Source organism: Stieleria maiorica (assembly GCF_008035925.1).
Classification (GTDB): Bacteria; Planctomycetota; Planctomycetia; order Pirellulales; family Pirellulaceae; genus Stieleria; species Stieleria maiorica.
The window spans coordinates 7,604,766-7,662,436 of record NZ_CP036264.1 but is presented as its reverse complement, the minus strand read 5'-3'; the positions used below and the strand labels follow the sequence as shown (position 1 = coordinate 7,662,436).

At 60.2% G+C, this 57,671-nt stretch carries 44 protein-coding genes (1 of these 44 only partly in view); 21 read left to right on the top strand and 23 right to left on the bottom strand.

The annotated features are described in order from the left end of the window. From Mal15_RS26045 to Mal15_RS26035, 3 genes are all read left to right on the top strand, one after another. A protein-coding gene (locus tag Mal15_RS26045) for a diheme cytochrome c precursor (RefSeq protein WP_147870428.1) crosses the window boundary here: on the top strand, positions 1–591 show its 3' portion. Its footprint begins 231 nt before the window's first position; only the last 591 of its 822 coding nucleotides appear in the window; its start codon lies off the left edge, out of view; it ends in the stop codon at positions 589–591. A gap of 69 nt (positions 592–660) precedes the next feature. Continuing rightward, positions 661–1,389 (top strand): 4Fe-4S dicluster domain-containing protein, encoded by a 729-nt coding sequence (locus Mal15_RS26040; RefSeq protein WP_147870427.1) that lies wholly within the window; start codon positions 661–663, stop codon positions 1,387–1,389. Continuing rightward, positions 1,386–1,688, top strand: coding sequence for a hypothetical protein (locus Mal15_RS26035; RefSeq protein WP_147870426.1), 303 nt, complete (start codon positions 1,386–1,388; stop codon positions 1,686–1,688). The genes Mal15_RS26040 and Mal15_RS26035 overlap by 4 nt, the downstream gene beginning before the upstream one ends. Positions 1,689–1,833: 145 nt before the next feature. Here Mal15_RS26035 and Mal15_RS26030 read toward each other — a convergent pair whose 3' ends face one another. Then, positions 1,834–5,586, bottom strand: a complete 3,753-nt coding sequence (locus Mal15_RS26030; protein WP_147870425.1) for a family 16 glycoside hydrolase — start codon at positions 5,584–5,586, stop codon at positions 1,834–1,836. Between the two features lie 298 nt (positions 5,587–5,884). Here Mal15_RS26030 and Mal15_RS26025 point away from each other — a divergent pair, with 298 nt between their 5' ends. Together Mal15_RS26025 and Mal15_RS26020 are read left to right on the top strand one after the other, a co-directional pair. Further along, entirely contained in the window at positions 5,885–6,580 is a 696-nt protein-coding gene (locus Mal15_RS26025) for an RNA polymerase sigma factor (RefSeq protein ID WP_147870424.1), read from the top strand. A gap of 99 nt (positions 6,581–6,679) precedes the next feature. After that, the gene (locus tag Mal15_RS26020; protein ID WP_147870423.1) at positions 6,680–7,948 is read left to right on the top strand and encodes a PQQ-binding-like beta-propeller repeat protein; all 1,269 of its coding nucleotides are present in this window, start codon (positions 6,680–6,682) and stop codon (positions 7,946–7,948) included. 18 nt (positions 7,949–7,966) lie between these two features. Here Mal15_RS26020 and Mal15_RS26015 read toward each other — a convergent pair whose 3' ends face one another. The 4 genes from Mal15_RS26015 to Mal15_RS26000 are packed head-to-tail and all read right to left on the bottom strand — an operon-like array spanning position 7,967 to position 11,030. Beyond that, positions 7,967–8,770, bottom strand: coding sequence for a DUF4198 domain-containing protein (locus tag Mal15_RS26015; protein WP_147870422.1), 804 nt, complete (start codon positions 8,768–8,770; stop codon positions 7,967–7,969). 33 nt (positions 8,771–8,803) lie between these two features. Then, positions 8,804–9,328 (bottom strand): DUF2271 domain-containing protein, encoded by a 525-nt coding sequence (locus Mal15_RS26010; RefSeq protein ID WP_147870421.1) that lies wholly within the window; start codon positions 9,326–9,328, stop codon positions 8,804–8,806. A gap of 8 nt (positions 9,329–9,336) precedes the next feature. Beyond that, positions 9,337–9,981, bottom strand: a complete 645-nt coding sequence (locus Mal15_RS26005; RefSeq protein WP_147870420.1) for a PepSY-associated TM helix domain-containing protein — start codon at positions 9,979–9,981, stop codon at positions 9,337–9,339. Further along, on the bottom strand, positions 9,978–11,030 hold the full coding sequence (locus Mal15_RS26000; RefSeq protein ID WP_233903578.1) for a DUF1559 family PulG-like putative transporter: 1,053 nt from the start codon (positions 11,028–11,030) through the stop codon (positions 9,978–9,980). Before Mal15_RS26000 ends, Mal15_RS26005 begins: the two co-directional genes overlap by 4 nt. Positions 11,031–11,749: 719 nt before the next feature. Here Mal15_RS26000 and Mal15_RS25995 point away from each other — a divergent pair. After that, positions 11,750–12,757, top strand: a complete 1,008-nt coding sequence (locus tag Mal15_RS25995; RefSeq protein WP_147870418.1) for a hypothetical protein — start codon at positions 11,750–11,752, stop codon at positions 12,755–12,757. A 20-nt stretch (positions 12,758–12,777) separates the two neighbouring features. Here the strand turns inward: Mal15_RS25995 and Mal15_RS25990 are convergent, their stop codons facing one another. Beyond that, positions 12,778–13,842 (bottom strand): DUF1593 domain-containing protein, encoded by a 1,065-nt coding sequence (locus tag Mal15_RS25990; RefSeq protein WP_233903037.1) that lies wholly within the window; start codon positions 13,840–13,842, stop codon positions 12,778–12,780. A gap of 512 nt (positions 13,843–14,354) precedes the next feature. Between Mal15_RS25990 and Mal15_RS25985 the strand changes: the two genes are divergently transcribed. From Mal15_RS25985 to Mal15_RS25975, 3 genes are read left to right on the top strand one after another with little or no spacing between them, the layout of a single operon-like run. Continuing rightward, entirely contained in the window at positions 14,355–14,558 is a 204-nt protein-coding gene (locus Mal15_RS25985) for a hypothetical protein (RefSeq protein ID WP_147870416.1), read from the top strand. Then, entirely contained in the window at positions 14,548–16,074 is a 1,527-nt protein-coding gene (locus tag Mal15_RS25980; protein WP_147870415.1) for a bifunctional aminoglycoside phosphotransferase/ATP-binding protein, read from the top strand. The genes Mal15_RS25985 and Mal15_RS25980 overlap by 11 nt, the downstream gene beginning before the upstream one ends. Positions 16,075–16,086: 12 nt before the next feature. Then, complete coding sequence (locus tag Mal15_RS25975; protein ID WP_147870414.1) at positions 16,087–18,018, top strand: aconitate hydratase; 1,932 nt, start codon at positions 16,087–16,089, stop codon at positions 18,016–18,018. 192 nt (positions 18,019–18,210) lie between these two features. On the opposite strand, the gene hmpA is transcribed toward Mal15_RS25975, so the two are convergent. Beyond that, positions 18,211–19,446, bottom strand: coding sequence for an NO-inducible flavohemoprotein (hmpA, locus tag Mal15_RS25970; protein WP_147872536.1), 1,236 nt, complete (start codon positions 19,444–19,446; stop codon positions 18,211–18,213). 315 nt (positions 19,447–19,761) lie between these two features. On the opposite strand from hmpA, the gene Mal15_RS25965 reads away from it, so the two are divergent. Beyond that, positions 19,762–21,543 (top strand): NADPH-dependent assimilatory sulfite reductase hemoprotein subunit, encoded by a 1,782-nt coding sequence (locus Mal15_RS25965; RefSeq protein ID WP_147870413.1) that lies wholly within the window; start codon positions 19,762–19,764, stop codon positions 21,541–21,543. 58 nt (positions 21,544–21,601) lie between these two features. Beyond that, complete coding sequence (locus tag Mal15_RS25960; RefSeq protein ID WP_147870412.1) at positions 21,602–22,060, top strand: GyrI-like domain-containing protein; 459 nt, start codon at positions 21,602–21,604, stop codon at positions 22,058–22,060. Here the strand turns inward: Mal15_RS25960 and Mal15_RS25955 are convergent. Next, positions 22,044–22,463, bottom strand: coding sequence for an RrF2 family transcriptional regulator (locus Mal15_RS25955; protein WP_147870411.1), 420 nt, complete (start codon positions 22,461–22,463; stop codon positions 22,044–22,046). The genes Mal15_RS25960 and Mal15_RS25955 overlap by 17 nt on opposite strands. A gap of 329 nt (positions 22,464–22,792) precedes the next feature. Here Mal15_RS25955 and Mal15_RS25950 point away from each other — a divergent pair, with 329 nt between their 5' ends. Beyond that, a complete protein-coding gene (locus Mal15_RS25950; protein ID WP_147870410.1) occupies positions 22,793–23,362 on the top strand; it encodes a c-type heme family protein in 570 nt (189 codons plus the stop codon). A gap of 209 nt (positions 23,363–23,571) precedes the next feature. Here the strand turns inward: Mal15_RS25950 and Mal15_RS25945 are convergent, their stop codons facing one another. Then, a complete protein-coding gene (locus tag Mal15_RS25945; RefSeq protein ID WP_147870409.1) occupies positions 23,572–24,627 on the bottom strand; it encodes a sodium:calcium antiporter in 1,056 nt (351 codons plus the stop codon). 342 nt (positions 24,628–24,969) lie between these two features. On the opposite strand from Mal15_RS25945, the gene coxB reads away from it, so the two are divergent. The 5 genes from coxB to Mal15_RS25920 are packed head-to-tail and all read left to right on the top strand — an operon-like array spanning position 24,970 to position 30,566. Then, complete coding sequence (gene coxB, locus Mal15_RS25940) at positions 24,970–25,917, top strand: cytochrome c oxidase subunit II (RefSeq protein ID WP_147870408.1); 948 nt, start codon at positions 24,970–24,972, stop codon at positions 25,915–25,917. Next, positions 25,914–28,430 (top strand): cytochrome c oxidase subunit I, encoded by a 2,517-nt coding sequence (ctaD, locus tag Mal15_RS25935; protein ID WP_147870407.1) that lies wholly within the window; start codon positions 25,914–25,916, stop codon positions 28,428–28,430. Before coxB ends, ctaD begins: the two co-directional genes overlap by 4 nt. 5 nt (positions 28,431–28,435) lie before the next feature. Beyond that, positions 28,436–28,822, top strand: coding sequence for a hypothetical protein (locus Mal15_RS25930; protein ID WP_147870406.1), 387 nt, complete (start codon positions 28,436–28,438; stop codon positions 28,820–28,822). Beyond that, a complete protein-coding gene (locus Mal15_RS25925) occupies positions 28,822–29,496 on the top strand; it encodes a cytochrome c oxidase assembly protein (RefSeq protein ID WP_233903036.1) in 675 nt (224 codons plus the stop codon). The genes Mal15_RS25930 and Mal15_RS25925 overlap by 1 nt, the downstream gene beginning before the upstream one ends. Beyond that, the gene (locus tag Mal15_RS25920; protein ID WP_147870404.1) at positions 29,493–30,566 is read left to right on the top strand and encodes a c-type cytochrome; all 1,074 of its coding nucleotides are present in this window, start codon (positions 29,493–29,495) and stop codon (positions 30,564–30,566) included. Before Mal15_RS25925 ends, Mal15_RS25920 begins: the two co-directional genes overlap by 4 nt. 37 nt (positions 30,567–30,603) lie before the next feature. Here the strand turns inward: Mal15_RS25920 and Mal15_RS25915 are convergent, their stop codons facing one another. Continuing rightward, positions 30,604–31,962, bottom strand: a complete 1,359-nt coding sequence (locus tag Mal15_RS25915; protein WP_147870403.1) for a dihydrolipoyl dehydrogenase family protein — start codon at positions 31,960–31,962, stop codon at positions 30,604–30,606. Next, on the bottom strand, positions 31,959–32,474 hold the full coding sequence (locus Mal15_RS25910; RefSeq protein WP_147870402.1) for a carboxymuconolactone decarboxylase family protein: 516 nt from the start codon (positions 32,472–32,474) through the stop codon (positions 31,959–31,961). Before Mal15_RS25910 ends, Mal15_RS25915 begins: the two co-directional genes overlap by 4 nt. Positions 32,475–32,983: 509 nt before the next feature. Between Mal15_RS25910 and Mal15_RS25905 the strand changes: the two genes are divergently transcribed. Then, positions 32,984–34,825 carry an arylsulfatase gene (locus Mal15_RS25905; RefSeq protein WP_147870401.1) on the top strand — a complete coding sequence of 614 codons (1,842 nt, stop codon included), beginning with the start codon at positions 32,984–32,986 and terminating at the stop codon, positions 34,823–34,825. A 145-nt stretch (positions 34,826–34,970) separates the two neighbouring features. Here the strand turns inward: Mal15_RS25905 and Mal15_RS25900 are convergent, their stop codons facing one another. The 9 genes from Mal15_RS25900 to Mal15_RS25860 all read right to left on the bottom strand — a co-directional run bounded on the left by Mal15_RS25900 (position 34,971) and on the right by Mal15_RS25860 (position 47,763). After that, entirely contained in the window at positions 34,971–37,952 is a 2,982-nt protein-coding gene (locus Mal15_RS25900; protein ID WP_147870400.1) for an exo-alpha-sialidase, read from the bottom strand. A gap of 181 nt (positions 37,953–38,133) precedes the next feature. Next, positions 38,134–39,597 (bottom strand): sulfatase, encoded by a 1,464-nt coding sequence (locus Mal15_RS25895; protein ID WP_233903035.1) that lies wholly within the window; start codon positions 39,595–39,597, stop codon positions 38,134–38,136. Beyond that, complete coding sequence (locus Mal15_RS25890; protein WP_147870399.1) at positions 39,594–41,189, bottom strand: sodium:solute symporter; 1,596 nt, start codon at positions 41,187–41,189, stop codon at positions 39,594–39,596. The genes Mal15_RS25895 and Mal15_RS25890 overlap by 4 nt, the downstream gene beginning before the upstream one ends. Continuing rightward, a complete protein-coding gene (locus tag Mal15_RS25885) occupies positions 41,189–42,631 on the bottom strand; it encodes a sulfatase (protein WP_147870398.1) in 1,443 nt (480 codons plus the stop codon). The genes Mal15_RS25890 and Mal15_RS25885 overlap by 1 nt, the downstream gene beginning before the upstream one ends. 146 nt (positions 42,632–42,777) lie before the next feature. After that, positions 42,778–43,731 (bottom strand): dihydrodipicolinate synthase family protein, encoded by a 954-nt coding sequence (locus Mal15_RS25880; protein ID WP_233903034.1) that lies wholly within the window; start codon positions 43,729–43,731, stop codon positions 42,778–42,780. Then, complete coding sequence (locus Mal15_RS25875) at positions 43,728–44,429, bottom strand: GntR family transcriptional regulator (protein WP_147870396.1); 702 nt, start codon at positions 44,427–44,429, stop codon at positions 43,728–43,730. The genes Mal15_RS25880 and Mal15_RS25875 overlap by 4 nt, the downstream gene beginning before the upstream one ends. A 371-nt stretch (positions 44,430–44,800) precedes the next feature. Then, positions 44,801–46,051: a DUF1559 family PulG-like putative transporter gene (locus Mal15_RS25870; protein ID WP_147870395.1), complete on the bottom strand. Its 1,251-nt coding sequence runs from the start codon at positions 46,049–46,051 to the stop codon at positions 44,801–44,803. Positions 46,052–46,120: 69 nt separating this feature from the next. Continuing rightward, the gene (locus tag Mal15_RS25865) at positions 46,121–46,549 is read right to left on the bottom strand and encodes a hypothetical protein (protein ID WP_147870394.1); all 429 of its coding nucleotides are present in this window, start codon (positions 46,547–46,549) and stop codon (positions 46,121–46,123) included. Positions 46,550–46,671: 122 nt separating this feature from the next. Then, on the bottom strand, positions 46,672–47,763 hold the full coding sequence (locus tag Mal15_RS25860; protein ID WP_147870393.1) for a hypothetical protein: 1,092 nt from the start codon (positions 47,761–47,763) through the stop codon (positions 46,672–46,674). A 222-nt stretch (positions 47,764–47,985) separates the two neighbouring features. On the opposite strand from Mal15_RS25860, the gene Mal15_RS25855 reads away from it, so the two are divergent. The 3 genes from Mal15_RS25855 to Mal15_RS25845 all read left to right on the top strand — a co-directional run bounded on the left by Mal15_RS25855 (position 47,986) and on the right by Mal15_RS25845 (position 51,589). Next, the gene (locus Mal15_RS25855) at positions 47,986–49,296 is read left to right on the top strand and encodes a hypothetical protein (RefSeq protein WP_147870392.1); all 1,311 of its coding nucleotides are present in this window, start codon (positions 47,986–47,988) and stop codon (positions 49,294–49,296) included. Between the two features lie 106 nt (positions 49,297–49,402). Next, entirely contained in the window at positions 49,403–50,173 is a 771-nt protein-coding gene (locus Mal15_RS25850; protein WP_233903033.1) for a hypothetical protein, read from the top strand. A 66-nt stretch (positions 50,174–50,239) separates the two neighbouring features. Further along, positions 50,240–51,589, top strand: a complete 1,350-nt coding sequence (locus tag Mal15_RS25845) for a DUF11 domain-containing protein (protein WP_147870391.1) — start codon at positions 50,240–50,242, stop codon at positions 51,587–51,589. Positions 51,590–51,793: 204 nt separating this feature from the next. Here the strand turns inward: Mal15_RS25845 and Mal15_RS25840 are convergent, their stop codons facing one another. The 3 genes from Mal15_RS25840 to Mal15_RS25830 form a co-directional block, all read right to left on the bottom strand. Continuing rightward, the gene (locus Mal15_RS25840) at positions 51,794–55,492 is read right to left on the bottom strand and encodes a protein kinase domain-containing protein (protein ID WP_167547049.1); all 3,699 of its coding nucleotides are present in this window, start codon (positions 55,490–55,492) and stop codon (positions 51,794–51,796) included. Positions 55,493–55,831: 339 nt separating this feature from the next. After that, positions 55,832–56,584: an RNA polymerase sigma factor gene (locus Mal15_RS25835; RefSeq protein ID WP_147870389.1), complete on the bottom strand. Its 753-nt coding sequence runs from the start codon at positions 56,582–56,584 to the stop codon at positions 55,832–55,834. A gap of 318 nt (positions 56,585–56,902) precedes the next feature. Continuing rightward, the gene (locus tag Mal15_RS25830) at positions 56,903–57,418 is read right to left on the bottom strand and encodes a CAP domain-containing protein (RefSeq protein ID WP_147870388.1); all 516 of its coding nucleotides are present in this window, start codon (positions 57,416–57,418) and stop codon (positions 56,903–56,905) included. Positions 57,419–57,671 lie beyond the last annotated feature (253 nt).

Genomic DNA, 57,671 nt, shown 5'->3' with positions numbered 1-57,671 from the left:
GGGCCGACCGCCGCATTTCAATCCAAGCCGGCTTCCCTGCCGCAACCGCCCGAGTACGATTTGTTCGTCAAAATCGAACCGAGTGAAGCGGACAAAGCCGAATCGAGCCGGATCCGATCGTCACGCCGAGCCTACAACGGCGCCCCACCTGTCATTCCCCACGCGGTCGAAAACACGTCCGACGCGGCCTGTTACGCCTGCCATGGCGGCGGGATCCAAATGGCGGGGATGAAAGCCAGCGTGATGTCACATGTTTACCTGGCCAACTGCACCCAGTGCCATGCACCGCCACCGCCGGCGCCCTTTCAAGACGTTCCCCACGAAGTGGACAACCGCTTCGTCGGCCTGGCGGCGCCCCAAGCCGGCAAGCGCGCCTACCCGGGCGCCCCGCCGACGATCCCGCATTCGCAATGGATGCGGGAAAGCTGTAGCGCCTGTCATGGCGGGCCCAACGGTTGGGCAGGCATGGAATCGACCCACCCTTGGCGGACCATCTGCACCCAATGCCACGCGCCCTCGGCGGTGTTGGATCAAGCGATCCCGACCGAGACGATCCCGATGCTCCCGCCGCTGGACGTGGCGGCGAAGTGAAGTTTATCAACAGGCGATGTCCCGATCGCCTCAAGTAAGGGTTTTGCCTTTATTCGACGGACTGATCCCATGCCGCCACCGGCTGACGACAACCAACCGCGCCGAAAACCGAGGCTCAATCGCCGCGATCTGCTGCAAGGCCGACTGTGGAAACTGGTGCGTTTGCCGGACCGTCCGTCGCTGGTGATGCGATATCCCAAGACGCGTCAGGAAGCGGGCACTTCGGCACCTGAATCAAGCACCGCCCCGCCGCGCAGTATCGGCGGCATCGCGATCGAACCGGTCCGACCGACGGATTTCGATGAAAGCACGCCGGCAAAATCTTTTCCCATCTTTCGGCCACCCGGTGCCGTCGAAGAAAAACAGTTCCTGGCCGGCTGCACCCGCTGCAACGATTGCTCCGACGCTTGCCCGCATGACGCCATCGTCAAAGCCCCTGATCGCTTGGGCCAGGTCGCCGGGACCCCGACCATCGACGCCGATGCCAACGCGTGTCTGATGTGCGACGGCTTTCCCTGCATCACCGCTTGCAAGCCCGGAGTGCTGAATCTCTCACTGCCCAAAACGATCGGCACTGCAAAGATCACCGAGCACCTGTGCTTGGCACATCACTCCACGACCTGCACCGTTTGCAGCGAACGTTGTCCGACCAAAGGCGTGATCGAGGTGACCGATGGGAAACCGACGATCAACGAAGACCGCTGCACGGGCTGTGGCGTCTGCCGTTACGTCTGCCCGGCTCCCGAAAACGCGATCCTATTGATGCCCCTGTTCAACCGTCCGAGCCTTCCCTCATGACCCACCAACCGCCACTGCCAGAGATCCTGCAAGCCGAATGGGGCAGCGACCAGATCATGGCCTTGTTCGCCGATCTGGATGCCGGGACGGAGATCCAACACGTGCAACTGCGGACCGATTCGGACGATGCCGCCGTGACACTGGGCGATGCCGAAGCCGCGTTCGTCCAGGGCACGGCCCGCGCGATCCAAGTCCGCTATCGCTTCGAAGACGAACTGTGGAGTGATACGATTTTGCCGGGTGACCCAACGACCAAAATTATTCGCAGCCGCTTACCCGGTCACGGAACATCGCAATGAGGGCGTTTTCGCCGATATCAGATCGTTGCGTCAGGATGCTCTCGACAAGGTCCAATTTCCGAATCGTCGACCAAGTGATTTCGACTTCAACCACCAGATCCGGCGTGCGAAAGCCTTGGCGGCTTCCGCTACGAACGATGAACGCCTAATTCCGTCCCCAGCGTTTGTCGTTCGGATTCCCGGCGGTCATCAGGTAAGTCAGCAGATCGCGGACTTCGTCGCGGCCCAGTCGATCCAACAAACCTTCGGGCATCTGCGACACCTTGGACGCTTCGATCAACTCGACGCTGTCCGCATCGACTTCCACCGCCTTGGCGTTTTCGTCGATCGGATAAACTGTGAGATCACCGTTTTCTTTCTCGACCACCAAGCCGATCAATACCTGGCCATCATCGGTCAACACCCGTGACGATCCATACTGGTCCGAGATGTCCTTACTGGGATGCACGATCGCTTCGACAAGGTAGCGTTCGTCGAACTTGTTGGGGATGCTGGTCAGGTCGGGTCCGATCGCTCCGCCCAGTCCGCCCAGACGATGGCAGGCGGCGCATTTGGCACTGAAGAACAGTGAACGCCCGCGCTCGAAATTCTTCGGACCGCGACTGGTCGCCAAGGCTTCCTCGACGGTCCACTTCTGGCCGGGACCTTGGGGCTCGACAATCGGAAAATCGGGTTGGGGATTAAAATCTTCGCCGGTGATGTCTTGCAGCGCCACGCGTTCCTGGTTGGAACAATTGGCCAATGCTTCGTCACGGATCCGCGTCAGGTAGCCCGCATAGCTGGCCCCGCCGGATGCTTTGGCGGCTTCGTTGAGAAAGGCGAAGTAGCTGCGACGCTGATCGAGCGTCCAACCGTCTTTTAAGTTCCGCAAAAGGAACGCGTACATGATTTCGCGCGACGGCGGCGTCGACTGGATCAAGTTGTCGATGGCCCTTCCGTAGCCCTTATTGCGACTGGCCAGCTCGGACCACGCCGGCGGTTCGGTCGGCGGGCGGTTATCGATCAGCTTGATCGTCTTGCCGATCACCGACTCGCTTCGCAGATACGTCAACACACGAATCAGTTCGGTGTTGACTTCGGCATCATCGCTGGGCAGCAGCGGATCGAGCTGCGCGATCACCTGCTCGCTTTCGCGTTCGGTCGGTTTACCCAGTCGATCGAAGATCAGCGCGTAGCCGCGGAGCATGCCCAACAACTGGCTCTTGTCTAGCGAATCGGGACGAAGCCCCATCAATCCGACCATGGCACCGGCGCGATGGTACTCGTCGCCCATCCGCGCCAGTGCGACGATGGCCGTGATGCGAGCCTGTGGTTCGGGTTCCAGCACCGCGCGCTCGGCCCATGATTCCAGCGGCTGACTTTCGACCGCGACGCGAGCCGCATGGCGCAGAAACCGATCGCTGCTTGACAGCACCGGCCACGCCGCCGCGATCGCGTCGGGCGACTCAACGCCATGAAACGCTTCCAACGATCGACGCAGCTTGCGAGCCTGTGCCGCGGCGGGATCGGTGTGCGTCGGTTCGACGCGTGAGGCGTCGCCGAGATAACGCACTCGGTACAATCCCGAACCTGTCCCTCGGCCGCCGATGGCAAAGTACAACGTGCCGTCGACACCGATCACGGCATCGGTCAACGGCAGCGGCGAACCGTACACGAACGGTTCGGCGACGCCGCGATAACCCGCGCCGGCGGGTTCCAGGTGAATCGCGTACATGGTTCCGAACGTCCAATCACAGGCAAACAGTGCATCGCGATAGCGGGTCGGAAAATCGGCGTCGGATACGGCGACCAGTCCGGTCGGGGATCCCGGGCCGATGTCGACAACCGGCGGCAGCGAATCTTCGTAGTAACTGGGCCATTTTCCCGATCCGCTGCGCCAACCATAGTCCGCCCCGCTGGCGGCCAAGCAGATTCGGGTCGGGCGATACCAGGGCAAGCCGAGATCCCATTCCATGTCCGCGTCATAGGCAAACAGGTCGTCGTGGCGATTGAGTGCGATGTCATACTGATTGCGAAAGCCGACCGTGCGAACGACTTGCTCTTTCGAATCGACGTCCAGTTCCGTCACCCAGCCTCCGGGCGCCAGGCGACCGCGGGCGTGTCCGTTGGAATCCCACATCCGCGGCAACAGATGCCCTTCGTACCAGGTCGGCACGCGGCTGCGGCGGTGGCTGGCCAACGGCGCCGCATTGCCTCCGTCGAGAAACAGCCCCTCGCCGCCCGGCATCGGCAACACCGCATGGTTGCCGTGCTCTCCGCCGCCGGTCGTCCCTGGATAAGTTTCCGCCGCGTCCAAGCGATCGTCACCGTCGGAATCGGTCAACCGGATCAGGTGTCCGCCGTTGCGATGAAACCACAAACTGTCCTCGGCCCAGTGCAAACCTTGGGCGCCCGAAACGTCGGCCAGCGACCCGATCGAGACCTTTTCGACCAATGGCGAATCTCCTGTCCGCAACGTCAGCCGGTACAATCCGGCGCCGCCTTGGTCACAGGCATACAAACGGCCTTGGGGGTCGGTCGCCAGCGCAACCCAACTGCCTTGCTGCTTCGGCACCGAATAGACTTGTTCGACGACAAACCCCGGCGGTGCAACAATTTCCTGCGGACGAATCACGGTCGCCCCACCGGCACTCCCGGATTCTTGTCCCGGGATTCCCCACGGCCCGGCCCCGATCTGGTCGATGATTTTCGCCGCCGTCCAGTCGGATTCGTCAAATTCAGTGGCGTTCCAATCTTTCGCGGGTGATTCAGATCGCTTCCAGGAGTTGTCGGTCACGATCGAGGTTTCGTTTCCGTCCGATTCGGTGACCGTCAACTTGGCGACCAGCGCCGCAACGCCACCTTCGTTTTGACCGGCGATGGCGATCACGTTCCGCCCGGGCTGAATCAATGGCGTCACATCCTGATCGATCGGCGATTGCCAAGCGTCACTGTTGGCCACTTGCTTTCCGTTGATGAACAGCGTCATGCGGTTATCGCACGTCGCGTACAATCGCGTGTGTTTGGCCGCCGCGGTGATTTGAAATGATTTGCGAAACCAGACCTTTTGATTCGTCGCCGATCGGTCGGCCCAGATCCATTGAGGTTTAGGCGTCTGTTGCAGCCAGGTTTCTGCGTTCGGTTTGGTCACGGCCGCTTGTGTCGCGTCCTTCGTTGCCGCAGCACTGGCCGATGAAGAGGAATCGATCGCCGCTTGCAGCACGCGCCGGGCCTGGTCACCATCGAGAGAACGCAACAACAGGTTTCGGTATTCCGCTTTCATCGCGGGTCCTTGGTGCAATTGCAGTCCCAGTAGACCGCTGCGCCGAGCGTCGGGATGATCGTCGGTCACGTCGACGGTGGTGACGCCGTTGATTTGATGGATCATTCGGTTTCCGACCGCGACGATCACCAATTCATTCCAACGTTCGGTCGCGATATCGCCGAGCGGGGCGAATGCATCGGTCGCATCGGATTTGCCGTCCGCGTTGATCACCACGCGCTGGCCGCCGGTGGCGATGATCCCCCGCCCTGTTTTCTCGCCGTACATCATGCCCATGTAGTCGGGCCGCGGATGCAAATCGGCTTGATAGCCTCGCAGTGCCAACTGATTTTCGTCGGCCAACTCGCTGCGATATTGCACCCCCGAATTGTTGCCTTCGAAACGAACCAGACAACGAAACTCGAAATCGCCGACCGTGCCGCCTTGCCAGATCAAGAACGTATTGGACTTCACTGGGTTCTCTTTGGTCGTTTCCCCGACGATCGCCCCATCGCGGACCGTCCAATAGGGGGCCAGTCCCCTCCACTGCGACAGATCCTTGCCGTTGAAAAGGACTTGGTATCGCGGGCTTTCGCAGCTCCCGATGATCGCGGCCGAAGTGAACAGGCCTAACAGTAAATATCGCAGCAGTCCCATCGGATCCCGTTTCGGTCAGTTGGTCAGTGGTGAATCAATCGGGTCGATCTTAATCGTTTCGACGTGGTGCCGGAGAGCGAATGCGACCATCGGGCGCGGAAAGTCACGCAATCTGTCTGGCCGCCTAGTCCCGAAGCAAGCGTCGGCCCGTTGAAACGGGGGGACGAGGGGAAGGGTGGCAGAATGATGAGGGGCAGAGTGATGAGGTGCGCGGAGGCTGACGCCAAATAAATTTCCGCAAACCGAGTGTAAATGGCGGACCGGGTGCCGTTTGAACGATTATCAAGCTCACGAGCCGTTGCCCACCTCGCCTATCGATTCCATGATCGCCCCCAGCCACTTTCACACCCCGGATGACATCGATGCCAAGCTGATGTTACGGCTCCGCAACGGCGAATGCGACGTGTTTGAGCGACTGGTGCAACGCAATCGAGCGACCGTGCTGCGATTCATTCGCCATTTCCAGACTCCGGGGATTGTCGATCCCGAAGATCTGACGCAGCAGGTTTTTTTGAGGGTCTACAAGTCCCGACACACGTACCAGCCGACCGCCAAATTCTCGAGTTGGCTGTACACCATCACACGCAACGTCGTCTCCAACACCAATCGACAACTGGCCCGGCGGCGTGAAGTGCCACTCCAGCGAATTCCGGACGTCTTTTCCGAGACGCAGTGCACGTTGGATGTTTCTGTCGACTCGGATCCGGCCGTCGAAGTGATTCGCGGCGAGTGCCGAGTGGCGGTCCAGCAAGCGATCAGCCGACTCGGACAGCGCCAGCAAGCAGCGCTGCAACTGGTGCACTTCCACGGCTACAGCTACCTGGCCGCGGCGCAGGAATTGATGCTTTCCGAGATGGCTCTGAAGTCACTCGTTCAGCGGGCACGCGCGGGGCTGAAAAAAACGCTCCAAAAGGAACATGGGGAAGAGATAGACGATATGCTGAGGACTTGTATCCCGTATCGCAGAAGCACGTTCGCACTGAAACGATCGTGATGGTCGTTGTGGCGTGATCCCCCCTCCATTCCCCGCCCCCGCTTCACCTGTGCTGCTGCGCGGAGTCTCCGAATCGAACGTCAATCGAGCCCCACAAAAATGATCCGTAACCTGACTTGCATTGCGATCCTCACCGTCCTGGCAGTGCCGCCATTTTCTTTCGCCGAAGACAACTGGCCGACGTTTCGTGGTGCGGATCGAACCGGCGTTTCCAGCGACACCGGATTGCTGGACCGGTGGCCCGAAGATGGCCCCAAATTGGTCTGGACCGCCGAAGGTGCCGGGCGGGGCTACGCGAGTGTCGCGATCGCCGACGGGAAACTGTTCACCCTGGGCGATGGCCTTTCCACCGCTGATGACGACGACGAATACCTGGTGTGCTTCGACCAAAAGACCGGACGGCAACTCTGGAAAAGCAAAACGGGCGTCCCTTGGAACAGCGGCAAAGAATCTTGGCAGAGTTCACGTAGCACACCGACCGTCGACGGAGACCGCGTCTATGTCGTCACCGCGTTTGGCGAATTGATCTGCTTCAGCACCGCCGGCCAGGAGCAGTGGCGGCGGCACCTGAAAGACGATCTTGGCGGCAAGAAAGCCGACGGCTGGGGCTACAGTGAATCCGTCCTGATCGACGGCGACAAGCTGATCTGCACCCCCGGTGGCCCCCAGTGCACCATGGCGGCACTCGACAAAGCGACCGGCGAAACCCTGTGGACGACCGCGCGTGAGGAGGATCGTGGCGCCGGGCACGCATCGGTCGTCATCGCTGACGTCGAGGGCACAAAAGTCTACGTCCAGACGACCGGCAGCGGCGCCCTGGGCGTGCGTGCCGACGACGGAGAACTGCTGTGGTCCTACGAGATCCAACGCACCACCGCCGTGATCCCCACCCCGATCGTCAGGGGCGACCTGGTCTTCTTTTCCGCCGGCTACGGCACCGGCGGCGCGCTGCTGCGCCAAGTCGCCCAGGGAGACGGTGTGACGGTCGACGAGATCTATCCGCCCAATCCCAAGCTGGGCAACAAACACGGCGGCATCGTGCTGGTGGGCGACTACCTGTACGGCGATTCGGATGACCAAGGCGTCCCGTTCTGTGCCGAACTGATGACCGGCGAAACCGAGTGGAAATCCCGCGGCTCGGGCAAGAAGTCGGCCAGCGTCACCGCCGCCGACGGAAAACTGTTCATCCGCTACAGCGACGGTACCGTCGTGCTGGTGCCTGCCTCGCCCGAAGAATACGACGAGCAAGGCAGTTTTAAAGTCCCCGACAGTGGCGAGCGTCCCAGCTGGGCACACCCCGTCGTCGTCGGCGGAAAACTGTACCTCCGCGAAGGCGACAAGGTGTTCTGCTACGACGTCAATGCGTAGCCAAGGCGGACCGGTGAGCTACTGCGGCAGGACTTCGAACGTCGCCGCGTAGCTCAGGTAACGCGATGTCGCCTGGGGAACCGACGTTTCCTTGTCCTCCGTGCTGGTTTCCAGCCAGTACATGCCGGGTTCGGACCAGGTCACGCTGAACTCGCCGTTGGCATCCGTCGTCAGGTGCACTTCATCTTGTGCATCACGATAGCGGGTGCCTCCGCGGATGAGTTCGATCTCCAATCCCTTGGCCGGCTTGCCATTGACCAGCAGACGAAACGTCGATTCTTCCCCCACGTAAAGATCGTTGGGGTGAGAGACCGGAACGAGTTCGACGCCCTTGCCGGTGGGCTTGAGTGCTTCGTCGGTCGGCGCGCCGTTGGTGACAAATGTTTCGATCCGTCCGAGTCGCTCGGTCACCCGCAGATTCGTCGCGTCGGCGGGAATCTCTTTTTCGAGCGATTCGATGGAGCCTCGGAAACGTCGTCGCTGGCCGCCCTGTTCATAGCTGGCGAAGACGCCCCCATTGACGATGGCGATCCGGTAGGTGCCCTGCTGATGCAGCGGCACATCGAAAACGCTGCGGTACTTGCCGACCGATTGGTTTTCGCCTTCGACCTGGTTTCCGTCGGGAGCGGTGATGACCAGGCCATCCAGCCCCAACGGGAAGTGATTGAAGTAAAACAGGTCGTTCGACACCGCGGCGTCGACCGTCACCCAAGGTTCAGCGCCGGACAATTGAGTTTGCGAGGGACGCAGCCAAACCTTGTGCGCAAATCCGGTGGTGCCGATGACGGCGACGGCGAGCGCGGAAAGAAGGAATCGAGTCATCAAGTTTCTCCAGGAAAGGTGGTGGTGGAAGGTTCAACGGATCGTGAGCGAGACGTCACCGAGTTCGGTTTCGCCGGATTGGGTTTGGGTGGACGTTTTGGTCGGGGGCCATGAGAACGGGATCTGCACCATTTCACGCCCGCCGACTTCGCGGGCGGCTTCGACGACCAACTCGTAGTCACCGCGCCGCATGTTTGCGAATCGTTTTTCGTCACCGGTGAACTGCAACGTGTGCTCTCCGGCCGGGCGAGTTGCCCCCGAAACGCCATCGACGGGATGATCGAGGCTGCGGCCGCTGCGTCGCCACCACTGCCGAAGATCGGGAAGCCACTTGGTTCCCTCGTCTTTGTTGTTGCCTCGGATCTGGTACCAAACCGCCAGATTCGCGACGACCTTGCGGTTTTTGTCCTGAATCCAAACCGCGACGTAGGGCCGGTGATACTCCGAAACGTTCAGCCGAGGAATGTTGACAGAGACTTCGATCCGGGGCGGGGGATCGTCGGCCGAGACCGAGGAAACTGCCACAGACATCAGCGCGAGTAGAAAGAGCTGTTTCATTGGGACTCTCAGTGAATGTAAATCAAGATCAAAATCCAGGGAGCGATCAGACCGAGACCGACCAGGGGCCAAGTCGATCGGCGTTTGTCGGCGCGTTCGTACAGCAACAACAAGCCGGTCAAGCAGAACACCAGCGTCGCGACGGCGAACACATCCAGAAACCAGACCCATGCCGTTGGCGTATGACGCGCCTTGTGTAAATCATTGAAGTAGGCGACCCAGCCCCGGCTGGTCGATTCGTACTCAACCGCTCCGCTGGCCCGATCGATCGCGATCCAGGCATCGCTTCCGGGGCCTTGCATCGACAGGTAAACCTCGTCCTCGGACCATTCCGCGTCGCGGCCGGAGGTGGAAACGGACAACCGGCGCTTCAGCCACGCCGTTAGCTCCGCAGGCAGCGGAGCCGTTTCCTCGTGACTTTGATCGCGAAGGACTTGCTGCAGATTCGCCGGCAAATCAGCGGTGTGGTTCTCGATTACCGGCTCGGCTTCGATTTGACGGGCGTGGTTGAGCGTGATGCCGGTGATGGCAAACAACACCATCCCGATCAAGCTGATCGCGGAACTCATCCAGTGCGAGTGGATCAGGAACCGCAACCAGATCGATCGACGACTGCGTTTTCGCTTACGAGCCGTTGTCGCCGATGTGCTCATTGCGTCGACACCGTCTCCACTTCATTCCCCTTGCGAGTCCAGGTCGCATGCCAGATCTCGCGGTCGATCGAGTCAGTGATGAAATGCACGCTGCCGTCGGCAAACACCGCCATCACGCCGCCGGTGTGGTGACTACGTGCGGAGTTGATCTTGGAGGAACGATACGTGAAGTCGGGAACGCGGGAGTTGGGCGGCATGCGGCCGATCACCAACGGACCATTGGGCACGGTGCCGCGAAGCCAATACTCATGCCGGCCACCATCCCAATCGGTCGTCGCGTTGAAGATCGTGTCGAAGTCGTCGGAGTCGATTTCGTCCAAGTAGCTGCTCGGATTCATCGCGGTGCGATAGCTTTGGGAGGTGATGCGGTTATTCGGCAAGACCGACATGTTGCCACCGGGTCCGCGGATCGTCTCGGCGAACACCAGCGTGTTGCTGGTGCCGTCCAAGATCGACGCGAAACGGATTTCGGCGTTTGCCCAGCACAGCCCGTCGCCTTCATAGACAGGGTGGAAGTTTCCATCCATGCCGCTGCCGTGATTCATGCCGTAATTGGTTCCGGCGATCGGAATCTCCGCCCCCGAAGGCATCGTCAACATGTGCGTGGGCGCTTCGGGGTCACTCGGGCACAGGAATGTCGGGACGACCGTGCGGGCCGCTTCGTGCAGTTTTTGCGGCAGATCATCGCGGCCCGGATGGCCCATCTGGATGTCAAAGTCGATCAGATTGATCAGATTCTGTTGCTCCAAGAACGGCAGCAATTTGGCCTGGGGCGAGTAATCATTCAGGTAGCGAATCCCGTTGTATCCGGCATTGGGAAAACGCCCCTTGTAGGTCGAGGCATAGTTCTGCAGCCCCAGTCCGATCTGTTTCATGTTGTTGCTGCACGACATCCGCCGCGCCGCCTCGCGGGCCGCTTGGACGGCCGGCAACAGCAGGCCGACCAGGATGCCGATGATGGCGATCACGACCAGCAATTCGACCAAGGTGAACGCCTCGCGCCGTCGACGGGACGTCCGTGACGGCGTCGCCCCCGGTCGCCCTGCCACGTCCGATGAAGTGTCTGCTCCGTCCGATGAAGCGGGCGTGAGTTTGCTCTGAAGCAACGCGGCTGGCAGGAGAGTCGAGCGACGCGAAGGGCGGTCGAACATCAAATCACCAAACGAACCACCGTCCCCTGGGGGGGCGGGGACGACCGGATGTGAAATCAATGCGAGGGCCGGAAAGCACGGCATAATAGGGCTCCGAATCTGGGTCAGGCACAGCGAGGGGGATCCCACAAAGGGATCCGGCTCGGAAAACGGTTTCCCGAGCGGGGCGAGCGTGGCTGGCTAGCGGTCCAGAAGAGAGCGCGTCGCTGGCTGTGAATCCGCATGCAAGATGCTATTGCGAATCAATCGCAAGAATCATAGCCGCAATCGATTTACCTGCAAGAGGCCCCCGGGGAAAGCGCCGGGCGGCGTCAACCTCGCCCCCGTTTCGCTCTCCGGCGATCCAGGATGGTCACGCGACGACCAGCTGCGCTGGCCGATGGAACGCCACTCCATCCGCGTGCATTGATTCGGCGGCAAGGTTTTCGGCGTGGAAACTCGCTGGCCCCTCGATCTCCGCCGCGAACTGCCGGCATCGGCCTCTGTGGTGCCACGCGATCGGCACACGTTTTGCAAATCGCGAGGAGCCTTGTTTTCTACCTCACTCAACCTCAACAGGTAACCACGAAATGACTAAGACTCACTCTCTCACGCTGGCTCTTTGCGGAGCCATGTCCATGGTGGGTGCTAGCTCGATCCACGCTCAAACCGAACGTGCACTCGAACGACGGGCCGACCGACTGGAACGTCGCGCTGAACGTCGAATGGAACGGGCCAGCTACTTTACGCAGCAGGCTTGGCAAGAACTTAATCCATGGATTCGCAGCAACGGTGTGGACCCGCAATGGGCGTTCAATCGTGCCGCCCGCGCGATGAACAACGCGGCGGTGGCTGAAAACCGCGCCGCGGCAAATGAAATCGCCAGCGATCGCGCCGCTGCGGTCGACGGCCGGTTCGATGTCGATGTCTCCTCGCAAGCGGGGACACGATCCGATTGGTACGGTTTCCGCAACAACGCCCCGGCGACCGCGTGGTTCTACGACTACTACACGATCGTTCCGTCCTACACCTACCCGACGGTCGTCGAGACCCAGACGCTCACTTCCCCGATTGAAGAATCGCGTCCAAAAGCATCCACAACCGGCGTCGTCGGGGCGGTGGAATCGGTCACCGTCGAAGGCGAAGTGGTCGCGTTGAAACAGTCGCGCGTCGGCGGCAAGGAGCACCTGATTGCCAAGCTTGATCTCCGCAGCGGGGCGCCATCGGTTGACGGCGTCGACCTGGGACCGGTCGACCGTGCGAACCAACTGGGGCTGACGGTCGGCGCCAACGTCAAGGCCACTGGCTGGACCGAACAGATCGGCGAGAAGCAACTGCTAGTCGCCAATTCGGCCACCAACGGCGATCAAGTCCTCCGCATCGATCGGAGCTTCGAAGAATCGATTGAGGCGACGGTCATCGACCTGAAAGAGGTGCAATTCGACTACGGCCCGAAGTACATCGCGATTGTCGAAAGTGATGGTTCCCGAATGCTGGTCGACTTGGGACCGGTGTCGACGTTTGATTCCCGAATCACTCCGAAGTCGACGATCACGATCGTCGGCACTCCGGTTCGCTCCAACGACCAGATCCTGATGGTGGCGAAGTCGATCGCAATCGACGGCACCGTGATCGAGCTTCGCTAAATCGAGAAACGAAGCGCCGCTCATCGGCCACCGCCGGCCTGCACGCCTTCGGTGGCCGAATCGGCCAGACACCAACGCATCCGTTTGGCAAAATCCATTTGGAATGCGGCCCGGTGGCGGCTGACGGTCGACCGCGGGTCAAACGAATCAGTCGCCGGCAGATCACGATACCATCCGTCGGCTTGTCGTTGGAAGCGGCCGCCCCAACCCGGCTTGGTCGGATCGGCCGGATCATTGCCTCCGGTCGGCAAGAAGAAAAACCACGACGGCGTGTCACCTTCCTTCATGCAGCTGTGTGGATTGGGAGCCGTCCACGTTTTCGTCGGGTACAGCGCACCGAGCGGGCCGCGGGATCGAACGTTCTCATCGATCCAACCGCGGCTGGTCAGGGATTCATCGCCGGTCAGATACATGCCGCGAAAAGTCGCCTTGCGTTTATCTTGTCCCTCGGGCGCGCGATTCAGGATGTAGTGCATGCCCGGAAATGACTCGCACATCCACGACGCAATTCCGTCCTGATCGGCGATGTCATAGACCCGCAGCTTGGCGACAAACGCTGCCAGCCCGTCCGCGCCGCGGTCGTGCTTGACCCGCCACAACGCTTGGGCGAGGTCCGTTTGGCCACCCCAGATCGCAATGTTCAGCGGTCGATCAGGTGTGCCGTCGTCGACGCGTTCGATCAGCCACGCGGATCCGTCGGTGTCATGCCCTTGGCCGATCGCCTCTCGCCCACGAAAACGATTGCCCGACCGGACGACCCGCCGCAGTTGCTCCGCCTCGGGCCATCGGTCGGCGTGACGCGCAAGATTCGGACGCACGATCTGATAGGCATCGATAACGTCCAGAATCAAATCGGTTCGTGTGACCGATTGCTTCAATTCGCCCGGTGTCCCCGATGCGCTGGCGATCAACGCTTCGATCTCAAATTCGTTGGCATAGACCATCAACCGAACCAGTGATTGAGTGTCGTCGGGATCGCCACCGATGTCCGTCAAAACCGCCAGTCGTGGACGTTCATCGGCACCGGCCGCATCGAATGAGAGAACAAGCAACCCGAACACAATCAGAACACCGCGTCGTGTCATGCACATCATCGAAGATCCTTTCAACAATCCTTCCCACCGTGCCGGATACATCTTTCATCCCCTTGCAACGCAACAAGCCACTCGTCGCCCCACGCAAACTTCATGGGCCTCTGATGGACAATGATAGCGATTGCACCTCTGCTCCGGGTGCAATCCGGCGATCGTGCAGGTCGAAATCAATTCTTCGGCGCATCGTTTGCATCGGTGGACGCTTTCGTCTGGTTTGAATTCACGCATCGTTTCGACGCGTTTGATGACTTCAAATAGGAGACTGCTCGACCGCCTATTTCATCCTTCCACAGCGGAGGAAACCGCAAGGGCTAGCGATCGTGCGTATCGTCGACTTCGGCGTCGCAAGCGGTGTGTCAAAAAACCTCCCGGCGGTAGTGAACAAAAAAAGAGCTCGGCGACAAACCAAGCTGACACAAAACCAGCCAGCGTGCTCGTTCATTGACGTAGCCTGACTGGTTCCAAGGGCAAGAATCGCAACCGTCTTATTTTCGGAGACTCCGATGTCACGACTGACCGCATTCGGATTTGTCATTGTCGACGCAGTTCTCAGCTTGGCGACGATCGTTCAATCAACATTGACACTCGCGATCGTTCTGCTGTCGGTACTCGGCTCACTCGGACTCGCATTCCTGTCCGGCGCGGTGCAATCTCTACTTTGGCCAAAATATTTCTGGGACGACAACGGGGATCAACATGCTGTCTGATTCGCCCGCGATGATTCAGCAGCCGGTCGACGCACTGCGCGGTGCGAAGACGTACGCTGAAGCGACCGAGACGCCGGAGTTGATCGAGACGCACATCTCCTATGTTTTCTTGACGGATTCGCATGTCTACAAGTTGAAGAAACCGGTGGACCTCGGCTTTCTGGATTATTCGACGCTGGAGAATCGGGAACGGGCCTGCCGTGCGGAAGTTAAACTCAACCGGCGACTGGCGCCCGATGTCTACCTGGACGTCGTGTCGATCGGTCGTCACCGCTGCGGTCGCTGGATGATCGGCGGCGACGCACCGGCTGAAGATTGGCTGGTTAAAATGCGGCGGTTGCCCGAAGACCGATGCCTGAAACAACTTGTCCTTGTTGGCCAGTCCGACAAACGGCATGCCGAAGACATCGCGTCCATGCTCGGTGCCTTCTACCGCGGTTTGCCTGCGGTGGAAATGCCGAATTACGTGGACCGCTACCGCGAACACATCGTTGACAATGGTGGCGAACTGGTGGCGCGGCGACACGAGTTACCCGGTGAATTGATCCACCGCGTTCAAGCGGCACAACTTCAGTTTCTGTTTCAACATGGTGACGAGATCCTAAAAAAGCGAGTCACCGACGGACACATCGTCGAAGGCCATGGTGATTTGCGTGCCGAGCACGTTTACATGACCGATCCGCCCGTGGTGATCGACGGGATCGAATTCAGCCGCGAACTTCGATTGGTCGACACGGCGGATGAATTGTGTTTCTTTGCGACCACATGCGATCACTTGAACGCCCATGACCTGGGCGAACGCGTGTTGAAGCGTGTCTGTGATCACTTGGATGATTCACCGGACAAACGACTACTCGACTTCTATCGCACCTATCGGGCGTGCGTGAGAGCAAAGGTTGCCGCGCTGCGAACCGACCAGACGACGGGCAACGCGGAGCACAACGCGCATCACCGAGCGATGGAGTTGCTGAAACTCGCCGACCAATACGCCCGTCGCCTCGACGATCCACTCGCATTGATCGTTCGTGGACTCAGCGGCACAGGGAAAACGACGCTGGCCGAGCGGATCGCCGATTCGATCGGTGCAGCTCACCTGGCGACAGATCAGATTCGTCGCGCTTGTTTCGATGGCGACAACGCGAATTACGATGTTGAATCTCGCCGCTTGGTTTATCAGAAAATGTTCCGACAAGGCGAACAGCAACTCCAAACGCGATGCCCGGTCGTTCTGGATGGTACCTTTCTGGCCCCCGAACTGCTGCGAGAAGCGATAGACCGACTTCACGACGCGGGTGGCAACGTGGTGACGGTGACGTGTGCTTGCCCCGATGACGTCGCCATCGATCGGATTCGCCGACGGGAGCGACAAGGCGATTCGTTTTCGGAAGCCGACCAGACCATCTATCGCAGGCAGCGCAGCGAGTCTGCGGACTTCCCGGCAAATCTGCGCGGGATAGTGCTCGACACCACAAACCGCGTCGAAGAGAATATCAAGATGCTCACCGCGATAATCTAAGGATGCAGCGTCATGGCTTCAAGCATCACCCATCAACTGATTGAAAGCCATTTGGTTTCCGGTTCGCCGGATCCGGACAGTGAAATCGGACTGCGAATCGATCAGACATTGACACAGGACGCGACCGGGACGCTGGTCATGCTTGAACTCGAAGCGATGGGGTTGGACCGCGCGAAAACGGACGTGTCGGTTCAATACGTCGATCACAACTTGCTGCAAGAAGACCATAAAAACCCGGACGACCATCTCTTTTTGGAAAGTGCCGCAGAGCGATTCGGACTTTGGTTCAGCCGCCCCGGCAATGGCGTCAGCCACCCGCTTCACCAGGAGCGTTTCGGCAAGCCCGGTGCGACGCTACTCGGTTCTGACTCGCACACCTGCGCCGCCGGCGCGCTGGGTATGTTGGCGATCGGGGCGGGCGGACTGGAAGTCGCAATGGCGATCGCCGGAGAGCCGATGTTTGTCAAAATGCCGCGTGTCTGGAACGTGCGTTTGGAAGGTGAGTTGCCCGATTGGGTCAGCGCCAAAGACATCATCTTGGAGCTGTTGCGACGACACGACGTCAAAGGCGGCGTGGGTTGGATTCTGGAGTACAGCGGCGAGGGGCTCAGTGGATTGTCGGCAATGGATCGGCACGTGATCGCCAACATGGGCGCCGAATTGGGCGCGACGGCCAGCGTGTTTCCTTCGGACGAACAAACGCGGCGTTTCTTGCGGTCCCAGAGACGTGAGCAGGATTGGATCGAAATCTCTGCCGAACCGGGGGTGCATTACGATCGCGAAGACGTCATCGAATTGTCCACGCTCGAACCGTTGATCGCGCTTCCCACCAGTCCTGGGAACGTGGTCCCGGTTCGCGAAGTCGCCGGCAAGCCGATCTATCAAGCCTACGTCGGATCCAGTGCCAATCCCGGTTACCGTGATTTTGCGGTCGTTGCGGAAATGGTCTCCGGACGCCGCGTCGCCGACGGCGTTTCGTTGGACATCAACCCGACCTCGCGACAGATCTTGCAAAACCTCGCCCGCGACGGTCACGTGCTTTCCTTGCTGCAGGCCGGTGCACGACTTCACCAGGCGGGTTGCAACGGATGCATCGGGATGGGGCAAGCACCGGCGACCAACCGCATCAGCCTGCGAACCGTCCCCCGCAATTTCCCCGGACGCAGCGGCACCCGCGAAGACGCCGTGCATTTGTGCAGTCCCGAAACCGCCGCCGCATCGGCCCTGACCGGCAAAATCACCGATCCACGCGAGATGGACGGGCGCTATCCCAGAATTGAAGATCCTGATAAGCCGATCATCAACACCGATCAGTTCACTCCACCGCCGAGCTCTTCTGCTGGAGAACAGGTCGACTTGGTCAAAGGCCCGAACATCAAGTCGCTGCCCGAATTCCAACCGCTTGCCGATTCGCTGCAGGTGAAGATCCTGCTGTCGGTCGGCGACAACGTGTCCACCGACGAAATCATGCCGGCCGGAGCCCGCGTGTTGCCGTTCCGCAGCAACATTGCCCGCATCGCCGATTACACCTACATCGACGTGGATCCATCCTACGTCGATCGAGCCAAAGCCCACGAGGGCGTGCACGCGATCGTCGGCGGTGTCAACTACGGCCAGGGTTCCAGCCGAGAACATGCAGCGATCGCTCCACACTCTCTCGGCTTACGACTGGTCATCGCCGAAAGTTTTGCACGAATTCACTGGCAGAACCTGATCAACTTTGGCATTCTGCCACTCACGATCGAATCCGCACGGGAGCACTTCCAATCCGATGACGTGTTATCGATCGACCAGCCGGCGAAACAACTTCGCGCCGGGATCGATGTCACCGTCATCAATCAAACTCGATCAACTCGCCTGACTGCCCATCATGGCCTCTCGCAGCGACAACAAGACGTGCTGATCGCCGGTGGGCTGATCCCTTGGATGCGATCGAGAATCTAGGCGTGCGGCTTCGAGGTGCATGCGGCCTGTTGAAATAATCGCAACCGAAACGATCGTGAGCCGATGGCGCTAGCCACGGGCCTCGAAGGGTGATGCTGGCACCGCTAGGCCCGCGGCTAGCGCCGTCGGCTCACTCAATCAACAGGCCGCCCCCCCTTTCGCGATCGAATTGGCCAATCACTCGCGGTGGTGTTACGCGGGGACTGCGGCATCCAGCTCTTGCTTCGGCCCGAAGAATTCGTAACGCACGCGGTGTTCATCGACACCGAGTTCCCGCAGGCTCGCGTGGATACTTTGCATGAATGGTTTGGGTCCGCAGAAATAAAACTCGGCGTCCGCATACGGCGTCCAGTCACGCAGCAACTCCGTCGTCACGACTCCGACCGCATCACACCTTCCGTCCTCGACGTCCCCCGGCAACGGCTGATCGTAGACGACGTGGGTCTGCACGTTCGACGCAACTTCGGCCAGATTGCGGAGTTCGTCGGCGAACGCGTGAACGCGGCTATTGCGCGCCGCTTGCAGGAAGTAGATCGGCACGTCGGGATTCGCATGGGCGATCGACTTCGCCATCGACAACAGCGGCGTCACTCCGATACCGCCGGCGAGCAACACGACCGGCCGGGCCACTGCCGCAGGGTCCACCGTGAATTCGCCACAAGGCGGTCCGAGTTTGATGTGGTGGCCTTCGTCGATTGCGTCATGCAGGTGGCTGGAGATCAAACCGTCGGGCGCGTCGGCAGTCAGCCTTTCTTCGCGCTTGACGCTGATGCGATAGTGCGGTTGACCGGGACGATCCGACAAGCTGTAGTTGCGTGGGGAAGTTGGTGTGTGCGGATGATCGATGTGAACCGTGATGTACTGACCGGGTTTGAACGGCGGCAGTGGCCCCGCGTCCTCGGGCGTTAAATAAAACGAAGTGACGACGTCACTTTCGGCGACTTTCTTGGTGACGACAAAGGTCCGTGTCCCGTTCCAGCCGCCCGGTGCCGCCTGCTGCTGCCGGTAGATCGCTGACTCGCGACCGATGAAGATGTCTGCCAAGAAACCGTACGCTTCTGCAACGGCGTCGATGATCTCGTCGGTCGCCGCGTCGCCCATCACGTCTTTGATCGCCGCGAGCAGATTGCTGCCGACGATCGGATAGTGTTCGGCTTTGATGCCCAACGAACAATGTTTCTGGGCGATCAGTTCGACCGCGGGCATCAGCACGGCGGGATTGTCGATGTGCGTGAAATAGGCACAAATCGCCCCGGCCAACGCCTTCTGTTGGCCGCCGGTGTGTTGGTGTGATTGATTAAAAAACGCCTTGACCTCGGGATTGGCCTGGAACATCCGCTCGTAAAATCGCCGCGTGATCGTTTCGGCATTGGCGGCGACCAGGGGGGTGATTTCTTTGACGATTCGAATCGTTTGTTCGCTCAGCATCTTGTTCGGCAGCTCGTTTTGGCGGGAAAACATGACAGGAAACACCAAATCTGCATGCCAGTGTATAGTTTATGCATTGGGCGTCAACCGGGAGAACCGGATCGTGTCGACACCACCTGTCGATCGTGCCAGCATCAACAGCCGGTTGTCTCTGCCGAACGGTTGACACTGCCGATGTTGACGGGCTGCCGATGTTGACTGGCTGCCGATGTTGACGGGCTGCCGTTGACATTTCGTCTTCGCCGCGACTAAAACATGTATTCCCCATGCATGTTTACAACACTGGCGTCCAACCGCGCCCCGAGAAGACCTTAGATGCCCACAGAAGAACGCAAGAAGTCAAAAGTTGAACTGATCAAGGAAGCCAGCGACGGGCTTCGTGGCAGCATCGCGGCCGAGCTGGCCGATTCCTCCACCGACCATGTCCAAGACGCGACGACGAAGCTGTTGAAGTTTCACGGGACCTACCAGCAGGACGATCGTGATCTGCGAAAGTCGCGACGAAAAGAAGGACTCGGCAAAGCGTATTCCTTCATGGTTCGCAATCGCATTCCCGGCGGAAAGATGACCGCCGCGCAATTTCTCGGCGAACTCGACATCGCCGACGAACTTGGCAACGGGACGATCCGGATCACAACCCGGCAGAGCATTCAGTTGCACGGGGTGGTCAAGAATAACTTGTGGGACGTGATTCATCGGATCAACGCGATGAAGCTGTCCACGCAATCGGCTTGTGGTGACGTGACACGAAACGTGTGCTGCTGCCCGGCTCCGCTGCGGCATGACGGTTTGCGAGACCAGCTGCAGCAATTAGCCGACGAAATCGCCGACCATGTCCGCCCCAGAACCGGTGCCTATCACGAGATATGGATCAAAGACCCGGAAACCGGCCGGCGTGAGCAAGTCGTCGGCGCACCGGACGACTCGGAGCACGACCCGATCTACGGCGAAGCCTACCTGCCGAGAAAATTCAAGATCGCATTGGCGCTGTGCAGCGACAACTGCATCGACGTCTACGACAACGACCTGGGACTTCTGGGAGTGACCGAAGGCGACACGCTGATCGGGTTCAACGTCTTGGTCGGCGGCGGGATGGGGACAACGCCCAGCAAGAAGCAATGTTTTCCGGCATTGGCAAAGCGTCTGGCGTTTGTTCAAACCCAGCATCTGCGGGCCGTCATCACGGCGGTCATCATGGTGCAGCGGGACCTCGGCAACCGCGCCGACCGCAGCCAGGCACGTCTGAAGTACACGATCGCCGACATGGGATTGCCGGCGTTCAAGACCAAGGTCGAACAATACCTCGACCAGGCCGAGTCGATCTGTGGCATGCCCCGTGGAACGGTCCCACGACCGTTGCCTGATCCCCACCCCGACGACGTGACCGGCCACGACGACCACATGGGCTGGCATGAACAAGGGGACGGAAAGTGGTTTTTGGGGCTGCCGATCGAAAACGGACGCGTCAAGGACGAAGGTGATTTGCGACTCAAGACGGCGCTGCGCGAACTGTTTCGCCACCATGTTTCCAATTGCCGGCTGACCGCCCAGCAAAACCTCTTGTTGTGCGACATCGCACCGGAGCAACGACCGACCATCAAATCCATCCTGGCCGACCACGGTGTTGTGACGGTTGAACAAATCAGCAATGCGCGTCGATTCTCCTTTGCTTGCCCGGCGCTGCCGACCTGTGGCCTGGCCGTCACCGAAAGCGAACGAGCGTTGCCGGGTGTGATCGATGATCTCGAAGCGGAACTCAACGATTTGGGCCTGTCCGCCGAGCAGTTTTCGATTCGCATGACGGGATGTCCCAATGGCTGTGCCCGACCCTACAACGCCGATGTCGGATTGGTCGGGCGCAGCATGGATGGAAAAACCGGCGAAGGTCGCTACACCGTGTTCCTAGGCGGCAATCTTCGCGGCAACCAGATGGCGGCAATCTACAAAGATCAAGTGCCGCGCAGTGAGATCGCGGTGACGCTGCGGCCGGTGTTCCTTCGATTCAAACAGGAGCGAGCCGCCGGCGAAAGCTTTGGTGATTTCTGTGACCGGATCGGTGTCGAGGAACTGTCCCGACCCTGCGAGGTCGCCGATTAATCAGGCCCGCCCCTGCGAGTCAAAGTCCGGATTCTCAAGCGTCAGGAGTCGCCCAACGGTGAAGATCGAAACACACCCCGTCCGAATGCTCTATGGAATCGAAACGCGCGTCTCCGGTGAGTGCGACGATCAGATCAGCGCCCTGTGGGAGCGGTTCCATTCCGAGGGCCTGATCGACGACATGCCCGAGCGTGTCGATGACTTTCTGATCGCGGCCTACCTGGAATACGAAGGCGATCGTTCCGGGGCCCGCACGTACTTTCTGGGCTGCGAAGTGTTCGACGCCTGCTGTCCAGAGGAAGGGTTTGCCATCCGTGAGATTCCCGCCGGCACCTACGCCGTTTTTCAGTCCCGCGGTGACCAGCCGGGCTCCTTGGCTGAAACTTGGCAACAGATCCGATCGGGCAACTTACGCCGCAACTTTCTCGCCGATTTCGAGATCCATGATCCGGCCGATCCGAGCTCGGTGGCCATCTATATCGGGCTCACAGATCAATGCGTTACTGCACACGATTGAGTTGCCGACGCGTCGGGACCACGTCCGCAAGCGTCACACCGTCAAGGTATTCGCGCTGCACGCGCTCGGCTTCGGCCAACACGCCCTTGAGCTTACAGAACGAATGGATGACACAGGAGTCATCGCTGCCGACACAGGAAAGCAGATGCATGTCGGTTTCCATGGCAGCGACGACCTGCCCGACGGAAATTTCCTCCGCTGGCTTCGCCAATTCGATCCCCCCGCCGACGCCTCGGGTGCTAAGAATGTAGCCTTCGCGTGCGAGCAAATTGACGACCTTCGCCACATGATTGACCGAGATCCCAAACAGTGTTGCGATATCACGTACGTTTGCGCGAGACGATCGCGTCGCCAAAAACATCAACGTGCGCAACGCATAATCGGTCTGAGTGGTCAGCTTCATGGAAATCGCAACAGTCGGGTCGGGTGAAACAGACAAGATGAGGCGTTGTTCAGCCCGGCAGTGCCGGCCAATGCCGATCACCGGTACCCACCTTCCACGTCCGATCCCATGCCAGCGGGAAGCGTGAGCGAGCGGCTCCCGATGCCAACGGGAACCGACACGAACACCCGCGACAGCCTCACGCCGCAGGCACCAATACCGATTGAGGGGCATCAACAACCCCCGCCCAGGAAGTTGGAACCCGAATCACGATCGATGCCGCGATTGTAGCATCAAGCCCGCCAATCCAAAATCGCTGAGAAAGGCCCGAACCAGGCCGAGGACCGAAAATGAAAAATCCAACAAGGCTCGCGTTTTCCTTGTGCATTCTGACGATCTCGATCCTGGTGCTGGTTGTCGACGAGTCGCCGGGGAGGGCCAACGAGCCTGCGGCGGTGGCACACGGGCAAGCGGCCGCCCCAGAGGTCCCACCCTCGACAACTGTTCCCGAAGCCCGTGCGCGGGCCGTGTTGCTCTACGAATCGATGCATGGAGCGTTGCAGGTGGCTCACCGAGACCTGTTTGATGAAGACGACGCCCACGCGATCCCGTCCGCTTCGCTCGAAGACGTCTTTGACGCATTGGCCGAACAATACTCCGTGGAACTCAAATGGCTGATCGTCGAAACCGACATCGTCAACGTTGACCATCAGGCCGACGATGAATTCGAAAAGGCGGCGGTCGTCGCGCTCAAGGCAGGGAAGCCCCGGCACGAAGCGGTCGAGCCATCTCGCTATCGATTCGCCGGCCCGATCCGTCTGGCGTCACAATGCTTGAAATGTCACGTCAAACACCGAACCAGCACGGAAGACCGAACCGCGGGGCTATTGATTTCGATGCCGCTCAGGCTCGATCAGTGAACCTCGAGTCGCTTTGCCGCTCACAGTCGCTCGGCGCGTTTCTTGTGAGCCGTTGGCGCTAGCCTCGGGCCTGGCACAAGTGAGCCGTCGGCGCTAGCCGCGGGCCTCGCATGAATCCTGGTGGAGCACGGGCCCGCGGCTGGCGCCGTCGGCTCATGTGGTTTTGATTCATTCGGATTGATAACTTGGTACACCGGCAGCTCAACCGCCTACAGCGTCCAGTAGATCGCCATGCCACCGGCGTACACGGTCAGCACGGCAAAGGAGTCGACTCCCATCCCCAGGATCGTCCGGTCGCGTCGTTCGAGAATCCCCCACAGGTACAAGCAAGTCACCAGGATCCCGAGCGCGCCGAGAAACGCGACCGGTGGTTGCATGGCATCAAAAATGGGGCCTTCTCGATAGGCGAGTTCGGCAGGCAAGAACAGCGCGATCTCCAGGCTGTTGGTCCCCAAGATATTTGCCGCGGCCATGCTGTAGGCCCCGAATCGCGCGGCGGAATAGGTCGTGCTGACCTCCGGCAAACTGGTCGCCAGGGCAACCAGCGTCGCACCGATGATGCTTTGCCCGATCCCGGTTTGCTCCGAAATCGTTTCGCCGGCTCGGGCGACAAGAAACCCGCCGACGAGCACCACCAACGACGCCAGCAGGAACGAAGCGACCAACCGCGCCATCGAGACGCCTTTGAAAGCGTCCCGGTGCGCGTCCTTTAGGTCGCGGGCAGACTCGGGCGGCTGAGCGATCTCGCCGCGCGGCTCCCATCGCGGATCGCCTTCGTAGCGGTAGATCACGCCCATCGAAAGCAGGTAGGCGGCAAACAACGCGATCGGCCAAATGCCGATGCCTTTCCACGAATAGAGTTCGCCGCTCGTGACCGCGGCGGATGCCATCGCGACCAGCCCGATCAGCATGATGCCCGCCATCAGCAACGACGACCGTGGTGAAAACAGCGTCAGCGGTTGACCGCGCAACACGAACGCGTCGATCAAACCGAGCACCGCGATCTGCATCACGACGCCCCCCAACAGGTTCGTCCCGGCAAGCTCGGCGGCACCGGAAGACGAGGCGGTGAGCGTCGTGGCCAATTCCGGCAGGCTCGTCGCGCCACCCAACAGCAGCGCACCGGCAAACGCTTTGCCCAGCCCCGTCCGGTCCGCGATCAAGTCGACGTACTTGCTGAGCTTGGTTCCTGCTCCCCACACCAACAGCGCACCGACAGCGAACACGGAAAGATTGGCGCCGATGGAATAGTCTTCGAAGCTCATGACCGATTCTCCCGCAGCAACACGCATACCGAGCGGCGGCGTCACAGCGTTTCTCGGCCAGCGAATTTTCCTTCGCGAACCGTCACGCCGGTCGGCTGGCCGCCGCTCCCAGCCGATGACCGCGAGCCGCGCAGAGAACGAAAAACGGATCCAGCCGCCCGGTCACAGTGGTCCGCGGTTGCAGAGTGCCTTCTTCGTCGCCCACCGTCGTTTTGTGGGCATGACATTTGCGTGCCAGCGCTAACCGTTTTCTCGTCGTCGGTGAAAGCGTTGCCAGTCCTCGGAGGACGCCGCTGCGATGGTCCGAATTCGTGCAACCTGGTCAAATCCGATCCAGCCGTCATGCGTCCTGAATTGATCGACGATGTTTCACAATCGGCGCTCGACCCGGCGGGAGTCGGTGCCGCACGAATCGCCGATCTGTTCCATTGGATGGTCGGTGGCGGGGTAGTGATCTGGTTGATCGTCATCGGGTTGGCGGTCTATTCGATCGTAGTTCCCAGGGGACACCGCCCTCGATTGACCAAGACGCTCGTGATCGGCGGTGGCGCCGTCGTTCCGACGATTGTGCTGTCATCGCTGCTGTGCTACGCGTTGGCGATGCTGCCGGATCTTCACCAACCTCCGCCGACGGGAAGCCTGACCGTTCAGGTCAGCGGCGTGCGTTGGTGGTGGCGCGTTCAGTATCGAACCGACAATGGCCAAACGATCGAAACGGCCAATGAGATTCGATTGCCCGTCGGCGAAGCGGTCGATTTCAAGTTGACCAGCGAAGATGTGATCCATTCGTTTTGGATCCCTTCCCTCGGCGGCAAGGTGGACATGATTCCAGGGCGCATGACCCGTTTGAAACTTCACCCGACACGGGTTGGTACGTTCCGCGGGGTCTGCGCCGAGTACTGCGGCACGGCCCACGCCCAGATGAGATTCGATGTGATCGTGATGCGGCGGCCGGAGTTTGACGATTGGCTGAGCAGTCAACGCAGTGAGGCTCGAGAACCGGCACAGCAACCGGCGATCCGTGGAAGCGTGTTATTTAAACGCAAGGGCTGTGGCGCCTGTCATACGATCCGAGGCACGGAGGCACAGGGCAGGGTCGGTCCCGATCTGACACATCTGGCCAGCCGCATCAGCCTGGGCGCCGCCATCAAGCCGAATCATACCGAGAACCTGCGTCGCTGGATCACCGAGACACACCACGTCAAACCGGGGGTGACGATGCCGGCGTTTCAATCGCTCGACGAAGGCGAGGTGGATGCCATTGTCGCGTACTTGGAGCAACTGCATTGACTGCCGACGCGACCACCACCGAATCCCGTGACCCCGACGCCAAGCGGTTGTTCGATGCATGGCGGACACCGACCGGGTGGCGATACTGGTCGGCCGTCAACAACTCCGAAGTCGGACTGTGGTACGTGGTCGCATCGTTCACGTTCTTTTTGTTCGGCGGAATCCTCGCGCTGTTGATGCGGATTCAGCTGGCGGTTCCCGAAAACGACTTCCTGACCGCGGATCAGTACCATCAAGTGTTCACGATGCACGGCAGCGTGATGATGTTCTTGTTTGCCGTGCCGATCCTGGAAGCGATTTCGATTTTATTGCTGCCCGAGATGCTCGGTGCGCGTGACTTGCCGTTCCCCCGACTTTCGGCGTACGGGTTCTGGTGCTTCCTGATCGGTGGCGTCTTTGTCTGCGGATCGATCTTCTTCGGCGTGGCTCCCGAGGGCGGATGGTTCATGTACCCGCCGATGACGACGGAGTATCAAACCGGCGTCGGCGTGGACATCTGGCTGTTGGGATTGTCGTTTATCGAAGTGGCGTCGATCGCCGCGGCGGTTGAATTGATCGTGGGCGTCCTGAAGTGCCGCCCACCGGGAATGCGATTGAACCTGATTCCGCTGTACGCGTGGTACATCCTGGTCGTCGCCGTGATGATCTTGTTCGCGTTTCCGCCGTTGATCGCCGGCGACTTGTTGATGGAACTGGAACGATCGCTCGATTGGCCGTTCTTCGATGCCTCGCGTGGCGGCGACCCGATGTTGTGGCAGCATCTGTTTTGGATTTTCGGCCATCCCGAAGTCTACATCGTCTTTCTGCCCTCGGTCGCTCTGCTTGCGATGATCGTGCCGACATTTGCTCGCACCGCGATGGTGGGCTACGGATGGATCGTGCTGGCGGCCGTGGGGACCGGATTCCTGAGCTTCGGCTTGTGGGTCCACCACATGTTCACGACGGGGCTGCCGGCGATCTCCATCGGCATCTTTTCGGCCGCATCACAAGCCGTCGCAATCCCGACCGGGATTCAGCTGTTCTGTTTCATCGCCACGCTGTTGGTCGGCCGCGTCACCAAGTCGGTCTGTTTATTGTTCACTCTGGGCGGACTGGCGACGTTCATCATCGGCGGCCTGACCGGCGTGATGGTCGCCGTCGCTCCGTTCGACTACCAGGCACACGACACGTACTTCATCGTCGGGCACCTGCACTACGTGTTGATCGGCGGAACCATCTTTCCGATTGTGGCCGGCGTTTATTACTACTATCCGGCGGTCACCGGAAAACAACTGTCCGAACGTTTGGGGCGGAGTGCGTTTTGGTTGATGCTGATCGGCTTCAACATCAGCTTTTTCCCCATGCACTTCAGCGGTTTGCTGGGGATGCCGCGGCGAGTTTACACCTACCAGGCCGAGCTGCACGTCGGAACATTGAATCTGATTTCGACGATCGGCGCATTCGTGTTGGCAGCGGGTTTCCTGGTTTTCCTGTGGGACGTGCTCAGGCCCAAATCGCGCCAGCCACTCGCGCCGCGCAACGTTTGGAATGCGGGAACGTTGGAATGGTTGGCCGAAGTGCCGGATAAACCCTGGGGTGTCCGCAGCATTCCGATTGTCGAAACGCGCTACCCGCTGTGGGAGCAAGAACGGTTCGTTGACGATGTCGACGAGGGGCGGTTTTATCTACCCGGTGCGGACGAAGGAAAACGCGAAACCCTGGTGACATCGGTCGTCGATGCGGAACCGATTCAGTGCCTGCGGGTTCCCGGGCCGACGTTCCTGACACATCTCGCGGCGGTGTTTACCGGCGGCGTTTTTATCTTGTCCACGTTCCACTGGTACGTTGCCGCAGCGATCAGTGGCGTGCTGGCGGTGGCAACGATCCTGGTCTGGTTGTGGACGGGGACGGCGTGGATCCCAGAGAAACACGAAAAAGACGTCGGTCGTGGTGTGACGCTCCCGATTTATGTCTCCGGTTCCCGCGCCGTGGGCTGGTGGGCAATGTTCATCACGATGCTGGGCGACATGACCGCCTTCATTTCACTTGTATTCGGTTACTTCTTTTACTGGACGATTCAAGAGGATTTTCCGCCACAAGGTTCGAACGGACCGGGTTGGATTTACCCCACCGCGGCACTGCTGACGATCACGTTGGTCTGGTTGGCGGTGATGGCGGCACGGACATGGAATCGCCAGGATCGCGGCCCGATGTTTTACGGGGCGATCGCTTTCGGCGTCACGCTCAGCCTGGCGGGCGTCTGGGCTTTGCTGATGGGACCGTCCAGCCATGCGATGGACCCAACCTCGCACGTCTATCCGGCAATCGTGTGGGTGTTGGTCCTGTGGACGGCCTTGCACGTTGTCGTCGGGATTGTGATGCAGCTGTACTGTGCGGCGCGACGAATGGCGGGCAAGATGACCGCGCGCTATGACGCCGACATCGTCAACGTCACGTTGTACTGGCACTTCATCGCTCTGACCAGCTTGATCACGTGGTTGGTGGTCGCCGCGTTTCCGATGGTCGCGAGGTGATGACGATGTCGAAATCAAATTTGCACGACAACCGGATTTCGCCGTTGTGGGCGATCGTCAGCGCCCCGGCGATTTGGGCGATGCATTTCCTGGCCAGTTACATGACCGCAGCGGTTTTTTGTGCGAAGTTCGCCGATTCGGATGGTTCGGCAGGTGAAGTGCAACTTGCCGTGATGATTTACACCGTCATCGCACTGCTATTGATTGTCGCGATCGCGGTCATTGGCTTTCGTCATCATCATCACGGTCGTCAATTCACGTCGCATGACGATTCCGGCCGGGACGCTCAGCGGCGGATGATCGGGTTTTCAACCTTCTTGTTGGCATTGTTGAGTGCGGTTGCGACCGTCTTCACCGCGTTGGTGCTTGTTTTCGTGGGGACCTGTCACTGATGCGATTGTTCCTGTGGAATCTCGGTTGGATGGTGTTGGCGCTCGCTTGGCTGGGCCCGCTTCCCGGTCTTGCCCGCAACTCGTTCGCCGCACACATGACGCTGCACATGTTGATCGTCGCGATCGCCGCGCCGCTATTATCGATCGCGGCGTCGGGTCTGCGCTACGATCCGGTCAAAAAGTGCCCGGCGTTCTTTTCTCCGATCCCGGCGTCGGTCGGCGAGCTGGTCATCGTTTGGGCCTGGCACGGCCCCGGCCTGCATCATTGGGCCCGGCATGACCTGTCGGGTTTCGTCGTGGAACAGTCCAGCTTTCTGGCCGCGGGCGTGTGGGTTTGGTTGTCGGCCTTCGGAGGCGATCGGCCACGTTCACGCGGGCGGAGCGCCGCCGGCGTCGTCGGATTGTTACTCACATCGATGCACATGACGCTGCTCGGCGCGTTGCTTGCCCTCTCTCCCCGGCTGTTGTTTCAACACCCGCACGGATTGAGCGGCTTGACTCCCCTGGAAGATCAGCATCTCGGTGGCGCGATCATGCTGGTCGTCGGCGGGATCGTCTACTTGGCCGGCGGGCTCGTCTTGACAGGAGACCTGTTGCGAAACCGTGCAACGGACGCCACGTCGCGAGACGGCAATTCGATCGTTCAACCGGCAATCGTGGAGAGATCAACATGAAGGACTTTTTTAAGAAACTGACACTACTTGGGCTGTTCGTCGCCGTCCTCGGGATCTTCGCGCTGGTCACCGGGATCGTGCCGGTCAAAGCCAGCAGTGGGCATTGGCCGATCACCCATTGGATTCTGGATTTCGCCAGCGACCGTTCGATTTCAACGCACAGCGCAGGCATTGAAGTTCCGATGTTAGATGAACCCGGCATGTTGACGTTGGGGGCCGGGACCTACCAATCCAATTGCCAGTGGTGTCACGGTCGGCCGGGATCAGTTCAGCCACGCGCGACGTCCAGAATGACGCCCGCCCCACCGTTCTTGCCCGATGTCGTCGACCACTGGGAAACGCATCAACTGTTCTACATCGTCAAACACGGAATCAAATTCACCGGCATGCCCGCGTGGCCGACCGAGCAACGTGACGATGAAATCTGGCCGTTGGTCGCGTTTTTGAAACAGGCGGGCGGCATGAGCGCCCAAAGCTACGATGAATTGCTCGCCGTGGAAGAGAACACCGATGCGCCTGAGATCGTGATCGAAGCGTGCGCGGTTTGCCATGCCGACGATGGATCTGGATGCGGCAGTGCTCGCGTGCCGATCCTGGCCGGTCAAAACGAAGCATACTTGCGTGATTCACTGCGTGCGTTCGCCCGTGGGAACCGACACAGCGGAGTCATGGAACCGATCGCCGCCCGACTGGACGATGACGAAATCGACGACGTCGCCCAGTGGTATGCATCGCAAGCCCCGCCCGCCGGCCCGCAACCGGATCTTGATGACAAGGAGGTCCAGGCAGGCCGTGAATTGCTCTCGCAGCAAGACGACACGCTGAAGATCGCAGTCTGTTCCGATTGCCATGGTGAATCGAACGATCCCGCGTATCCCATTTTGGCCGGTCAGCCGGCAGAGTATCTGGATCGTCAACTGAGACTGTTTCGCGAGCGTACACGAGGCGGATCCGACAGCGGCAACCTGATGCACAAGATTTCCGACGCGATCAACGAACGACAATCCAAACAGCTTGCAAGCTACTTCGCATCGCTGCATCGCGACCCGCCGACGTCGCGAGATGATTGAGTGAAAGAGGCGTCCCGCCCGTCGATACAGCAGTCGGTCATACCATCTGCCGCACGTCGGAAGCAAACGTAGGAAAGGCGAACAGGGTCGATTTGAGATCGGTCGCTGTCAAATCGTGTTTCATCGCCAGAGCGAACAGGTTGATCGTCTCCTCTGCCGACGGGCCGAGCAGATGGGCGCCAAGGATACGATCTGTTTGTTTGTCAACGAGGACTTTATAGCCCGAACATTCTTGACAAGATTTCCGAACGGAGTTCCAACCGGAGGTGTCGGCGTGACGGACATCGACATCGAATGACCGCTTCGCCTCACTCTCAGACAATCCGATCGCGGCGATCGCAGGGACCGTGAAAGCGACCTGGGGAATGACGCCGTAATCAGGCCGCCGAGAAGGCGATTCGGCGAATAGGTTTTTGGCTACGATTCGAGCCTCCTCATTGGCCGTCGGCGTTAGCATCGGCTTTCCCGTGTCGGCACAATCTCCCGCGGCATACACGCGGGGGTTGCTCACGCTCCGCATGAATTCATCGACGGTGATCCCTCGGTCGCTGTATTCGATCTCGCCCGCTTTCAAGTTCAAGTCACAAACGTTGGGAATCCTGCCGGCACCATGCACCACCAGGTCGGCTTCGCCCCACTTTTCTTCCCCTGACTGCTCATATCGGACCTTCATCGCTGCATCGCCGGAACTCTCGATCGCGTTCACTTGGGACGACGTGTGAATGTTGATTCCGTGCCGCGCGGAATACTCCACCAGTTGACTGACAAGGTCGGCATCGAACGGCGACAGGACATGCTCCTCTTGCTGCAGAACGGTGACTTCAGAGCCGGATCTCGCGACGACGCATGCAAACTCCATCGAGATGTAACCGCCACCAATGAAGACGACACGTGATGGGATTTCCGCCAGTTCCAGAAAGGCATCACTGTGGATCGCACGCTCCCCACCAGGGATGTCCAGCGGTCGCGGACGCGCGCCGCTGCCGATAAAGAGACGGTCGGCGGTCAATCGAACATTGTTGACAAGGATCGCATCGGGTCCGTCAAAAGATGCTTGGCCGTGGAATGTCGCCATCCCCTTTTTCAAGTACGAGCGTTCCGATTTTTCAACAACCGGGTCGGTGAACTCGCGTTTGAACGATAATAGTTGCGGCCAGTTGATGGCGAGACGTTCGGCGTCGATGAGTTTCCCATTGGCCGCGCGTGACCGATCGATCAGGTCCGCGGCATTGACGTACACTTTCTTGGGATTACACCCCCGCAATGCGCAGGTGCCCCCGAACTCCCGTGCTTCGACGATCGCCACGCGGCGTCCGTCTTCATTTGCGTTTTCGGCGACCGTCGACGCCGCTGGACCGGTTCCGATCACGATCACATCAAAATGTGTCGCACTCATGGCAGTTCAATGTCCAACCCGTGATTGATACGATTGGTGAAATTCGCCAATGCGACGGTCGCTGCAAGCGTAACCAGTTGTTTGTCGCTCAAGAATTCTTTGACCTTGGCGACCGTGTTCGCTTCAACCGCCGCGGTCCTGGTCAATTGTTCGGCATACGACAACACTGCTTTCTCCTGCTCGTCGAAGGCATCGCTTCGCGCGTACCGGTCGATCGCCTCGATCTGCTCGTCGGTCGCACCGGCTTTTTTGGCCGCTTGGCGGTGGTAGTGCGAACAATATTCGCAACCGTTGATTTGGGAGGACTTGAAGTACGCCAATTCCCGGAGTTTCGCGGGCAAATCCTCGCGGATTCCGTCATTGATCTGTGTCGTGCCCCCCAGGACATCAGGCTGGTGGGCGAGCGTACTGAAAATGTTCAATGATTGACCAAACTGTTCTTCGATCGCCTTCAAGATGGGTTGTGACTTGGCGGGTGCCTCGGATTGTTTCAGTGGTTGAACGTGCGGCATGAGTTTGTTGTTTCGTTAAGGTAAGCAAAAAAAGGGTGAGGGTGGCCGGTCGCAGGTCGGCGCCTGATTCAGCCCTGATCCGTCGATTCAGTGCAAAAATGGTGCCGCACACATGCGGATCCGGTTTCCGCCGGGTTTGGACCGAACTGGTCGTCACATCTTTGGTGGATTCTTTCAACCCGCCGATGGTCCAGGCGATGCGGCGCAGGGGCGTGATAGGACCAATAGGACAAAGGGGACCTATAAGTCGCATAAGTCTCTTTGGTCCCATCGCACGATTTTTGCCCTCATCGTTTTGCCCATATTTCGTTGGATGACTCCGCACGGTTGCATCAACGTAATCGTTCTTCGAAAATGGAAGCCACACGCTGTTGATTTCGCGATGGCAGCTCGGCTTGCTGCTAACCCCGCGCCCGACTTTTGGGACGTCTCGGATTGGCTGTGCGACTCAAACGCCTGATCGATTCTGCCTCGCCTGACGCCCGCGTTACCAACGAATAGGATGCAACATGATTCCATGCCCCGCCTCGATACGGCGCGGTTACCGCCGGACATCCCCACGTCGTCTGCTTCACCGAATCGCAACACTCGCTCGTCTCGCAATTGCAGTTGTGGCGACGCAATCCCTGGTTGTGTTTGTCGCAAGCGCCCAGTCACCGCCGCGCCCCAACATTGTGTTCATCATGACCGATGACCAGGGGTACTGGGACACCGGCGTGACCGGCAATCCGCACATCGACACGCCGAACATGGATGCGATTGCCGAGCAGGGGATTCAGTTGGACCGCTATTATGCCGCGCCGGTTTGTGCGCCAACGCGTGCCGGATTGATGACCGGCCGCTACTACCTGCGTACCGGTTTGTACAACACGCGGTTCGGCGGCGATTCGATGGGGCTCAGCGAAATCACCGTCGCCCAGTTGTTGAAGAAGGCGGGTTACCGGACCGGATTGTTCGGCAAATGGCACCTGGGCAAGTATCCCGGCTACCAACCGCAAGAACGCGGTTTCGACGAGTTCTTTGGCCATTACCATGGCCACATCGAGCGTTACCAGTTTCCCGACCAGGTCTACCACAACGGGCGTCCCGTCGATGCACGCGGCTACGTCAGCGATGTGTTCACGGACGCGTCGATCGATTTCATCGAACACGCCGCCGAGACGCATGACGGACCATTTTATTGTGCGTTGATGTTCAATGCTCCCCATTCACCGTTCTTATTGGACACGTCGCACTACGCCCAACCCGAAGGCGACAAGACGCTGAAAAAGTACCTCGATCGCGGGCTGCCGATGCGTGAAGCACGGACCTACGGCTTGATCGACCGCGTCGACCAGAACATCGGACGACTGCTCGACGCCCTAGAACGGGCCGGCGCCGCCGACAACACGCTGGTCGTGTTCACCAGTGACAACGGTGGCGTCAGCAAGTTTTTCAAAGGCGGGATGAATGGCAACAAGGCGAGTGTCTACGAAGGCGGAGTCCGGGCGCCGTGCTTCGTCTGCTGGCCGAAACGAATCAAACCGGGGCAGATCGTCCACGGTCAGACCTCACACGTCGACTGGCTGCCGACCTTCTGTGAACTGGCCGGCGTCGGGATTCCGCAGGATCGCACCATCGATGGCGTCAGCCTGGTCAACCTGCTGACCACCGGGGCGGATCAACCACATCACGCGTTTGTTTATCACACCTGGGATCGCTACCAACCCAACGCCGACAAACGCTGGTCGATCAGCGATGACCGCTGGAAGTTGCTGTGCCAAGTCGGCAGCACCACCACGTCCTCGCGATCTCACTGGCGATTGTTCGATCTGCAATCCGACCCGGGAGAAAAACACAACGTCGCGTCCAGGAATCCGGAACAGGTGGAGCGGTTGCGAAGCGAATTCGTCCGCTGGTTTGCCGACGTCACCGCAGAACAAACCTACACTCCGGTTCCCGTTCCGGTCGGCGAGGTGCCCGTCGACATCGAACCGAGCTGGTCGACTTGGACCGGGGACAACATTCAGTACGTGTTCGACGGGTATGACTGGGATACGATCCAGGGTTGGCGGGAATCCGGTGAGCGGGCGAGTTGGAATCTGGATGTCGAACAAGCCGGTCGATATCACGTGCGTCTGACCTACGGTTGCCGTCCACTCGACGCCGGCGGCAAACTGTCGCTCCAGAGCGGCGACCACGCGATCACACACCACGTCCAGGCCAGCACAACCGCCGACCAATTTGAAAGTCACGTCGTCGGCACGCTGCATCTGGAACAAGGCCACGTGGAACTCGTCGCCGAAGTCGAGACGTGCCCGGGACGCGAATTGATGCGTTTGAATCGGATCACATTGGAACGCGTGGAGTGAGCGGGGGTGCGTCTCTGCCAGCGGGAAGCGTCAGCGAGCGGCCCGAGGTCACCCCGCAACCAACGCCCGCCACTGGCTCACGCCACGTGCTGGCATCCCATGCCAGCGGGAAGCGTCAGTGAGCGGCGCGCTACTTTCCAAAAAATCACTCTTCCGGCACCAGTTTGCTCGGATCAATCACGACGTGCTTGACCTTTTGCCGTTTCCAGGTGTACGTGGCATGAACCATGCCATCGTCGGTCTGGATGATCGCGGGATAACTAAACTCGGCGCGTTGTTCTTGCTCCAACGTTCCCACGCGCGTCCAATGATCGCCGTCCTCGGAGATAGCCAGATTCAACATCCCGCGTCGTCCCCAGCCGCTGCTTCCGCTGCCCAGATGGTTGTAGATCAACAAGTGACGCCCATCGGCCAGTGAGACGGCTTCGATCCCCGAATTGGGGTTCGGCAGATCCAACGCTTTCAGCTCCGACCAGGTGTTGCCACCGTCGCCGGAGCGGGTGCTGACGATCACGCCCTCCTTGCTGCGGCACAAAGCCTGCAGACTGCCATCGGCGTGCCGCAGGATCGTCGGCTGGATCGCGTTGAACTTCGATGCATCGTTGATCGGTCCGATCCGCGTCCAGGTTCCCGCAGGCTGCCCACCCACGAGATCGACTTTCTCAAAATGCACGCGCCACCCGTCGTATTCGGTCGACGAACCACTCAGCAGACGTCCATCGTCGGTCAAAATCGGCTTGCAACGCACCGGACCGTCGATCCCCTCGGGCAAACGCACTCGGTCACGGAACGTTCGTCCGCGGTCATAGCTGACCATCATCTCGCCCCACCAGCTTTGCGGGTCGGGGCCGACTTTGAAAAACAACAACGTGGGGGCATCCCCGGGCGGCTGAAATAACACCGGATTCCAACACGGGTGCCGCAGTCCATCATGCTGAACTCCCGTGGCGACTTGCGACGGCGATGACCAGCGGCTGCCGTCGTGATAGCTGACCCAGATCCCGACGTCCTTGTGCTTTTCTTTCGTCCCGCCAAACCAAGCCGCCACCAACCCGCGGCTGGTTTGACAAATCGTCGACGCGTGACACTCCTTGGTCGGCATCTTGTCCGAAACGAACTCTTCGCTGACCAGACCGGGCATCCTCGGCTCCTTCGCTTTGTCGTCCACTTTGGCCGTGGTTTGCGTTTCAGAAAACTGGATGCAATCGTCATGGGCGATGTAGTAGATCCGCCCGTTCTCTGCCCCGACCATCAAATCGGGCTTGCCGTCGCGATCCAGGTCACAGGCCGAGGGGCTGGACGTGTGGCCGGCGACGTTACGGCGGGCCAGATTGCCGACGCGTTTGAGAACGATCTTTCCATCCACAGAATCACAATTGCGGTACCAGATCGCGTTCTCGGAATTGACCAGCACATCCAGCCGCCCGTCGCCGTCCCAATCCACCACGGCCAGTTTGTATCGGCCGGATCCGCCGCAGGATTTCGAGTTCATACGGATCGGGTTCAGTTGCTCGTCGACGAACACACGCTGTGCCTCACCGGCATCCTTTCGCAGCGTCAAATAACCTTCCTGGTCCAGCATCACCAGATCCAGTTTCTGATCGCCATCGAAGTCGATCACCAGCGGTGTGGTCCGCCACTGCGTCAGTGCCGATTGGCTCTTGGTTCGCCACCAGTACCACGCCGGCGGTGCCTCCGTAGGTGTCCCAGCGGTCTCGGCCTGGACCAGCACGCCACCGTCGTTTCGCAACCACTGGACGCGGGACAAGATCGAGTTGTAGACGATGTCGGGGTCACCGTCGCTGTCGACATCGGCAACCGAAAGTGTCGTGTAGCCCCATTTTGCTTCGCACGGTCCCTGGATCGAACCGCTCGGTCCGGCCATCACGCGGAACGGTTCACTGGTTCGCCCATCGGCCGATTGCACTTCAATCAATGAAGGAGCCGACCACTTCGGCAACCCATTGCCGCCGTCGCCCAGGTTTTCAAAGTACGCGATGTTCCCTGCGGTGTTGCCGCAGAGGATGTCTTCGTCGCCGTCGCCGTCCCAATCGTAGGCGTACGGTGTCGCCAGCGCACCGAACTTGAGCGTGTCGGCTTGTTGGCGAAAGTATTGCGGCGGCAGGAAGACCGGTTGGCGGTCCCGCAGTTTCCCCGTGTTCTCGATCAATGCGACCCGACCGTCTTCGTCACCGACGATCAAATCGATGTCGCCGTCGCCGTCCCAGTCCGTCGCGGTCGGCGTGATCATTTGCAGATGCATCACCAGCGGGTTGCCCAACTGGTCGTTGAGCTTGATGCCGGCGGCGTAGACCGGTCCGGTACGTGATCCGATATTTTCGAAGTACGTGAATCCGTCCAAGAACTCACCGCACAGTAGATCCAAGTCGCCGTCGCCGTCAAAGTCCGCAAAATTCGGTGACGGCCAACCGTAGACGTCGATGTCGCCGCCGGCAGCCGTCAAACGCTCGGGCGTCGCCGAGTATTCCGGTTGCTCGTCGGTTCCGTCGTTATTGATGATGTAGACGTTTCCGTGCAGCGGTCCGTTTCGCCATCGCCCGGCAGAGTCGTAAGCGTGATCCCAGCCATAGTCGGTCCAATCACCGGTTCCGACCGCCAAGTCCTGGTCTCCGTCGCCATCAAAGTCGACGTAGCGCCACATGTTGCCGCGGACCTTGTTGGCGTGAACGTTAGACTTGGGGTAAATCTTTTTCGGCTTATCAAAATCAAACGTTCCGGATGACGCCTCACGCGGAAATTCGCTTCCCGGTTGCAAGATCCTCGGTTGCCCATCGACATAGCTGATCTGCAGGTTGTGACCGGCCTTGCCGAGCCGAACGCCGGGTTTGAACACGGGCATTTTGATGCTCGGATCCTGAGTCGGGTTCTCAAAGTAATAGACGCCGCCGGACGGCTTGTCGGGGCAGGCGACCAGCAGATCCAAGTCGCCATCGCCGTCGTAATCCATCGGCATCGGCCAAGCCCAAAGTCCGACGCCGAGATCGACTTCGAGTCCGGGGTTGTTGTACGGCAGCGGCTGCAGTTTCCACTCGGGGTCGGCCGCGTGCGAAAAACCGGCCGCGACGGCTAGACAAAGTGGCAGGAGGTGGCGGGTGAGGCGATTCATAGATTTGTCGTCGGTGGGGAAAGGAAGGGGTGGGAGGCGGAATGAGTCAGGGGCAAAACAATGGGGTGATAGGGGGGAAGGCAGAATGATGGGGGGCAGAATGATGGGGAGGCTGGAGGAGGACAGGTCGTAGGCTCAGCGGTGACTAACATCATTCTGCCCCGTATCATTCTGCCTCTCTTCATTCGACGGGCGTCGCCATCCGGGCGTTCATCGACTTCAACTTTAAACGCAATTCGCGGCGCAACGTGCCTGCGATCTCCGCGGACGTCGCCGACAGATCGTGCTGTTCACCGGGGTCGGATTCTAAATCATAAAGCTCGACGCGATCGTCTTCGGCGAACCAAAGCAACTTGTATCGGTCGCGGCGGAGTGCCGATTGCGGACGCGTCTGGCTGACGCAAAAGTCGTCGATTCCGATCGACCGCTTCGCGTCCTTGTAACCGCGTTCGGGATGATAGTAGGGAAAGTGCCAGATCAGGCTGCGTTCCAAGGCGACGGATTCGCCCTGCAACACACCCCGGATCGAGACCCCGTCGACGTCATCGACCACACCGCCGGCGACGTCGACAAAGGTCGGCAACAAGTCATAGCCGACCACCGGCGTGTCAGACTCGGTCGCGGCATCAATCTCGCCCGGCCATTTGGCGATCATCGGCACGCGAATCCCACCTTCGTACAGGTTCCATTTCGAACCGCGCAGCGGCGCGTTGGAGACGTATTCCGGGTGCCCGCCGTTGTCGGACATGAACACGACCAGCGTGTTATCGGCTTGACCCGACGCGTCCAGGGCGTTCAGCATTCGGCCGACGTGATGATCCAACGTCTGCAAGAACGCGGCATAGGTGACACGTTGATCACGATTGGCGATCCCTTGGGGAATGCTCCGGTCGAATCGATCGACCAGCCATTTGCAGGGCGTCCTTACCGGCGTGTGGACGAAAAACGATGATGCCATCGCGAAGAACGGTCGCTCGTGCTTTTTCCCCAGGTACTGACAAACCTGGTCGACCATCGAATCAGGCGCGTACTCGCCGACACGCTCGATGGTCTTCACGGGATTGCGTTTCCACGAATACGGATGGGCACCAAAATCTTCGACCGCAGTTTCGAAACCCTGCGCCGCCGGCCCATGTGTCGGACTCCAGCCCAGATAGCCGCCGTGATGCTGATTCAAATGCCACTTGCCGAAAAACGCCGTCTGATACCCGAGTCCACTCAAATGCTCGGCGACCGTTGACTCTGCCAGCGGCAGATCCAGCGTCAACGGCGGCGCCTGCAGCAACGTCGTCCCCTCGATCTTCTGGAACCCCGGCTTGTCCTTGGTGACAAATTCAAACCCCAAACGAGCCGTCGTTTTTCCGGTCATCAGGCTGGCCCGCGAGGCGCTACAAATCGGTGCCGACGCGTACGCGTGATTCAATCGCACGCCGCCTGCGGCCAGTCGATCGATATTGGGCGTCTGGTGCCAAGGGTGCCCGTAGCATCCGAGATCCGACCAAGCCAGATCGTCGGCCAGGATGAACAGAATGTTGGGGGGATCGGAGGCCTCGGCAACACCTTTGCTCGCCGCGCCCGGCATGCCGATCAACACCGCCAGCAGCCACCCATACGCCAGCGGACGCATCATTCGTGATTGCATCATTGCACTGCCCTCCCACGCGAAACAGCCAACCCAAGAATCACCATCACCGCCGGTCCGAAAACGATCACCAGGAAGGGGTGAAACGGACTGGCGATCGATTCCAGCGACGTCGGCCAATAGACGGTCTTTGAAAACGTCATCCAAGCGATCAGCGCGACTCCCGCGGCCAGAATCAAGACCGCCGGCCGCTCTCGCAGTCGTGGCGACGTGATACCGAGCAGGAACAACCCGATGATGGCCGCGCCGAGCACCCCCGAAAGCGTCCACCAGATGTCCAGCACGCTGTGGGTCAGCTGGACCAGGATCAACGCCACGATCGTCCCGAGTGTTCCCCAGACCAACGTCGCGCCGCGCAACACCAGCACGCTGGCCTGGTCACTGGAATCGGGTCGCAGCAGTCGCTTGTAAAAATCGCTCATCACCAAAGTCGCTGACGAATTCAGCCCCGTCGAAACGGTACTCATCGCCGCCGCAAACACCGCCGCAATCAACAATCCGCGTGCACCGACAGGCAGGTGCGCGGCGATGAAGTGCGGGAAGACTCGATCGCCCAAGTCGGTTTCGGATAGCCCGGACGCCGTCGTCTGAAGCTGGGCGTCGTAGTCGGCCGCGTCGGCATCCACGCCCGCTTGCATCAACTTTTGACTCGCCACGATGTTCCGCACGGCGTCCATGTCCTCGGGATGATTCTGATAGAAGGCATAGAGCGCCGTCCCGATGAACAGAAACAACGCACTGACGGGAACGTACAACAGCGCCCCCAGCCAGATACTTTTGCGGGCTTCCCGATCACTGCTCGAGGCGATGTAACGCTGGACGTAGCTTTGATCGATCCCAAAGTTCTTTAGGTTTTCAAACAGCCCGTAGGCCAACACGATCCACAGGGTCGGCGTGGCGACCTCGGTCAACGATCGGCTTCCCAGCGAGAACTTTCCCTCGGCCGATGCGACAGCAAACACCTGTCCCGGGCCGTCCGGCATGCCCATCAGCAAGATCAACAGCGCCAACAAGGCGCCGCCCAACAGCACAAACGCTTGGATGGCGTCGGCCCAGATGACGGCCGTGATGCCGCCGATAAACGAGTACGCCGTGACGATCACGCCGGTCACCAGGATCAAGGTGCGAATGTCCCAGCCGAACAGAATCGCCATCGGCAACGCCATCAGGTACATCACCACGCCGATGCGAGCGACTTGAAACAGTAGGTAGAATGAACTGGCGAACAGTCGGGCCCACAACCCGAATCGATGCTCCAACAACGAATACGCGCTGACTTCACCCGAAGCCCGGTACATCGGCAGGAAAAACCGAACCGCGATCCAGGCGGCCGGCGGTAGGGCAAGCGAAAATGCAAAGGCATTCCAGTTTTCGACGAACGCTTTGCCCGGCAGCGCCAGGTAACTGATGCTGCTCAAGTAGGTCGCAAAGATCGACATGCCGCACAACCACCCGGGCAACGAACGACCACCGGCGGTGAAGTCGTCGGCCGATTTGTTGCGCCGCCAAAACACCACCCCGATGGCCAGAATGCCGACGAAGTAGACCACCAGCACCGACCAGTCGATGCCCGTAAAGAATGTCGCTGCGATCATCACGGTTGATTCGATGCCCCCGAAAGCGACTTCAAAACCTGGCGCAATCCCGCAAGGTGAACTTGGTAAGCGTCTTCATCGACCCGATTGACCGACTCGGCCGGATCCACGTCGTGATCATACAACTCCGCTCCGATCAACGCGCCGTCATCACGTGAACGCCATTCGGTGTACCGGAACCGGTCGGTGCGAACGCTGTGTCCCATCGCGTCCATCGGATGCCGGTAGTAAGACGGACGCGGATGCTGTGTCAGGGCGGCGTCTTTGACCTTGTCCGCGACGCCGTCGATCAACGGCTTCAAACTGACACCCTCCAGCCCATCAGGACGGTCCAAACCACACAACTCCGCCAGCGTCGGATAAAGGTCCAACAACTCCACGATGGCGTCGGTCCGATTGACCGCAACACCACCTGGAGGCGCGATGATCAGTGGAACGCGGGCGTCGAGTTCAAAGTTGGACGTCTTGCACCACAACGTGTGATCGCCGAGCTGGAAACCGTGATCGGACCAGAACACGATCAACGTCCGATCGGTCAGATGCAATCGGTCCAGTTCGTCCAACAACCGTCCGACTTGTGCATCCATGTAACTGATGCCGGCCAGATAACCGTGGCGCAACTCTTGCTCGTCCTCCGGGGTCAGCGTTGCCGGCTTGCTCTTGCCCAACAACTCCTGGCTGTTGTGCCAGGCGATGCGAGGTGTCCCGGCGGGCCACTGCGGGCACTGCGGCAACGAGATTTCGTCGCGATCGTACAAGTCCCAATACTTCTTGGGGGCGTTGAAGGGCAAATGGGGTTTCCAAAAACCGACCGCCAAAAAAAACGGCTGATCCGCTTGGGCGCGCTCTCGCAAAGCGTCGAGCGCAAGATTCGTGATCCGCCCGTCGTAATACGCGTCGTCGGGGACGTCTCGACATTCGCAGCGAATCGCCTTGGCAAGGTTCGGCGGAAGCTGTCCGTCAACTTTCGGGTCGTCGTGCCGGTGCGACCCGAAATGCATCACCGCCGGCACGCTCCAGGAATCCGGATCACCTTTCACTTCCGTTGCCCAGTTGTGAAAGATCTTGCCGACGTTCTGAGAAAAGTAGCCGTTCTGTTTGAAGTACTGCGGCAGCGTCACAACGTCGGGAATCGCGTCGCGAAAATGTTTGGTCAGATTGTACTGCGTCAACGTGTTCGGCCGGCGACCGGTCAACAGGCTGCTGCGGGCCGGATTGCAGAGTGCTTGGGCGCAGTACGCCCGATCAAAACAAATCCCGCGCTGCGCCAACCGATCCAAGTGCGGGGTCTTGGCCAACGGGTGCCCGTAGCACCCCAAATCACAACGCAAATCATCCGCCGCAATGAACAACACGTTCAGTCGATCGCCGGCCAGAAGACGCGGGGTGAGTGCCGTTGAGAATGCTAACGTTAAAGCAAGGATGACAGATGTTCGAATCATTGAGTCCGCCTGGGGAAGTTTCAAGTTTCAGGTTTCAAGTTCTACTTCTCAGTGCTCCGATTTGCCCCTCCCATCATTCTGCCTCCCATCGTCTTGCCCCCATCGTCTTGCCCCCATCATTCTGCCCCGTATCATTCTGCCTCCTCTCACTCTGCCTTCCCCAACACCCCGATCTCGCGCAACACCTCCGCAACCTGCTCGCGTTGCGGCTCCAAAAACCGGTTGAAGGGATCGGCGGGCAGATCTTCACAAATGCCGATCAGCGAGAGCGCCGACTTGGTCGCCTTGATGTGCCGCGAGGCATACTTTCCGATTTCGTAGATTTCCTGGAACTTCAAGATCGTCGCCAAGGCGGCATCGGCCGCTTCGGTGTTTCCGGCTTTGATCGCCTGGTAGCAATCGACAAAGACACGGGGCATCACGTTGGCACCTCCGTTGACGCCGCCATCGCCGCCGAGCTCGAGTGCCTGGGGCAACAGCGCTTCGGGGCCGATCAAGACCTGCCAATCACGGCGCTGCGATTTCAATTGGCACAGCCGTTCGAAATACTCCAGGTCTCCGCTGCTGTCCTTGACGCCGATGATCGACGGGATCTCGGCCAGTCGCTCCAACGTTTCGATTTCGAACCAGACCTTTGTCAGCCCGGGCATGTTGTACAGCATCAACGGCAAGGGAATCTTCGGCGTGATGCTTTGCACGTAGCGGGTCAGTTCGGTCTGGCCGGCGGGAAAGTAGTACGGCGTCGTCAGCACGGCCGCGTCCGCTCCGCACTGGGCGGCGTATTCGGCCAGCGCCACCGATTCGACAAACGCGGTGTCGGTCACCCCGACCAAAACCGGCACACGTCCGGCCGTGATCCGTACCGATTGCTGGATCATTTCACGCCGCAAACGGTAGCTTAAACTGGGCGCTTCACCGGTGGTCCCCAGGATAAACACGGCGGAAACGCCGCCATCGATGACGTGGTCGAGTAACCGTTGCAGCCCGTCGTGGTCCAGTTGATCGCGGGCCGCCAACGGTGTCACCAACGGCGGGACGATGCCCTGCAACGAGAGTGTGGTTGATTGTGTTTCTGTTTGTCCACCGACACTGTCTGTCACGGCACTTCCCATCGATTGGTTTCCCTGGATTCAATTTCTTGCAGCGTCAATTGCAGTCCCGATGCGATGTGACGCTGCATCGCATCGCGTGCCCGGTCGGCCACCCCGGATCGGATCGCGTCAAGGATCGAGGCATGATCGTCACACGTCGCTTCCATGATGCTCGCGTCGTAGGCATGTCGATCGGCCGAAAACACGCGCACCAGCGCATTGGAACTTTCGCTGGAACGGACCATCGTTTGATTTCCGGTCGCATCGATGATCAACATGTGGAAGCCGAGGTCCGCCTTTTCAAACTCGGCGGTGTCGCGTTTGCCGGCCGTTCGGTTTTTCGTCTTGGACACCTTGGCGGCGATGGATCGCATCCTCCCCAGGGCGCGCTCGATCGCGGCGAGTTGCGAGGGGCTGGCCCGCTCGGCCGCCTTGGCCGCCGCGTAGGGCTCGATCGCTTCGCGCATCTCGTACAGTTCGACCAATTCCTCACGTCCGATCGTGCGCACGACCGCGCCGAGTTGGGGGACCAGTTCGACGAACCCTTCGTTGGCCAACAGGCCCATCGCCTCGCGGACCGGCGTGGCGCTGATGCCCAGCTCTTGGCCGATCGGGCCGTAGCGAATCCGGCTGCCCGGTTGGAATTCGCCGGCGATCAACCGGGATCGGAGGTGTTGGTAGGCCAGTTGGGCGTGGGTGGAAGTCACGGGCGACGCTCAAGTTCATAGAGGTCTATAGACTTTAGCAGGTCGCAAGCGGCGTGCAAGACCCCGGCGAGACGCAATCCCCATGCCAGCGGGAAGCGTCAGCGAACGGCCCGTCAGTCCACTCCACCATCAACGCCCGCCACTGGCTGACGCCGCGTGCTAGCATCCCATGCCAGCGGGAAGCGTGAGCGAGCGGCCCGCCAGCCAACTCCGCCACTGGCTGACGCCACGTGCTGGCAACCCAATGCCAACGGGAAGCGTCAGCGAGCGGCCCGCCAGCCAACTCCACCATCACCGCCCGCCACTGGCTCACGCCACGTGCTGGCATCCCATGCCAGCGGGACGCGTCGGCGAGCGGCCCGGCATCCGGCTCACTGATTGAGCTGTTCTTGCACGGTTTCCCGAGAAGCACGCGTTCCCAGCGCGCCCCACAATCCGTAGGGGCTTTGCGCACCGGGCACCGACGCGCCGGTGCCACCGCTCCAAACGTTGGTGTGGTGAACGTCACCGGCTTCAATCGAATCGGTCAAGAAGATCACGGCGCCGTCACCCATCAAGACGTGAACGCCGCCTTGGTGCCGGCTGCTGGGCGGAGCGATGCCCATGGAGTTTTCGTCGCCGGCGGCGTCGCCGCCCAAGCACAGATCTTTGTTGGGCGGCAGGATGGTGTTCATCGCCGTATAAACCGTCCCACCGGCGGCCCAGCGAAAACCGCGTCCCTGGTTGCTGGCGGCCAGCGTCGGCGCGGTGCCACCGTCGGTTCCATCGGACCAAAACCGCGGGCGTTCGGGACTGATGTAGCCCTCGTGCTCGCAGTGATCCGGCTCGTCACGAATCTCATCGTCTTCGCCCTGGATCGAGGCGATCGTCCGTTTGTCGCGATCCCCCAGGTCCGTCGTGATTTCACCGGCAAAGATCGTGTTGGACAATCCATCCAAGACGTCTCGGAAACGCATTTGTTTGCGGGCGACAAACGCGCCGCGGCACGCCGCATTCGCCTCAACTGCGATCGCTATCGGCGGTGACGTGACGACATGATTGACTTGGTGCCACGGGCCTTGGTCCATCAGCACGACCGAATCGCCCAGGCACGCGGCATAATTGGTACGGCCCATTGCCGGCAGTCCTGTCCCCGGATCGCTGGGGCAGCGCAGCGTCGGAACCTCGACCATCCACGGCGGGTAATTGGCTTGCGAGGTCCGCGGCCCCATCGCCGGCCATGGTGGTGTGCGGCGACTGTCCGAATTCGCCAGGTTGGAATTTGGGTTGCTGATCTGGCTCCACAGCGCCTGCTGCTCCATGTAGGGCATCAGCCCGACCCAGATCGATAGATCCATACGGTTGTCCTGGTCCGTCGATCCGTCCAGACCGTTGACCCAGGTGCCTCCCTTGTAAGTCGGCAGCTGCTTGTAAGCCCCGTGATAGTTGTGCAGCGAAAGCCCGAGTTGTTTCAGATTGTTGCTGCAGCTCATTCGCCGCGCCGCTTCGCGTGCCGCCTGAACGGCCGGCAACAACAGGCCGACAAGGATACCGATGATGGCGATGACGACTAACAATTCGACGAGCGTGAACGCTCGTTGCGGGCGCGGCCGGCGCGCACGACTTGAGTGATGAAGAAACATGGGATTGCTGAATGAAGAATGATCGAGAGAAGCCCGCAGGACAGATCAGGGGCAGACCAAAGGTTTCATTCAGCCGATCGGCGGGCCGCGGAGACGCGGGCAAGAGACAACGAAGCTCTCGACAAACGGCGCATCGACGACCAATTGACGCTCGACAAATGCGTCGCCGGTTACAGCAAGCGACTCTGTGACAACCGTTCCGCCGATCCAGGCCAGGGACTGACAAACGGCACAGTGGTCGCTGTCATGTGAATGTGCCGGCCGCGACGAGTCGTGATCGGACGTTTTCGACGATGGAATTCCATGAGCATGATGATGCCCACAGCCGGGATGCCCGTGATCGCGCTGGGTGACGACCAGATCAGCGTGCTCCCCTCGCGCCTGAGTCGTCGCCCACCCCCCCTCGCAAGTGGCGACATGCAACCACGCCGCAGATTGGCCCAGCAGGACCAAACCACACAGCAGCACGGAAATCGTCTTGCCGGCCAGAGAGTTCATGTAGGTATTCGGAGTGACTTCATCTGCACAAAAAGGAGGTGTTGCTTGCCTATACGTTCCAGTGAAGGGCCCGGTTCGTCAAGTTGAAATCCCCGAATTTGCCTATTCCTCATCTTCCCGATTTATCGGTACCGCTGGCGTTCTTTGGCGCTAACGCGGATGTTGAAGCGGTTTTCATAGCGGCCGGTTTCGTTGACGAAATCGATTTCGGTGTCTTGGTTCTCGAAACGAAAGCGTTGAATCGGCGGCGGGGCAACCGGACGGATCGAATAAAATTCCAACAGCGAGATCATCTGCCGCCGCTTCGGCGCCTGGGCGGCGTCCTGTTGAGCGTCCCGGGGTTCGGCGATCGGATCACTGAAGTGCTCGATCCTTACGGGCAGCCCTTTGCCAAAATCAATCTCGGGATCGTCATCTTGCGCGATGGCAACGTTGACCCGCGTGGGAAAAAGCGGCGGGAGGACGCCATCATGCGAGAACGCACCGATCTGGTCGCGTCGACTCTGTTTCAGTGTTCCGATGACGACCAAGAGCGGGCGTCCGGACAGCGAGCTTTTGCCGAGTTTCAAGTCGTAGTCTCGCCGAATGCTATCGAGCATTTCACTCGGCCCCCCCACCATCATGCTCGGCTTGATGCGGTCGTTGCGACGCAGAGTTCGGGCACCTTCATCCAGCCACCCCACATCGACGCGGCTGAGCGAAACGACGCCGGCGATCTGAGTGCGGGTCCAAGCCAAACGCCCGTCACTGATCTGTTGCAGCCGATGTTTTCCATCGCCGTCGTGCATTTCGATTTGAAAGGAAAACTGTCCGCTGCCGCCGCCGACTTGCAGGTAGGTGCCCACGCCCAACACTTCACGTCCGGCGGTCCGCACACGTTGTCGGACCTTGCAGTCAAACGCGGCACCGTTGGCAAGCCTGTCGATGACTTGATCGATCAATGCGGCAGCGCGCTGTTGGTCGTTGACGCGCTGCTGTTCAGATCGTGGTTCGGGGACGGCGTCTTCGCGGGGCGGTCGGAGGTCGGCTTCCAGTGACGGCGGTGACTCGGTCGCCCACGGCGACTGCTGGCCAAGTGATGACTGCGCGGCGGAAGAGGAAACGATCAACAACATTGCCAGCACACATCCGATGGACCTTCGCCATGCCTTCGTCGTGAAACAGTGTTTCACGAGTCGATTCGGCGGATCGGGGTCGTGTCGATCGATCTTCATGGTCGGGTTGTGGCGATTTTTCCAAAGAATCGGGACACAACGTGCCGATGGGTACATCACGTGGCCGTTCTGTCCGCTGCGTGGCGCGAATCGTAGATGCGATTCGGGTCGCACGTCCAGGCAGATCGAGCACAAAGAACTACCTTTGATTTTTCAGCCCAGGCGGGGACCGACCCGCAAACCGCATTCGAGCGCGGTGCTACCCAAGGAATGGGGGAAAAGATGAAACGATTCGTCACTCACTTGTCGCTGATTGCGGCTGGTGCGATGGTCGCGACCGGATGCGTACCGACTCGCCACAATTTGCCGCCGGCACAGCAACTGATGGAACCCGGCCCCGGAGTCGGAGGCCCCGGCCCCGGTGTCCTGGGACCACCGCCGTACGCAGGTGCCATGGCGGCTCCGGCAGGCCCCGGTGCCGTGGCGGCCAACGAGCTGCCCGCGGACGTCGCGTCGCAAATCGCCGCTGCCGGCGGAGACCCGAGCCAAAGCGAGATCCAGCAAGTCGGATTCGTGCAGCGAATGCAAGGCGGCGGTGCCGCCTGCAGCGGATGCATGAGCGACTCCGGCGGAACCGTCTCCGGCGGAGCCGGCATGATGGTCGCCGCACCGATCAACCAAGCCGTTCAAGTCACCTTCGGTCGCCCCGAAGGCATGCAAGTCCGCTATGACCAAAGCGGCAGCGGCATGTTCGACAGCGAACCGCTGATCGTCCCCGCCCGTCAAAACTTTCCCCAGGGTGGCTTGTTCCGGATCAAGCTAACCAACATCCCGGGACGCGAGGGCGTGGAACTGTATCCGACGATCGAATTGGCTTACGCCAATCCGCGCACCGGAGCCTATTTGGCACACAACTCGATTCCGCTTCAGTTTGACGAAGAGGATTTCGATCAGGTCGTCACCGGTAACTTTGTCACCAAGGTGCTGTACTTGCCCGATCCGGATTTCCAAGGACCGGCGTTGGCGGGGATCGATACCTTGGTCAGCACCCGACTGGATCCCGGTGTGGACCCGATCGTCGAAGCCGACCGCCGCGGTTCGATCCTGGCGATCATCCGTTTGGGTGACAAGGACATCGAAATGCCCGGCTCCGGCGGCATGGGCCTGGGAATGGCTCCACCGATTGCCGGACTGCCGGCTCCGTTCGCCCCGGCGTCGACCGAAGGCTGCTGCCCCGAAGGTGGCGTCTGTGCGACCGCTCCGCCGCAATTGCCCGGCATGATCGCCGGCGTCAACGCACCCCAGTACGGCATGCCGATCAGCGGCACTCCGATCGGGTTGCCCGGACCGCCGCACATCCCCTTGGGATCGCCCGCCGGATTGCAGAAACACGTGATGAAAAACCGCACGCCGATGAATCTGCCACGACCGGTCGAAACCATGCGGACGACCGTGCGACACCAGCCCGGATACAGCTATCCCAACCCGGTCAGTCGGGTGCGGATCACCGAGCAGAACATCCACCCGGGTGCTCCCGCCGGACGTCCCCTGCTGCAAGGCAGTCAATCAGTCGATCCGAATTGCCAGCCCTGACCCCAGGGCGTCGTAATTCGAAGGGCTGATCGAGGTAACTGTTGAAAGCACGCGGCGTCGGCATCTGATTTTCGGATGACCGACGCCCACGTTTGAGTGAACCACTATGCAAACCAGGCCGAAAACCATCGCCATCGCGATCGACATGCCCGAATCGAGCCACCGTGCTGGTGCGAAGGTTTGCATGTTCGCCTTTTTGTTACTGATCATCTTGTACAGCAGCGTCGCCGCCGCGGCCGAACCCCTGCCCACCGGTGGCCGACACCCGCTGTATCACAAAGCACTGCCTCCGGGAGCGATTTGGCAAAGCCCCGCGGCGGTGACCATGCACCAAGGTGCGTTTCAACCGGTCGCGTTCTCGGGACCCGAGGGAACCGAGTTTTCGCTGCCGCTGGCGGGCAGCCACGCCGAAAGTGAGCCGAACCTGATGGCCGGATTGCTGGTCGGTGCGGTGTACCGTTTCCGAATCACCGGCATCTCCGGCGCGATCGGCGCCGAACTGTACCCGACCGTCGAATTGATCGGTCGAACGTACCCGCCGCCCGGATTGGAAACCCTTTACCCGATCCCGATCAACCTGAGCCAATCGGACTTGGAAGAGGCCCTGGATGGCAACTTGGTGACACGGGTCATCTATCTGGAAGACCCCCAAACGGCGATCCCGCTGGCCCAACAACGAACCGAGTCGCGGCCGATCGACATTCCGCTGGACCAAGACGCGCTGGCCACGGCCGATTCACTCGGTCGACCGATCGCCATCGTGCGTGTCGGTTCCAAGTCGCCGCCGCGCAACCCGGCCCTGGAGCCTCAGTTCTACTTCGGCTTCCCCGCCTGGGCGCCGATCTACAAACCCGATCCCGCCACCCAGCAACCGTGATCGATTCAACCGTCTGACGGCTGAACACACCCTTTGTTCCCGACACACCTATCAAATCATCCGACCATGATCCACTGCTTTGCATCTCGCGGCTTCTTCTGTCGGGGCAATTTTCGTGGCCACAACGTCGCCGCAACCTCACTGCTCGCGCCGGCACTGCTCGCAGCGTTGGTGGTCTTTGCCGGGTGCCAGTCGCCGGGAGCGACCAAGGGATTTCGTTTGCCGGGGACACCGAACTTGCCGGGCATTCACCAGGCGCCGACGCCCGAGTTGACCCCCGGTGGAAAAACTCCGGCCGTTCCCGGCGTCAGCGACACGTCATCAGTCGACTCCGCGCCGCAACACGCATCCACCACCAGTGAAATCGCCCAAGTCGGATATTTCGGTCGATTGAGCGATCGGGCGGGGCAACCGGACGGATCCTGCCAGGGGTGCATCCAAAGCACCGATGGGGCCGCTTGCCAAGCATGTGCCCCCGCCGCTTCGCCGCTTGCAATGGGACAGCCGATGGACCCACAGGAATTTCTGTGCAACGGCGGCGATCTTCCCCCGCAAGCGCGGGTGATGATCGACGACCGGATCGGCGGACTGGAGCCCCAAGATGCCGTGGTTCACTACACGACCGAATCCGGCAAAATCGAGGTCCAGCAAAGCAACCCCGTTTGCCTATACTCGCCTCGCTTTGGCGCCGTGCGTCAAGTCAGCGGTGCGGTTGCCGGAGAGAAAGCGGTCGGGCTTCGCGGCACTTCGCAGCCCGTCGGCCCGACAGGCATCGGTTTGACGCAGCCCAGTCTGGTCGTCGGCGAAAGCCTGGAACTGGCCCGTGCCGACGTTGCTCGACGTGTCGACGCGATGCGTGATCGCAACCGCGGCGTGCCGGTCGAAGGCATCGTGCAACCGCTGCTGGCCGAAGACGCCTTGGAAATCCTTGCCACGCTCGACGCGATCTCGCTCAATCGTTTGGATGAATCCCAAATCGCCATCTTGCAGCAAGGTGCCGTGGCCGCCCACTCTTGGATGGTCCGCGATGCGGTCGAAGTCATGATCGAAAGCATGGCGCCGCCGGTGCTGACGCGTGACGCCAAGGTCGAAGGGTTCGTGGAATACGATTTCCCCGACGCCGGACGATTGCAAATCATCAAGGTCGCCGACAAGCATCATGCCCAACAGGGTGACGAAGTGTCGTTCGCCATCCATCTGCAAAACGTCGGCGACTCGCCGGTCGACAACATCGAAATCGCCGACAGCCTGGTCGGCCGTCTGGAGTACGTCGAAGGCTCACAGCAATGCGATCGCAAGGCTGACTTCAGCACCGCCGGCAACGCCGCCGGATCGGTCCGGATGAAGTGGACTCTGACCGAACCGTTGGCCGTCGGCGAGACCGCCAAGATTGAGTTCAAGTGCCGCGTTCGGTAAGTGCCGCGCCGGCGAACGATCTCGGCGAAGACTGAAGGGGCAAAACAATGGGGGCAAAACAATCTGCCCCCATCATTCCGCCCCACCATCATTCTGCCCCCACCGTTTTGCCCCCATCGTTTTGCCCCCATCGTTTTGCCCCCATCGTTTTGCCCCCATCGTTTTGCCCCCATCGTTTTGCCATCTCCCTAAAGAAGGCATCACTTAGTCGGAGACTCGATCCACATCCGCCCGGACACTCTCGATTCCAAACCGATGGATCAAAACAGGACCATGATCATCCGTCTCGATCGTTTCCATCCGCCCGTCGAGTTGCCGCTCAGTGAGCAGCGACGCGACCACAGGATCACTTGCGGCGCGGACGGACATCGTCAATTCACCCGGTTGCGTCTGCTGAAAGATCCGCTCGACGGCTCTCGCTGTTTCGCCCAAATAGTCGAGCTGGTCCTGGACGCTCACCGCCACTGAACCTCCATGATCCAATGCGATTTTTAATCGACGATGCTTGATCGATCCGTCGGCACTCCATGACTGATGCAGATCGAGCGCGGCCAACAGTGCTCGACTGGGATCGTCGAACGCAACGCGAACGCGATCGGCAGGCCCCGGCAGGGTAGTGCCTCCGAATCGCTCGACGACCTCCGAGGTCATCTTGAGAAAGGACTGGCCTGCGAGCGCATTGGCAACCTGGCCGGCCTGCGGATCATCCGAAATCGAAAGAGTCATCAGCGCCATCGCGCCCACGCCGACCAACTCACCGGGTGAGAGAATCTCGCCGGGAAACCATTGGCGGAAGGATCGCAAGGTGGACGCTCGCGCGGCCGTCAGGACATCGGTCCTGGGCGATCGACGCTCGACGCGGATGACCTGCTCGCGACGCGAATGATTGGCCAGAACCAGGCATTGGCGACCGGCCTTCATCTCCGGGCCTTGCAGCGGCACATCAAGCGGTGTTGATAGCGAATCCGCGTCCACGTCGATGTCCCAACGTGATGTTTCGCCGGGATGGGCAACTTCGAAATCGATCACCAGCGCACAGGGCAGCCCACGAAGTTGGTAGCTGCCCACGTCCAGCGACAGGTCCAGCCGTAATCGTTCCGCCGCATCGATGCGTAGTTGTGCGACCACGTGTGGCGAATGCGCGGGCCCACCGATGCAATACGTCTTGACGTCCGCTTGGCGGATCTGCGGGCTGACGCGAAAGATCAATTCGACCGAGCCGGCAAAATCGAGTTCGAAATCCAGATTGCAGGCGGGGCAATGACTGTGATTCTTTACCTCGCGGAGGGTTTCTTTGATATCCGACGGGATTCGGCAACTCGGGCAAAGGATATCCCAGTACAACACCAACAGCCCCTCATGGGCGGCGGCGAGAAAGGTGTCAACAACCGCATCCGCGTTCAAACCGTATTGGCGGGCAAAGGCAAGCGGTCGGATTCTCGCAAGTTCCTGCGCGGGAGCTTTTTCGATGCAGTCACTCAAACGCGCGACAACGTGTGCATTCAATTCCCGCGATCGTAACCGCTCGATCAACTGATCGAGTCGTCGGCGTCGGGCGAGTTTCAATCGGTTGGGCTGGCGAAACGGATCGCCGACGCCGTTGGCCGCGACCGTCCGGTCGATGTGAAAGTAGACGCGTTTGAGCGCCCGTTTGGCTTTGACACCGACTTCCAACGCCGCCGCGGCCCGGCCGAGGACACTTCGGGGCTGCACGATTACGTGGTGACTCAGATGCGTGCCGCCGTCGGACGAAGCCTGCAACTCGACCCGGCTGATCATCCACTTGAACGGCCCGGATTGGAAATCTCGTAAAACGGCGAGACGTTTTCCTTCGATCCATTCGAACGGATGTTCCCGCCACTGGAATTTCATTCCCAATCGCTCTGCACTGGCGGTCTGCGTGACACCGCCTTCGTCATCCACTTGCCGCGTGTAATCGACCACCGGCAACCCGATCGCCTCGTTCAAACGTTCGGTGTTGGACACATGGGGCCACAACGCAGCCGGGGAAGACCTGAGCGGCCACTGGAATTGAAACCGCATCGCGGCACTCGGGTCGCCCGGCGCGAACGGATGACTTTCGATCGAGACCGGTTCGCCGCGCAACAGCCGCTCGACGTCGACCAGCAAGGCCTCGGCGTCGGCATGTCGCAACACCGGCCGCTTGGCGAGCGCCCGATCGATTGTCTCGGTGACGGAATCAGGAATCCCGGCTCGGAATTCGCTGATCCGTGGCGGTGCCTGGTTGCGATGTTGATCGATGATCGCTTGGATGTTGTCGCCCAGAAACGGAGGGCGACCGGCGAGCAGGTGAAACAGGGTCGCCCCCATCGCGTAAACATCCGTCTCGGGGCCGACGGGCTCACCCCCGCATTGCTCGGGCGACATGTAGGCAGGCGTCCCGACGATGGCCCGCGGGGCAGATTGTTCGCCGGCGTCGGATTCCGGTCGGTCGTCAAACAGATCTTGCGCGAGCCCGAAATCGACCAACGTCGCCGCTTCGATTCCCATACCATCCGATGCCGCGGTTTGCGACCGATCGGGCTGTCTCCCCACAGCATCTCGCTGACGGCCGCCCGATTCGGCAAGCCGGATGATGATGTTTGCCGGCTTGATGTCGCGGTGCACCACGCCGTATTCATGCGGCTCGACCAACGCCCGCGCGACATCGGCGAGAATCTGCAGCGCCCGTGGCTCGTCGATAGAGCCGTGCCGGGCCAACAAGGACGCCAAGTTGGGTCCGTCGACAAACTCCATCGCCAAATAATGAACCCCGTCCTGACAATTGACGTCCAACAGTTTTGCGACGTGGGGATTGTCGATACCGGCCAGAATGTGTGCTTCGTCGCGAAACCGTTTGACCACGTCCCTGCAATTGGCATGCTCGGGATGCAAGACCTTCACGGCGACCGTCGCGCCGTCGGCCACATCGATCGCGCGAAACACGGCTCCCCATGCCCCCGATCCGATCCGGCGTTCGATTTGAAATCGCCCCAATCGCCGGCCTTCAAGGCCCCGTTCATTGCCCATTGCCGGCGCTGGTTTCATCAGCCCGATCGTCTCCGCGTCGCCGCCGGTTTCCGCGCCACCAGATGGTGTCGGCGCGGATGTAACAGAGCCAAATCCCGGATCGCTGAGATGTGCCTGGTTGAGATGTGCCCGCAGGCCGGCGTTCAGCTCCCGCACGACCTCGTCGGCTAACGGCCGATCAAGCGGATCGTCGTCGAGCATCGAATCAATCAGCGACTCCAGTGACGCGCTCTCACCTTCGGACAAAGGCGGTATCGGCGCGTTGCACAGACGTCCGAATCGTCCGATCCCCAACAACATCGAATGCATTGCGCCGAGTGCATAGATGTCGTTCGCGGCCGGATCAGCGCCGACCGTGGAGGACGATTTTGGCAGACAACACCGGTCCAATGGATCCGAGGTTTGCGACGAAGTTATTCCCATCGCCAGGAATTGGGTGAAGTCGACAATTGGTTCATCATCGTCGTCGATCCCGATCCCGCTGGGGCAAAGATTGCCGTGCGAGATGCCGAGGCGATGGGCATGCATCAAACAATCGGACAAACGCAAGCAGATCGCCAGCGCCGTCGGCCACTGCAAAGAAGGTTGCTGCAAGTTGTCGGCGAGGGTCCGTGTTCCCGTCAAACCCAACACCGCAAACCGCGGATCGGTGTTCAGTTGCAGCTGAATCAGTGGTCGGCCGGCGGGATGTGAGAACACGGCGATTTTTTTTAGCTGCCGCGTCAGCCGAGCCCAGCGGCGTTGATGTTTCGCCGCCGACGTCAGATCGCACAACTGAACGAGATTCCCGCTGGACAACTCCCGCGCCAAATAGGCGACGCAATCCTTTCCGGCCCCCCGCTGCGACAGCAATTGATATCCAGAAAACTTCATGGGCACGACAGCGGGAAGCATGTAAGAACTGGTGGCGATCCCGCGAAGGAGAGACTAACGGAACGACCGCTTCCGCTGGCGCGAATCGACCGGCGTCCAATGGAGATCAACGTCTTCGTCGCGAACCTCCACTCCCCCACATCATTCTGCCCCCACATCATTCTGCCCCCACATCATTCTGCCCTTTATCGTTTTGCCCCCATCATTTTGCCCCCATCATTTTGCCCCCATCGTTCTGCCCCCATCGTTCTGCCCCCATCGTTCTGCCCCCATCGTTCTGCCCCCATCGTTCTGCCATCCCTCCGTGATTCCCACACCATGGACAGCGTTAGAAAACCACTAGTACGCCGACAGACACTGTTCCAAATCTTGGATCTCGGCATCGATATCCGCTTCGGCTGCTCCACGGTTTTGCAACAGGGATCGCATCGTTCTGCAAAACATGCGTTTGGCGGTGACCAGTGCATTTTGAGCCTGTGCGTTGGTCGCGAAATCGCCGCGTCGCACGATCTGTTCGTACGGCGTCGGTTCTGTCCCTTCCAGAATCGGCCCCAGGATCCGGCCCTGAAAAACCTGCCACAAACAATCGCGACCGCTGGCCTGGCACTCGTCCTTCATCTGTTGCAACACGGTCGCAAGTGTTTCCTGAGCCCAAGCGGTCTGGGAAAGTTTTTCCGGTGTTTGTGCGGTCGTGTTCAGATCGGCCAGAACGTCGTCGGCAAGACTGACGGCCCGTTCGGCTTGGCGTTTCTTGGCATTGCGTCGACGCAACTCATTGGCCAGATAGTTTTCCAGCGCTTTGACGATCAGCGATCGGAATTTGCCCCGATCCTTATCAGCCGCGAGCAACAAATCACTGTTGAGCACCCGATCGGTGACAAAGCTCTGCACCAAATCGTCGGCGTCGTTCGGATCGACACCTTTCCGGATCACCAGATGCGCTCGGATCGCCGGCCAGTATTGACTCAAGACCTCATTGAGAGCCTGACGTTGATCCTTGCTGACGTCTTCGCACGCGTCCTGGACCAACGTCCATTGCGTGGTCGGAAAGCGACAAAAATCGGCGACCGAAACGCGTTGATTACGATTCATCCGCATCCTCCCAACGTCAACGAGCCCGGGTGTCACGATCACACCTCTTTGGCGCCCCAACCCCCAGTGTAACATCGTCGAGAACGCGACGACCACCGAGTCGTCTACCGCAGTTTCGTTTTCGATGGCGCTGGACAGTCGCCGTCCTCTCCGAGGTCGGCGCGGGGGCAAAGCATCGCTGTTTCGCACGCCGAGTTCGGAGAACACGGCGACGGTTGCGATCGGCGCGGGGCATCGCATCGCTGTTTCGCACGCCGAGTTCGGAGAACACGGCGACGATTGCAGTCGGGGCTCTGGCTGGCGTTTGCCTCGCAGCGGTCAGTGAATTCGGCCGCACTTGGGACAGCGTTGGGTGGCTGACACGGCGGCCTTTGCCGACGCAGCGGCCTTCACCAACCCGCGGATCGGCTTGGGCGTCAGGTGCGCGGTCTTGATGATCGGGTAGCGGTCGGGATTGATCAGCGCCCGTCCGCTGCCGCCACGACCGACGAACACCATGTACCGCTCGCCGTCGGCCCCGGTCGCGATCCCCGCCCCGGCGTATCGGAAATCACATTCGGTCGCACAGGTCAACCATCCCCAGGTTGCCGTCGCTTCACCGCAACCCTCGGTCCAACCGCCCGGTACCGAGGGACCTTGATGCCCGTTCTTCAATCCGCGGGCGGCACGGTACTCCGCCTTTTGCTGCGCGAACTTGGTCATCTCGGGGTCTTCGATCAATTCCGGCAACCCCGCCCCGCGACGCCACGCGTTGACTTCGTCAAAGGCGCCACCCTGAGCGATGGTGGCGGAGGTCAATGCAAACGCGGCCAAAAGCATCAAACGTGATTTCATCAAAACAATCCCTTTCAGGTCTGTGGGGCAACGAACGTCCGTGAACAGACGACACTGCGTGTCAAATTCGAATTCACGAAAAGGGGTCAGGCACAAATGGCACGGGCGTCACCGCTGGTGTTTAGCCTTTAGGCGATTCCCGGTCGCTGATTCGCAGCGACAGTGGGCGGCGAAAGCCGCCACACCCGCGGTTCCTGTCCTCTTTTCGCAGCCCGACGTGAAATGACGGGCACGCAGAAACCTATGTCCCGGT

Bases quoted from the DNA above. Each gene is read 5' to 3' on its own strand.
- coxB (WP_147870408.1), top strand. From the start codon at position 24,970: ATGCGTCCTGAATTGATCGACGATGTTTCACAATCGGCGCTCGACCCG.
- Mal15_RS25905 (WP_147870401.1), top strand. From the start codon at position 32,984: ATGATTCCATGCCCCGCCTCGATACGGCGCGGTTACCGCCGGACATCC.
- Mal15_RS25890 (WP_147870399.1), bottom strand. From the start codon at position 41,189: ATGATCGCAGCGACATTCTTTACGGGCATCGACTGGTCGGTGCTGGTG.
- Mal15_RS25985 (WP_147870416.1), top strand. From the start codon at position 14,355: ATGTCACGACTGACCGCATTCGGATTTGTCATTGTCGACGCAGTTCTC.
- Mal15_RS25980 (WP_147870415.1), top strand. From the start codon at position 14,548: ATGCTGTCTGATTCGCCCGCGATGATTCAGCAGCCGGTCGACGCACTG.
- Mal15_RS25955 (WP_147870411.1), bottom strand. From the start codon at position 22,463: ATGAAGCTGACCACTCAGACCGATTATGCGTTGCGCACGTTGATGTTT.
- Mal15_RS26005 (WP_147870420.1), bottom strand. From the start codon at position 9,981: ATGAGCACATCGGCGACAACGGCTCGTAAGCGAAAACGCAGTCGTCGA.
- Mal15_RS26035 (WP_147870426.1), top strand. From the start codon at position 1,386: ATGACCCACCAACCGCCACTGCCAGAGATCCTGCAAGCCGAATGGGGC.
- Mal15_RS26015 (WP_147870422.1), bottom strand. From the start codon at position 8,770: ATGACTCGATTCCTTCTTTCCGCGCTCGCCGTCGCCGTCATCGGCACC.
- Mal15_RS25930 (WP_147870406.1), top strand. From the start codon at position 28,436: ATGTCGAAATCAAATTTGCACGACAACCGGATTTCGCCGTTGTGGGCG.
- Mal15_RS25965 (WP_147870413.1), top strand. From the start codon at position 19,762: ATGCCCACAGAAGAACGCAAGAAGTCAAAAGTTGAACTGATCAAGGAA.
- Mal15_RS25920 (WP_147870404.1), top strand. From the start codon at position 29,493: ATGAAGGACTTTTTTAAGAAACTGACACTACTTGGGCTGTTCGTCGCC.
- Mal15_RS26040 (WP_147870427.1), top strand. From the start codon at position 661: ATGCCGCCACCGGCTGACGACAACCAACCGCGCCGAAAACCGAGGCTC.
- Mal15_RS25895 (WP_233903035.1), bottom strand. From the start codon at position 39,597: ATGATGCAATCACGAATGATGCGTCCGCTGGCGTATGGGTGGCTGCTG.
- Mal15_RS25900 (WP_147870400.1), bottom strand. From the start codon at position 37,952: ATGAATCGCCTCACCCGCCACCTCCTGCCACTTTGTCTAGCCGTCGCG.
- Mal15_RS25995 (WP_147870418.1), top strand. From the start codon at position 11,750: ATGGTGGGTGCTAGCTCGATCCACGCTCAAACCGAACGTGCACTCGAA.
- Mal15_RS25950 (WP_147870410.1), top strand. From the start codon at position 22,793: ATGAAAAATCCAACAAGGCTCGCGTTTTCCTTGTGCATTCTGACGATC.
- Mal15_RS25860 (WP_147870393.1), bottom strand. From the start codon at position 47,763: ATGAAGATCGATCGACACGACCCCGATCCGCCGAATCGACTCGTGAAA.
- Mal15_RS25835 (WP_147870389.1), bottom strand. From the start codon at position 56,584: ATGAATCGTAATCAACGCGTTTCGGTCGCCGATTTTTGTCGCTTTCCG.
- Mal15_RS25975 (WP_147870414.1), top strand. From the start codon at position 16,087: ATGGCTTCAAGCATCACCCATCAACTGATTGAAAGCCATTTGGTTTCC.
- Mal15_RS25990 (WP_233903037.1), bottom strand. From the start codon at position 13,842: ATGACACGACGCGGTGTTCTGATTGTGTTCGGGTTGCTTGTTCTCTCA.
- Mal15_RS26020 (WP_147870423.1), top strand. From the start codon at position 6,680: ATGATCCGTAACCTGACTTGCATTGCGATCCTCACCGTCCTGGCAGTG.
- Mal15_RS25850 (WP_233903033.1), top strand. From the start codon at position 49,403: ATGCAAACCAGGCCGAAAACCATCGCCATCGCGATCGACATGCCCGAA.
- Mal15_RS25855 (WP_147870392.1), top strand. From the start codon at position 47,986: ATGAAACGATTCGTCACTCACTTGTCGCTGATTGCGGCTGGTGCGATG.
- Mal15_RS26010 (WP_147870421.1), bottom strand. From the start codon at position 9,328: ATGAAACAGCTCTTTCTACTCGCGCTGATGTCTGTGGCAGTTTCCTCG.
- Mal15_RS25915 (WP_147870403.1), bottom strand. From the start codon at position 31,962: ATGAGTGCGACACATTTTGATGTGATCGTGATCGGAACCGGTCCAGCG.
- hmpA (WP_147872536.1), bottom strand. From the start codon at position 19,446: ATGCTGAGCGAACAAACGATTCGAATCGTCAAAGAAATCACCCCCCTG.
- Mal15_RS25830 (WP_147870388.1), bottom strand. From the start codon at position 57,418: ATGAAATCACGTTTGATGCTTTTGGCCGCGTTTGCATTGACCTCCGCC.
- Mal15_RS25925 (WP_233903036.1), top strand. From the start codon at position 28,822: ATGCGATTGTTCCTGTGGAATCTCGGTTGGATGGTGTTGGCGCTCGCT.
- Mal15_RS25945 (WP_147870409.1), bottom strand. From the start codon at position 24,627: ATGAGCTTCGAAGACTATTCCATCGGCGCCAATCTTTCCGTGTTCGCT.
- Mal15_RS25885 (WP_147870398.1), bottom strand. From the start codon at position 42,631: ATGATTCGAACATCTGTCATCCTTGCTTTAACGTTAGCATTCTCAACG.
- Mal15_RS25870 (WP_147870395.1), bottom strand. From the start codon at position 46,051: ATGTTTCTTCATCACTCAAGTCGTGCGCGCCGGCCGCGCCCGCAACGA.
- Mal15_RS25865 (WP_147870394.1), bottom strand. From the start codon at position 46,549: ATGAACTCTCTGGCCGGCAAGACGATTTCCGTGCTGCTGTGTGGTTTG.
- Mal15_RS26030 (WP_147870425.1), bottom strand. From the start codon at position 5,586: ATGGGACTGCTGCGATATTTACTGTTAGGCCTGTTCACTTCGGCCGCG.
- Mal15_RS25845 (WP_147870391.1), top strand. From the start codon at position 50,240: ATGATCCACTGCTTTGCATCTCGCGGCTTCTTCTGTCGGGGCAATTTT.
- Mal15_RS25910 (WP_147870402.1), bottom strand. From the start codon at position 32,474: ATGCCGCACGTTCAACCACTGAAACAATCCGAGGCACCCGCCAAGTCA.
- Mal15_RS25840 (WP_167547049.1), bottom strand. From the start codon at position 55,492: ATGAAGTTTTCTGGATATCAATTGCTGTCGCAGCGGGGGGCCGGAAAG.